Genomic DNA, 56,929 nt, shown 5'->3' with positions numbered 1-56,929 from the left:
GACGGCCCGCCGATGTCGATCTGCTCGACGACGGCGTCCGGCCCGGCGCCCGACGCGACCGTGGCGGCGAACGGGTAGAGGTTGACGACGACGAGCTCGAACGGCGCGATGTCGAGCTGCGCGAGCTGGTCGAGGTGGTCCTCCTTGCGGGTGTCGGCCAGGATGCCGGCGTGCACGCGCGGGTGCAGGGTCTTGACGCGGCCCTCCAGGCACTCGGGGAAGCCCGTGAGCTCCTCGACCGGGGTGACGGGGATGCCCGCGTCGGCGATCTTCGACGCGGTGGAGCCGGTCGAGACCAGCTCGACGCCGGCGTCGTGCAGCGCCGTGGCGAGCTCGATCAGGCCGGTCTTGTCGTAGACGCTCAGCAGCGCGCGCCGGACGGGGCGCTGCGAGTCGTCGGTGAGCTGGACGTCAGGGGTGGACGGGGCGCCGGACATGGCGGTTCTCCTCGGAAGTAGCCTCGTGGAAAACCCTGGCACCCAGGCGGGCGGCGCGCATCACGGGTCGCTCGGCCGCTCCCCGGTGGTGACCCACCCTCGCCAGTCACGGCCAGGTGCAGTCTAGCGGTGGCCGGGCCGTGCCGTTCCGGCCCCGGGGTCTTGCGGTCCTCCGGGGGCACGGGAGTAGGTTGTGCCCCAACCGGACAATGTCGTCCGGTATGAGCCGGAGGGAGCCGCGATGACGCAGCAGGAAGCGATGGCGCAGCAGGAAGTGGTCGACGTGCTGGTGGCCGGGACGGGCGCGGCCGGGCTCAGCGCCGCGATCGCCGCGGCGGACGCCGGGGCGAAGGTGCTGGTCGTGGAGTCCGCGGACCGGTGGGGCGGCACCACGATGCGCAGCGGCGGCGGGCTGTGGCTGCCGGACAACCCCGTGATGCGGCGTGCGGGGATCGCCGATTCCCGCGAGGAGGCGCTGACGTACCTGAAGGCGGCGGTCGGCGACGTGGGCCCCGCGAGCTCGACCGCCCGCCGGGAGGCGTTCGTCGACACCGTGGACGAGCTGGTCACGACGCTGGAGCGGCACGGGGTGCGCTGGGCGTCCGCGAAGAACTACCCCGACTACTACCCCGAGCGGCCGGGCGGCAAGATCGGGCGGTCGATCGAGCCCCGGCCGTACGACACGAGGCGGCTCGGGGACTGGATCGAGCGGTCCCGCGTCAAGGACGGCGTGCCGCTCGCCGTGATGAACGACGACTTCTACGAGCTGGGCCGGGCCTGGTCCACGCCGTCCGGCTTCGTCCGCGGGGCCCGGCTGGTGTTCCGGGTCCTGGGCGGCCTGCTCACCGGCAAACGGCAGGTCGGCATGGGTGCGGCGCTGGCCTGTTCCCTGATGGAGATCGTGCGGGCGCAGGGTACGGAGGTGCGGCTCGGCACCCCGCTGACGGAGCTGCTGGTGGAGGACGGCGCCGTGGTCGGGGCCGTCGTCGGCCCACCGGAGGATCGCCGCACCGTGCGGGTACGGGGCGGCGTCGTGCTCGGCGCGGGCGGGTTCGCCCACCGGACGGAGTGGCGCCAGGAGCACCACGGCGTGCCCGGCTGGAGCGCCGCCTCCAGGGACGACCAGGGCACGGCCATCGAGGCCGGGGCCGACGCCGGCGGCGCGCTCGCGCTCATGGACGACGCCTGGTGGGGCGCCGGCGTGGACAACGGCGACGAGGGGATGCACGGCTTCGTGCTGTCCGAGCGGTCCATGCCGTACTCGGTCGTGGTGGACTCCTCCGGCGCCCGGTTCGTCAACGAGTCCACGAGCTACATCGACTTCGGTCACGCGATGCTGGAACGGGACGAGGAGGTCCAGGCGATCCCGTCGTGGCTGGTCATGGACGTCCGCGCGCGACGGCGCTACCTCAACACGTCGCTCCTGGGCGGCCGTCGGCGCTACGTGGAGAACGGCACGCTCGTGTACGCCGACACCCTCGCGGAGCTGGCGGACAAGCTCGGCCTGGACCCCGCGACGTTCCGGGACACGGTCGCGCGGTTCAACGGGTTCGCCCGGTCCGGCAAGGACGCCGACTTCGGCCGCGGGGACTCCGCGTACGACCGCTACTACTCGGACCCGACGGTGCGACCCAACCCGAACCTCGGCCCGATCGAGCGCGGCCCCTTCTCGGCGCTCAAGATCGTGCCCGGCGACCTGGGCACCAAGGGCGGCCTGCTCACCGATGAGCACGCGCGCGTGCTGCGGGAGGACGGCACCGCGATCGACGGCCTGTACGCGGCCGGCAACACGACGGCGTCGGTGATGGGGCGCACCTACCCCGGGCCCGGCTCGACGATCGGCCCGGCGGCCGTGTTCGGATGGATCGGCGGCGGGCACGCGGCGGGACGCCGGGGTTAGGCCGCGGCGGGGCGGTCCGGGCGCGCGAGGCGTACCGGGACGCCGTCAGGCGCCGTCCGGGATCCGCACGTCGATCCCCAGCAGCTCCCAGGCGCGCTGCGCCCGGCGCACCCGGTCCTCCCCCTCGGTCTGGGACAGCCCACCGGCCACCATGGCGACGGCGAGCAGCAGGTCGTCCGACGTCGTCCCGGCCGGGACCGTACCGGCCGCCGTCGCCGCCGCCAGCCGGGTGCCCAGCGCGCCCGCGACCCGCTCCCCCAGGGCGACGATCCGCTCGTCCGCGGGCACGCTCGACCGGACCAGGTCGACGAACCCGACCGAGTCGATCGCGTGCCGCGTGACGAGGCCGAGCAGGTCGGGCAGGTCGGCCTCCGACGCGGCTGCCGCCTCCTCGACGGCGACGACCTGCTCCTCGAAGACGGCGACCACGAGGTCGAGCCGGTCGGGGAAGTGCCGGTAGAGGCTCCCCTGCCCGACGCCGGCGCGCTTGGCGACCGCGCTCAGCGGCGCGCTCGTCCCGGCGGACCCGAACACCTCGCGGGCCGCGGCCAGCAGCGCCGCGCGGTTGCCCGCCGCGGCGCGAGGGCCGAGGTTGGGTGCACCGCCGCGACGCGTCGCGCCGTGAGGAACGGCACCGGGTCGGGGGTCGCGAAGTACGCCGGTCATAGCGGTATTCTAGATACCGGACAACGTTGTCCGGTACCAACCACGTCCGAGGAGCGCACCATGGCACTGACCACCCACTCGACCGTCGGCGACTGGCTCGACCACCCCGTCGGGGGCCGGATCCTCGCCGACTTCCTTGCTCAAGGCGGGGCGACGCCGGACTCGCTGGCCCCCGCCCGCGGCCTGGCGCTGGAGCAGCTCGTCGCGATGTCCGGCGGCAAGTTCCCGGCCGAGGCGCTCGACGCGCTGCTCGCCGCGTACCGTGAGGCCGCGCCCGAGGAAGCCGCAGCCGCCGATGCGGCGGAGGACGAGCCGGCCGCTGCGGGCTGGGCCGAGCAGATCACCCCCGGCCGCTTCGCCGGCCAGACCGTCGTGGTCACCGGCGCGGCCTCCGGCATCGGCCGGGCCGTCGCCTCGCGCGTGGCCCGCGAGGGCGGGCGCGTGATCGCGGCCGACATCTCCGCGGAGAAGCTCGACGAGCTCGCCGCCGCGCTGACCGGGCTCCCGGCCGGGGCCGAGATCGTCCCCGTGGCGGGCGACATCTCCGCCCAGGACGACGTCGACCGCATCGTGGCAGCCGCGGGCGACCGCGTGGACGCGCTGGCCAACGTCGCCGGGATCATGGACGACATGTCGGCGATCCACGAGGTGAGCGACGCCCTGTGGGAGCGGGTGCTGCGGGTGAACCTGGAGGGCACGATGCGGCTCACCCGCGCCGTCGTACCCGGGATGCTGGCGGCGAAGGAGGGGCGCATCGTCAATGTCGCCTCCGAGGCGGGGCTGCGCGGCTCGGCCGCCGGCGTCGCCTACACGGCGTCCAAGCACGCGGTGGTCGGGCTCACGAAGTCGACCGCCGTGATGTACGCGAAGCACGGCATCCGCACCAACGCCGTCGCGCCCGGCGGCGTGGCCACGGGCATCCCGGTGCCCGGCCAGGCCGAGTTCGGCGCGCCGGTGCTGCGGCCCCACCAGGTCAACATCCTCAGCCTCGCCATGGCGGAGGAGCTGGCCGCGACCATCACCTTCCTGCTGTCGAAGGACTCGGTGAACCTGAACGGGGCGATCATCGCGGCGGACGGCGGCTGGTCTGCCGTCTGACCGGCCTGGCGGCCCGGGCGGTCAGGTGGCCGACGGCGCGCGCGTCGTCGGCCACTCGACGACGTCGGCCGCCCAGGTGTCCGGCAGGCCGACGCGCCACAACGGGCGCACGAGGAACATGGCCAGGAACGACGCGGCCCACGCGGCGGCGAACAGCCACATGGCGGGGCCGATGCCCAGGCTCGCGAGCAGCATGCTCCCCACCAGCGGCGCGACGGGGCCGGCCACCAGGCCGGTCAGGCCCATCGTCGCGGCCATGCGCCCCTGCATCTGCCCCGGTGTGATCGCCGTGACGTACGAGAGCATCCCAGCGTTGAGCGCGGGCGCGAAGAACATCATCCCCGTCAGCGCGGCGACGAACCCCCAGTAGGTCGGGAACAGCGCCATCAGCACGACGGCGACCCCGGAGACGCCGAGCGCCAGCACCGTGAGGACGCCGACGCGCACCCGCTGCACGAGCAGACCCGCGAGGACGGAGCCAGCCAGCACCCCCACCCCGACCGCGGTGTTGATCAGGCCGATGAGCGCGGGCGTCGTCCCGGTGCTCACCAGGTGCAGGTTGATCGCGACCATCATGCCGTTCAGAACCACGTTGACCAGCATGAACAGCCAGAGCGACGCCCGGAGCAGGGGGACGCCGAACACGTAGCGCAGCCCCTCCCGCAGCGCGACGACGGGATGCTCGGCGCGCGCGGCGTCGAGGTCGCCGTTGAGCGGCTCTCGCACCAGGGACGTGGCCACCACGGACACCAGCCGCCCGGCCGCGGACACCGCGAAGGGCAGCACGGTGCTCATCCCGTAGAGCAGACCACCGAGCGGACCCTGGAGCAGCGTGGCCGCGGCGTCGCGCCCCTGCGCGATCGACATCGCCTGCCCGAGCTGCTCCTGGGGGACCACGGCATGCAGCGCCGCCGTCCCGGCCGGGTCCATGAGCGCGCCCACCAGGGACGAGACGAACAGCGCCGCGGCCAGGTGCGGGGCGGTGATCGAGAGCCCGTCGACCAGGCCGGCGACCACCACGCTGGTCCAGGCGAGCGCCGCGACCGCGCCGCCGGCCATGATGAGCCGACGGCGGTCCACCCGGTCCACGATGACGCCGGCCGGCAGGGTCAGGAGCACCGACCCGAGCTGGCCCACGAAGGCGATCACGCCGGCCTGCACCACCGATCCCGTGACCGCGTAGGCGAGCAGCGGCACCGCGAAGGCGCCGACCGCGGCGCCGACGTCCTCCGCCGTCGCGCCCGTCAGCAGGAGCCGGTAGGACCGGTTCCGCCAGAGCCCGACGGGCTGCTCACCCGCCGTCGCCTCGCCCGCCGCGCGGGCCTCGTCCGTCGTCATGCGCACACCGTAGAGTCCGCAACTACTATTGCGCAATGATAGTTGCGCATCTGTCGTTGCGGGATCTTGTTAGCCTGGCGCGATGGCATCGAAGGAGCCCTTCCGCATCACCGATCCGGAGACGATGCGGGCGCTGGCCCACCCGCTCCGGCAGCGGATCATGGTCGAGCTGAACGTCCGCGAGCACGCCCGCGCGGCCGACCTCGCCCGGACCCTCGGGGAGCCGGCCAACTCGATCAGCTTTCACCTGCGGGTGCTCGCGAAGCACCACTTCATCGAGGAGGCACCGGAGCTCGCCCGCGACAAGCGGGACCGGGTGTGGCGGCCGCTCGTCGAACGCTTTCTGGTGGAGGGCAACGTCGGCCACGAGGAGCAGATGCTCGACCCGATCCTGCGCTGGGTGCGCGACGAGTTCCTGCGCGACCGGACGGCACCGGGAGCCCAGGACGACTTCCACGAGGGCATGGCCAGCGGCGCGTTCCTCACGCGCGAGGAGGCCGAGCAGATGACGGCGGAGGTGGTCGCCGTCATGGAGAAGTGGTGGGACCGGACCGGGGCCGCCAAGCGGGCCGACCCCGACGACCCGGCGCGGCGGTACTACCAGATCCTCTACACCCTCGGCCCCCGGGACCTGGCCGCCGAACCGGAGCCGGAGGCCTGACCGCTCCGGCTACTCGAGCGCGTCGGCCGCCCAGGTGTCCGGGCGGCCGATCCGCATCAGCGGGCGCGTGAGGCGGAGCGCCACGAGCACGGCGACCATGGCGCCCACCATGACCCAGAGCGTGACGCCGATGCCCCAGCCCTCCAGGAGCGCGCTGCCCAGCACGGGCGCGGCGGGGGCGGCGATCAGCCCGGTCAGCCCAAGCAGGGACGTGGCGCGGCCCATCATGCGGTCGGGGATGATCACCGTGAGGTAGCCGGTGAAGCCCGCGTTGAGCGCCGGGTAGAGGAACACGCCGGCCGCCAGCATCGCGAGGAACACCCAGTACGTGGGCGCGAACGCCATGACGACCAGCGCGGCGGCGAGCGTCCCGATGGCGAGCAGCCCGAGCCGGCCCACCCGGGTGCGCCGCACGATCGGCCCCGCGACCACGACTCCGGCCAGCATGCTGACGCCGGCACACGCGTCCACGAGGCCGATGAGCCGCGGGTCCGTCCCGGTGCGCACGAGCTCCAGGTTGATCGCCACGACCAGGGCGATCGACGTCAGGTTGAGCAACGTGATGAGCACGAGCACCGCGCGGAACAGCGGCACGGCGCCGACGAAGGCCAGGCCGTCGCGCAGGTCGGCGAGCGGGTGGTTCTGCTGGGTCCGTCGGCCGTTGAGCGGCTTGCGCACGAACGACACGGCGACCACCTCGATCAGGTGCCCCAGCACGGACGCGACGAACGGCAGCACGTGCGCCATGCCGTACAGGAACCCGCCGACAGGCCCCGCGAACAGCGCGACCGCCGCCATCCGCCCCTGGTTCACGGCCATCGCGTTCGCCATCTGGGCGGGCGGGACGACGGCGCGCAGCGCGCCGCCCGACGCCGGGTTCACGAACGCGCTCACCATCGAGGAGCCGAACAGCACCACGGCCAGGTGCCAGGCGCCGAGCGCCCCCGCCAGCCCGACGGCGACGACCGTGGCCCACAGGACGGTGCCCGTCGCGGCGGCGACCACCAGGAGCGCGCGGCGGTTGACCCGGTCCGCGACCACGCCCGCCGGCAGCGTCGCCAGCAGCGCGCCCGCCTGGCCGACGCCGCTGATCAACCCTGCCTGACCTACTGAGCCCGTGACCTCGAACGCCAGCAGCGGGACCGCGAACGTGCCGACGCCGGCGCCGATCGCCTGCGCGAACCGCCCGGTCGTCAGGAGCAGGTACGCGGTGTTCTTCCGCAGCGGGACCTCGGTACTGACCGCGTCCGCCGTCGTCGTCTCCCCTGTCACGCCGCACAACGTACCGGGTGAAATGTCCTCCTCATGACGCCGGAGGGTCGAGCGCGGTCACCCACTCACCTTTGAGGCCCGGCTTTCTTCTCTTTGGGCGGCCGCAAAGAGAAGAAAGCCGGGCCTCAAAGGTGACCTCAAGGGCGGCAGTCGGGGCGGAGACCGGGGCGGAGAGCCGGATGGCGACCGACGCGTCCAGCGACAGCGGGACACCGGGACACCAGGACAGCGACGCCGTCGTTATTGGGCCCCGAGAGTTACCGAGACATCGACGTCGTCGTTACCGAGGCGCCCAGGGTGACCGGGGCACCGACGTCGTCGTAGTTACCGGGCGTCCAGCCGGCCTCGCGCAACAACGCGGTCAGGACCTCCGGCATGCGGACCCGGAGGTCCTTCGCCGTGAAACGCAGCAGGCGCGAGCCGCCCGCCGAGGCCAGCGCGTTCTGCCGCGTGCGGTCGCGGAACACCGCGCCCGGCGCGCTGTGCACCTCGACGCCGTCGACCTCGACGAGCAGCCAGGTGCCGTCCGGCAGCCGCCAGGCGAGGTCGACCCGGCCGAGATGGACGCCGTCCGGCCCCAGGAGCACGAGCTGCAGGGTGTCCGGCGGGATCCCCGCGTCGAGGCAGGCCAGCCGGGCGACGGACTCGAGCGGCGACTCCGACCGGCCGTCCGCCAGGCGCCACCAGGGATGCGTGGCCTCGACGTCGCGGTGCCCGCGCGCCAGGTCGTGGGCGCGGGCCAGGTCGTCAGCCGTGGCGGACCGCGTGTGCAGCAGGTCGTCCATCGCGGCCACGGCGTCGTCCCGGCGCATGTTCCCGACGCCGAGGGCGAGGGCGTCCGTGACGCTCGCGATCCGGAAGTCGCCGGCGAACCGGCCGGTCACCATGTCGCCGCGCTTGTGGAACGTGATGCCGTCCCGCCTGGGCCGCCAGTGCCCGTCGGGCGCGACCACCTCGGACGGGATGGTGCGCGGCAGCCCCTTGACCTTGTACAGCGCGAGGGCGCTCAGACCGACGGCGGTCGATCCCGGGCCGGCGGCCAGCAGGCCGACCCACGCGGGACGACGTCGGAGGTGGTCGAGCAGGTCAGGACGTGACCGGTCGGCAGGCGGCACGACGTCGGTGTCGTAGACGCCCTGCGTGACGCGGACCAACCGGCACTGCCGGACGAGGCGGTACCGCCACTGGGCGTCGACGCCGATGCCGTCGAGCTGCGCGGCGGAGATCAGCCCCTCCTGGCGGCAGGCGATGAGCTCCAGCTGCACGGGCAGGGCCTTGAGTGGTCGCATGAACCAATATCAGCACGCAACCAGCATCAAAGATGATGAAACATGACCAGTCTGTGGATAACCGCCGTCCGCCACTCACCTTTGAGGCCCGGGTTTCTTCGCTTTGGGCAACCGCAAAGCGAAGAAACCCGGGCCTCAAAGGTGATCAGCGATCAGGGGTGTCAGCGGGCGATCAGGGGTGTCAGCGGCCGATCGACGCCTTGCGGCCCGCGACGTGGACGCCCTCGCGGGCCAGGCGGCCCACCGTCTCGACCAGCAGCGCGCGCTCGGCGACCTTGATCCGCTCGGTCAGCGTGGGCTCGTCGTCGGAGTCGAGCACCGGGACGGCCGTCTGGGCGAGGATCGGGCCGGTGTCCACGCCGTCGTCGACCACGTGCACCGTGCAGCCGGTGACCTTCACACCGTGGGCGAGCGCGTCGCGCACGCCGTGCGCGCCCGGGAAGGCGGGCAGCAGGGCCGGGTGCGTGTTGATCATCCGGCCCTCGAACTTGCGGACGACGCCGGGCGCCAGGATCCGCATGAAGCCCGCCAGGATCACGTAGTCGGGCTGGAACACCGAGATGGCCTCCAGCACGCCGTCGTTCCAGGCCGCGCGGTCGTCGAAGTCCTTCAGCGCGACGACGGCGGAGGCGACCCCGGCGTCCCGGGCCAGGTCGAGCGCGCCCGCCGTCGGCCGGTCCGTGACGAGGCCGACCACGCGCGCGCCGTAGGCGGCGTCGTCGTGCGCGGCGAGCAGCGCCGCGAGGTTGGAGCCGCCGCCCGAGGCGAGCACCACCAGGCGCTTGGCGGATGTGGACTCGACGGGGTGACCGGAGGGCGTCTGCACGGGCCCCAGCCTACTTTCCCGGGCCCGCCCCGCGAGCCTCGGCACCGTCAGCCGGACCGGCCGCACCGGCCGCCGGCTCGGCATCGGATTCCACCTCCGGCTCGGGGTCCGAGACGGCGTACGCCGCGGTGCGCGCCCAGTCCCCGGACGGGCCCGGGCCCGCCTCGTGCGCGCCCGGCTCCTCGTCGGACGGCGCAGCGCCCTCTTCGGGCGCGCCTGCCTCGTCGCCCCGGCCCGGCGCGTCGCCCAGCCCGAGCTCCGCCGCGAGATCGCGCGCTTCCCCGCCCGGCGTGTCGTCCCGGTCCCCGCCCACCGGCGCCGGACGCCGCAGCCACGCCACGAGGTCCTCCCCGATCGCGCCGCGCCGCGCCACCACGTCCAGCTTGGCGCCCAGCAGCACGGCCGCCGCTCCCCCGCCGACCTCGGCGGCCACAAGGCCTGCGGTCACGAGCGGGTCGGCCCCGATCTGGGACAGCCGCCCCGGCCCGACGGCGCCCGCGGCAGCAAGCTGTCCCAGCAGCACGAACACCCCGGGCACGAGCACGATCCCGCCGAGCACCCAGCCGACGTCGGCCCACCGCACCAGCGTCGGCTCCAGCCGGCGCCACACGAACAGTGCCGCCACGACGCCGCACGCGACCACGAGCAGGGGCGCCCAGGCACTGACCGGGTTGGCCCAGTCCTCCCCCGGCAGCGCCCCGAGCAGCGGCACGGCGGGCAGCGGCCCGGAGACCGTGCCGAACACCGTGAAGCTCGTCCCCTCGCCGACGGCGAAGCCCGGCCCCGCGACCCAGGCGACCGCCCACAGCAGCAGGTTGGGCAGCAGCGCGAGCTGCGCCACGGCGAACACGATCCCGCCGGTCCAGCCCGGTTCGAGGGCGGTGACGATGTCCGACGACGTGGCCCGGCCCGCGACTGCCCACGCCGCGACCAGGAGCGCGGCCGCGCCCGTCAGCAGCGCGACCACCACCGCGCCGCCCCGCAGCCCGAGACGCAGCGTGGCGGGGACCAGGTCGAAGCCGGTGAGCCGCCGGGCCAGCTCCTCGGCCCGCTCGCCGAGCTCGGCCGGAGCCGGCGCGTCCGGTCGCGCCAGGATGCCCAGCGCCATGCCCAGCCCGCCCATGACCAGGCCGGCCGGCAGCGCCAGGGCGAGCGACCAGCCCGGGGCGCTGCCCGCGAGGGCGGCGACCGCCGTCGTGCACAGGCCGTAGGTGACGGTGCCGGCCGCCCAGGCGGGGACCGAGGTCGCGGCGAACCGCTTGGCCGAGGCGTACGTGGCGAACAGCGCCAGGGCCGCGATGCCGAGCGGCGCGAGGGTGACGGTCACGTCGTCGGCGGTCAGCGCGACGCCGTGCCCCAGCAGCCAGAGCCCGGTGGCGACGTCGATGGCGGAGCGGACCTGGCCGCCGTCGCCCGGGGCGTCCGTCGTGGAGTCGAGCGTGGCCGCGCCCACGAGGTAGGCGACCACCGCCGGGAGCACCACGACGGCGAGGGACAGGACGAGGGCCTGGGCCGCCGAGAGCACGCCGACCACGACGTGGGAGAGCGCGAACGACCGCTGCTCGGGGGCGGGCGACTGCTCGACCAGGCGGCCGCGGCGGGCCGCCGGGCGGTTGCCGGCCGGGCGGGTCGTGCGGGCGCCGGAGGTACGGGCGCCGGAGGTGCGGCTGGCCGTGCTCGGGCGGGGTGGTGCGCTCACCCGGCAATCTTCACCCGCGCCCGGGCCTCTCCCCCGGGACCTGCCTCGGCGTGGCCCGGGTGAACTTCGGGAGATATTACGGCCGGGTATGGAGTTCGCCGGGGGATCTGGTGTAGGAACGCCCGCTTTGCGAAGCAGCCCGTGGCCGCTGCAGAAGGACGGGCCCGGCCACCCCCAGCGCGACGAGTCCGATCACCCCGGTGCCGAAGACTCCCCAGGGGATGTGACGACGACGGCGGCTCCCCCGTGCGAGGGAACCGCCGTCGTCGATCAGGGTCAGAGCCCCTGCAGGATCTCCCGCATGAGGTCGGCGGTCTCGGACGGCGTCTTGCCGACCTTCACGCCGACGGCCTCGAGGGCCTCCTTCTTGGCGGCCGCGGTGCCGGCCGAGCCGGACACGATCGCGCCGGCGTGGCCCATCGTCTTGCCCTCGGGGGCGGTGAAGCCCGCGACGTAGCCGACGACCGGCTTGGTGACGTGCGCCTTGATGTACTCGGCGGCACGCTCCTCGGCGTCGCCGCCGATCTCGCCGATCATCACGATCGCCTTGGTCTCCGGGTCGTTCTCGAAGGCCTCGAGCGCGTCGATGTGCGTGGTGCCGACGATCGGGTCGCCGCCGATGCCGATGGCGGTCGAGAAGCCGAAGTCCTTCAGCTCGTACATCATCTGGTAGGTCAGCGTGCCCGACTTCGACACGAGGCCGATGGGGCCCTTGCCCGTGATGGTGTGCGGGGTGATGCCGGCGAGCGACTCGCCCGGGGTGATGATGCCGGGGCAGTTCGGCCCGATCATCCGGGTCTCCTTGCCCTGCAGGTACGACCACACCTCGGCGGTGTCCTGCACCGGCACGCCCTCGGTGATGACCACCAGCAGGCCGATGCCCGCGTCGATGGCCTCGATGGCGGCGTCCTTCGTGAAGGCCGGCGGCACGAAGACGACGGAGACGTCCGCGCCGGTCTCGGCCATGGCCTCCTTGACGGTGCCGAACACCGGGAGGGTGACGTCGGCGCCCGCGGCGTCCTTGTGGGTCACCGTGGTGCCGGCCTTGCGGGCGTTCACGCCGCCGACGATCTGCGCGCCGGAGTCCAGCATCAGGGCGGTGTGCTTGGCACCCATGCCGCCCGTGATGCCCTGGACGATGATCTTCGAGTCCTGGTTCAGGTAGATCGACATTGTCTTCTTGTCTCTGCTTTCGAAGTCTTCAGCGGGCGATCAGGCGGCGGCAGCCTTGGCGGCGGCGAGGTCGGCGCCACCGTCCATGGTGTCGGCGAGGGTGACGAGCGGGTGGTTGCGCTCGTTCAGGATCTGGCGGCCCAGCTCGACGTTGTTGCCGTCGAGGCGGACGACCAGCGGCTTGGAGGCCTCGTCGCCGAGGATGTCGAGCGCGCCCACGATGCCGTTGGCGACCTCGTCGCAGGCGGTGATGCCGCCGAAGACGTTCACGAACACCGACTTGACCTGCTCGTCGTTCAGGATCACGTCGAGGCCGTTCGCCATGACCTGCGCGTTGGCACCGCCGCCGATGTCGAGGAAGTTGGCGGGCTTGACGCCGCCGTGCTTCTCGCCGGCGTAGGCGACGACGTCGAGGGTGGACATGACCAGGCCCGCGCCGTTGCCGATGATGCCGACCTCGCCGTCGAGCTTGACGTAGTTGAGGTCGTTCTCCTTGGCCTTCGCCTCCAGCGGGTCGGCCGCGGCGGAGTCCTCGAGCTCGGCGTGGTCCGCGTGGCGGAAGCCGGCGTTCTCGTCGAGCGTGACCTTGCCGTCGAGGGCGACGATCTCGCCGTCCTCCGTCTTGACCAGCGGGTTCACCTCGACCAGCGTGGCGTCCTCGGCCTTGAACACGGTCCACAGGCCCTGGATGACCTCGGCGACCTTGCCCTTGATGTCGTCGGCGAAGCCGGCGGCGTCCACGATCTCGGCGGCCTTAGCCTCGTCGATGCCGACGGCCGGGTCGACGGCGATGCGCGCGAGCGCCTCGGGCCGCTCGACGGCGAGCTGCTCGATCTCCATGCCGCCCTCGACGGAGCACATGGCGAGGTAGTTGCGGTTGGACCGGTCCAGGAGCACGGAGAAGTAGAACTCCTCGGCGATCTTGGCGCCCTGGGCGATCATCACGCGGTGCACCGTGTGGCCCTTGATGTCCATGCCGAGGATCTCGCCGGCCTTCTCGGCCGCCTCCGCGGGCGAGTGAGCCAGCTTGACGCCGCCCGCCTTGCCGCGGCCACCGGTCTTGACCTGGGCCTTCACGACGACGGTTCCGCCGCCCAGCTTCTCGGCGCCCTCGCGAGCCTCTTCGACGGTGGTCGCGACGACCCCGCCCAGCACGGGCACGCCGTGCTTCTCGAAGATGTCGCGCGCCTGGTATTCGAACAGGTCCACCCTGCTGCGTCCTTCCATCGGGATGCGGCCCTCGGACGTCGTAGGCGCCCGGAGCCCGGCTGAGGCGATGTCTCGACGTCAAGACATCCCCGTACAGGGTAGCCCTGGATCGCTTGTGGTTCCGAACGAAGCGGCGGTTTTCCGCGGCTCATCGGCGCAGTTGTCGCACATGTGGCGCATCTCTCGGGAACGACGTGTCAGACGCACGGATCACCGGAGGGATCTGTCCGTCTGACACCGAGAGGGGGTGTCAACCAGGGTTGACAGATCCGATCGCTGTCAACCATAGTTGACACATGACCCAGCAAGCACTCGCCGCATCCGCCGCCGGGGACGATCCCGCCGAGGGGCTGCGCGCCGTGAAGGCCATGCGCGAGCTGGCCGACCGTCTCGAGACGCTCCAGGTGGAGCGTGCGCGGCGCCTCGGCTGGTCGTGGCAGGAGATCGCCGACGCCCTCGGCGTCACCCGGCAGGCCGTGCACAAGAAGCACAACAGGAGGATCTGATGTTCGAGAGGTTCACGAAGGACGCCCGCTCCGCCGTCGTCGACGCCCAGCAGGTCGCCCGCGACGCGCACAGCGACCAGATCGACAGCCGCCACCTGCTCGTCGCCCTCGCCGAGAGCGCCGGCCCGGCCCGCAGCGCCCTGGCGGACGGCGGGGTGGACACCGCCGCCTTGGTCGAGAGCGCCCGGGCCCGGATCGAGGCGGGCGACGCGCTCGACCCGGCCGCGCTGGCCGCCGTCGGCATCGACCTGGACGAGGTGACGCGGCGCACCGAGGCCACCTTCGGCGAGGGGGCACTGGCCCGCGCCGGGCGCACCCTGCGCGGGCGGCGCAAGCACATCCCGTTCACCCCGGACGCCAAGAAGTCGCTGGAGCTCGCGCTCCGCGAGGCGATCCGCCTGGGCTCCAAGGAGATCCACGGCGGGCACCTCCTGCTCGGTCTCACGCGGGGAGAGTCCCCCGCCCGCACGCTCCTGGCTGACGCCGGCACGGACCTCGACCGGGTCCGGCACCTCGCGGAGGGCTCGGGCCGGGCGGCGTAGCCGCGACGTCGACAGCACGCCCCGCGTCCCCTTCCGGGGCGCGGGGCGTGGCCGTTACCTGCCATCTGTCCGGAGTTGGCCAGGAAATGGCGATGCCGTTACACGGGGGAAACCCAGCGCCCCGCGTCCGGGGGTTAGGAAATGGGCACACCACTGTCGAAAGGGACACCTGTGTTCACCATCTCCACCCGCGCCGGGGCGTTCGTCGCCGCCGGCGTGGCCGCGGCCCTGGCCGTCGGGTCCGCGACGGCGTCCGCCGCGGCCCCCGCGAGCCCCGCCGGCCCGGTCCCACCGGGCGGCACCGCCGCCGTGCTCCCGCCATCGGCGGCGGGAGCGCGCAGCGTCACCCTGATTACCGGTGACACGGTCACCATCACCACGGCGGCGGACGGCACGAGCGTCACCAACGTCACCGGCCCCGGCGGGACGACGTCGTCCTTCCACCGCACCGAGCGCGACGGCAGCACGTTCGTCTACCCGGACGCCGCCCTGCCCTACGTGACGGCCGGCACCCTCGACGACCGTCTGTTCGACGTCACGCAGCTCCTTGCGAACGGCTACGACGACGCGAGCACGGACACGCTGCCGCTGATCGTCCGCTACACGGACGGCGCGGCCCGGTCGCGCGGCACCACGCCGCTCGACGGGTCCGACGTCGTGCGCGCGCTGCCCAGCGTGGACGGCGCCGCCGTGACGCAGGACCGCGACGAGGCCGCTGCCTTCTGGGCCGACCTGACGGCGGGCTCGGCGACGGCCCGAGCTCGCGACGCCGCCCGCACCACCGACGGCGCCCCCGCGTTCGCCGGCGGCATCGAGAAGATCTGGCTCGACGGCCCGGTCACCGCCGACCTCGCCGAGTCGACCGCCCAGATCGGCGCGCCCGACGTCTGGGCCGACGGCAACACGGGCGAGGGCGTGGACGTCGCCGTGCTCGACACGGGCATCGACACGACGCACCCCGACCTGGCGGACCAGGTCGCCGAGGCGGCCAACTTCGTCGAGACCGAGGACTACGTCGAGGACTACCAGGGGCACGGCACGCACGTCGCCTCGACGATCGCCGGCACCGGCGCGGCCTCCGACGGGCTGGAGCGGGGCGTCGCCCCCGGCGCGCGGCTGCACGTCGGCCGGGTGCTCGACAGCAACGGCCGCGGCATGGAGTCGTGGATCATCGCGGGCATGGAGTGGGCCGCGCGCGACCAGGACGCCCGCATCGTCAGCATGAGCCTCGGCGGCGACCCCGCCGGGGCCGACGACCCGATGGCGACCGCCCTGGACGAGCTCACCGCCGAGACGGGCGCGCTGTTCGTGACCGCCGCAGGCAACGGCGGCCCGCGCACCATCAGCTCGCCCGCCCTGGCGGACTCGGCCCTCGCCGTGGGCGCCGTCGACGCGACCGACACCCTGGCCGACTTCTCCAGCACCGGCCCTGCGGTCGACGGCGGGGTCAAGCCGGAGATCACCGCGCCCGGCGTCGACGTGCTCGCGGCCCGCTCGCAGCTCGTGCGCGGTTCCGGGATGTACACGACGATGAGCGGCACCTCGATGGCGACCCCGCACGTGGCGGGCACCGCGGCGCTCGTCGCGGCGGCCCACCCCGACTGGACGGCGGAGCAGATCAAGGAGGCGATCGTCAGCACGGCCGTGCCGACCCCCGCCTACACCCCCTACGAGGCCGGCAGTGGCCGCCTCGACGCGCCCGCGGCCGTGGCCGCGACGGTGTTCGGCACCGCGAGCGCCGGCTTCGGCTTCCACGCGTTCGGCGACGGCACGGACGAGCCGGCGTCGAAGCCGATCACGTACACGAACCTGGGTGACACCCCGGTCGACCTGCACCTCGCGGTCGACGGTGCGGTCCCGGCGGGCTTCCTCACGCTGTCGGACGACACGGTGACGGTGCCCGCGCAGGGCACGGCGTCGGTGGACCTCACCGCCGACCTCTCGCTGCTGCCGGCGGAGGTCGACCTGAGCGCCACGGTCGTGGCGACGGACGACGCCGGGGCCGTGCGGGCCCGCACCCTGACGGGCGCGACCCGCGAGGGGCAGCGCCAGAAGCTGACGCTCACGGTGACCGGCGACGACGGTCGCCCCGCGGTGGGCAAGGTGCTGGTGACGTCGGACGAGATCTTCGCCGGGGCGGACCTGGACGAGAACGGCACGGCCGTGCTGCGGATGCCCGTGGGCAGCTACAGCGGCTGGCTGTCGGTCGACGTGGAGGGCGCGAATGGGCCGGGCTCGCTCGGCACGGCGCTGCTGAGCTTCGTGGACGTGGACCTGAGCCAGGACCGGTCGGTCGTGCTGGACGCCCGCAAGGCGGTCCAGGTGCAGGCCGAGGTGCCGCAGGACACGGACCCGGCGTCGATGCGCCTGGACGTGATCCGGCAGTTCCCGAACGGTGGCTACACGGCGAGCTCCATGTTCCCGCCGGGCGAGTACGACAGCCTGTGGGCGCTGCCCACGGGGAAGAAGGTCACCGAGGGCCTGTTCGAGTTCGGAGCGCAGTTCCGTCTGGAGCAGCCGGCCCTCACGGTGGAGAAGGGCCGCGGCGGGTTCGACGGCCTGGACGACCTGCGGGTCAAGCGGGGTGCGACGCCGCTGCCGGCGGGGAAGCGCACGCTGCGGGTGGTCGAGGCCGAGGGCCTGTCGGACCTGTCCGACCTGGCACGGCACGGGAGCGGGCACGGCCTGAAGGACACCGCCGTCGTCGTGCCTGCCGCCGACACCGACGAGATCGCGGCGCTGGCGCAGGCCGCGGCCGACGCCGGGGCGCGGCTGCTGCTCGTGGTGCACGACGGCGCCGGGCGGCTGGCGCCGTGGGACGAGTCGCCGTGGATCCCGGGCGAGCCCGCGCCGCTCACGGTCGCGACCCTCACGTCCGGGCAGGGCGCGGAGCTGCTGCGGTCGCTGGACCGGCACCGGCCGGAGGTCACGGTCCGGTCCGAGCCGACGACGAAGTACGCCTACGACGTGGTGCACCACTGGACGGGCGCCGTGCCGGCCCGGCCCACGTGGACCTCGGCCACGGCTGACCTGGCGCGGGTGGACATGTCGTTCCGCAACTACCGCCAGGGTCCCGCGATGGAGGCCCGGTTCGACGTCTGGCACGGCTGGACGGCGGGCAACCAGCTCGTCGCGACCGCGCAGGGCGAGCGGACGGACTGGGTCGCTGCCGGTGTGCCGTGGACGCAGAGCGCGTTCCTCCCGGGCGAGATGGGGCAGTCGAACGTCGACGTGCTGGAGTACAAGGCCCGCACGACCAGCGACGTGACGTGGTTCGGGCCGGTGCTGCGCCCGCGCATGTCGGCGCTGGGCTCCCAGCCGATCCGCTACCTGGACCAGATGTACGTGCCGGTGCCGGGCTGGGGCGACTCCGGCAGCGGGCACGTGGGCACCACGGGCGGCGGCAACTTCGACGTCCGCAACCGGGCAACGCTCTACCAGGGCGACACGGAGCTCCTGTGGGGCAACGCCGAGTTCCTGCCCGTAGGCGGCGGGCTGCCCGCCGAGCGGCTGCCGTACCGCGTGGTGGCCGACAACGACCGCGCCGACTGGGCGGGGCCGTACTCGACGCACACGCACACCGAGTGGGACTTCACGTCGGAGGCGAGCGGGCCGGACGCCGTCGAGCCGCTGCCGCTGATCCAGCTCGACTACGGCGTGGACACCGACCTGGCGGGACGGGCGTCGCGCACGGCCCGGCTGACGGTGACGCCGTCGCACCTGCCCGGGATCGACGCCCGGGTCGGGCGGCCCGCGGTCGAGGTGTCGTACGACGACGGGGCGACCTGGAAGCGGCTCGACCTGACGCGGGACCGGCAGTCGCACGGTCCGGACGCCTGGTCGGCCCGGCTGTCGGCGCCGCGGGGCGCGCAGTTCGCGACCCTGCGGACGGCCGTCGAGGACAGTGACGGCAACACGGTGTCGCAGACGCTGACGAGGGCGTTCGGCCTGCGCTGACGCCGCCGTCGGTCGAGCTTGTGCCATCGCTGGTCGAGCTTGTCGAGACCCAGGTCTCGACAAGCTCGACCAGCGGGCGGCCGTTCGAGAGCCCGTGGACTTTCGCCCGGTTGATCCGGGATGCACCGCTACGATCGTGCGCCATGAAGCATGCCCGCAACGGCGGCCCCGACATCGCGTTCCGGGTCGGCCGCCGCGTCGTCTCGGCCGTCGCCGACGACATGTCGACGATGCAGCGCGTCGGCGCCGGCGTCGTCGCCGCGCTCGTGGCCGTCTCCCCGTTCGGGGCGTGGAACAAGGTCGAGGCGCAGGCCGACCCGATCGTGGCGGGAACGGCGATCGAGGTGGGCCCGTTCGACGTCACGGTGCTGCGGGCCGTGATGGCCGACGAGCTCGGCTACCTCGCGCCCGCGCCGGGGAACCACATGCTCGCCGTGGTGGCGGACGTCGTGAACACCAGCGACGTGCCCGAGCTGAGCGCGACGCTCGGCAGCGCCGTCCCCGCCCCCGAAGGCGTCGGCATCGTGGCGGCGGATCCGTTCGCCGGGCTCGACACGGACCTGGACACCGACCCGGGCACGGGCACCAAACCCGGGGCCGACGGCGCCGCCGCAACCTCCACGGACCCGGCGGCCGAACCGAGCGCCGAACCGAGCGCCGACCCGTCCGCCGGCAGCGACGAGGCCGAGGAGCCCGAGCTGCCGTCCGCGAACATCCTGAACGTCAACGACGCGACCAGCACCCGCATCCTCAACCCCGGCGTCACCTACCAGATCGCCCTGATCTGGGAGCAGAGCGGTGAGTGGACGGACACGGAGATCCCGCTCCGGGTGCTGGAGCTGTCCTGGATCGACGAGAGCCGGCTGAGCCTGGACAACGGGTACTGGCTGCCCACGGACGTCGCCTTCGAGGGTCCGATCCGGGTCAAGGACAACCGGGGCATGAGCACCGAGGAGGATCAGGCGTGAGGCACGGACGGCGCCGGATCACGTGGCAGGGCTCGGCCCTGGTCGTCGGCGGGGTGGTCGCGGGCTGCGCGCTCGTCACCGCCGTGCCGCAGGAGACCGTCGTGGAGACGCCGTTCCTCGTGGAGGGCGCGGTCGGCGAGACGCTCGACCTGACCTACGCGGACCTCACGGTGACCGACGTGCGGGTCGCCGACACGCTGGAGAGCTTCTCGGAGACGGCCCTGGCGAACGGGACGTTCGTGGTGGTCGACGTGACCTGGCGGGCCACCCAGGGCGCGACCGCCTTCACGGGCGCCGAGATCACCGACGCCGACGGCCGCCGGTTCTGGCCCACCGACCAGGCCGAGTGCTCGATCTCGGCCAACGCCCAGCCGGGGTACGCGTGGCGCGTCACCTACTGCTTCGACGTGCCGCAGGACGCGCTCGCGGGGGCGACGGTGCGGCTCGCGCGCGGCGGTCAGACCGAGGACTACGCCGAGCAGCGGCGGGACGCCGCCGGCGTCGTCGACCTGGGTATCTCGACCCAGCAGGCGAAGGAGCTGTGGGCGGCCACCGACACGGTGCAGACGGAGGCGCCGGGCTACGCCACGGCGAGTGCGGGAGGGAGTGCGGGATGACGACGCTGGTGACCCCGGCGGTGCCGGGGCCGGGTTCGTCCGAGGGCCCCGGTCAGGGCGCGTACCCGAACGGTGCGCCGAGCCTGCGGCCGGGCCTGCTGCCCGGTTCCGTGCCGCCCGACGTCCCGCGGGCAGGGCGGCCCCGGGGCTGGTGGCGGCGCAACGCCGTCTGGCTGGTGCTGCTGCCGCTCGCGCTCGCGGTGGCCACGGGGGCGTCGTCGTTCCGGGTGTGGGCCTACTGGTGGCCGGACGGCCTGCACTACGAGTCCCAGCGGGTCGCGGTGGGCGAGACGGCGCACCTGGAGAACGAGTACTTCGACATGGGGTTCGAGGTGCCGGAGCGCGCGGACACCTGGGTGGTGCGCGAGATCGACGCGACGGTGACCGGCGTGGAGCAGGTGGACGAGCTGCCCGAGCCGGCCTACGGCCTGCCGGTGGCGATCCCCGAGGGCTCGGTCGCGTACGAGGTGCGGGTGCACTTCGCGGCCGAGCCGCAGACCGACCTGTCGCTGTGCCAGATCGCCCTCGTTGCCGACGACGGCACGCGGTACGGCGAGTCGACGCCGGACCTGCTCGGCAACAACAAGCCGTGCGCCACCCCCGACGCCGAGGGCTTCGTCAGCGAGCAGCCCGAGTGGGACGCCAGCTCGTTCATGCTGGTGGACCCCGACGCGACGATCACGGAGGCCCGGCTGTCGCTCGGGGGTCCGGACTACGTCACGGTCGAGCTGCCGTAGCGGGGACCGGGGCCGGGACCGCGCGGTTCCCGGCCACGGGGGTGGCGTCGTCGTCGAGCTCGCGGACCGCGAGCCCGCGCTCGACCAGCACCTCGACCGTCGCCGCGATGAGCGCGGCGGCGAGCGCCAGGGAGACCACGAGCCCCGCGGCCGCCTCGAACGGGCTGAACGCGAGCCAGGCGTTGGTCTCGACGGGTCCGGTGACGGCCCGCACGAGCCAGCCGACGGCGTGCGGGGCCCGCATGACCACGAGGTAGCCGAGGCAGAAGACCAGCATGGGGCCGAGGCCGCCGTGCACGATCATCTTCAGCCCGTTCCAGAGGGCGGAGAAACGGGCGCGCAGGTCCTCGGTGAGCGACTCCAGGAGCGACCGCAACCCGGCGGGGATCCAGGTCATACGGTCGAGCCAGTGGTGCTCGCTCGACGGCGGCTCCATGAGCTTGTGCCCCAGCACCACGGCGCCGATGGCGAGCCAGGCCAGGGGCGCGACGAGGACGACGTCGAGCGACTCGAGGACGGTGACGAAGCCGTCGGCCACGAAGGCCGCGGCGTCGTTGCCGGCCTCCCCCACGCTCTCCTGGGCCGCGCCGACGGTGCCGACGGCCGCCGCCACGAGCTCCCGGTCGGCAGCGATCTGCCACAGCCCCAGCTCGATGGACTCGACCTGCTTGGCGACCTGGCTGGTCCAGTAGATCTCGAGGCAGCCGCCGAGCACCGCGATGCCGAGGAACTGGAGCTTGCCCTCGAGCCGGCCGAGCAGCCAGCGCAGCACGAAGGCCCCGGCCACGATCGCGACGACGGTCCAGCCGGACCAGACGCCGAGGCGGGACATGAAGTCGACGCCCTCCGCGCTGAACAGGTCGTTGAACAGCTCGTCGGCGGCCGCCTCGTTGGTGAACCTCATCTGGTCGGCGTCCATGAGGCCCTCGACCTCGTAGACCACCAGGAACGGCACCAGCACGGACAGCGCGATGTCGATGAGGCGCCGCTCGCGGCGCTCCGACGGCATCATCGGGGCCCGGCGGGTGGGCAGCATGCCGGGGATCGCCGCCTGCGCGGCGCGCTCCTGGCGGCCGAGGTCGGCGCCGCCCAGGCTCGGCAGGCTGTGCCGGCACACCCACAGCATCCCGACCACCGGCACGAGGTACCCGAGCGGGCTCAGGATCAGCAGGAGTTGCGCCACGAACGAGTTCCACTGGCTCAGCTCGACCGCGCCCCACATCGCGCCGTTCCGGACGCCGACGCCGAGCAGGCCGAGCGTCAGGAGCGCGGGCCAGTGCGCCACGAACAGGCGACCCGCGGAGACCAGGATCCTCATGGCGACACATAGTGGCCTAAAGCGGGCACGATGCGCCAAGTCGTGTCATTCCGGCGCACCCCTGCGTCACTCCGGCGTCATTCCAGCGTCACTCCAGCGCCGCGAACGACTCCTCGACCAGGTCGGTGTAGGCCTCGACGCCGTCCAGGTTCGGGTGCGTGGCGTCGGCGTGCAGCAGGCCGGGGTGCTCGTCGACCAGCGTGTGCCAGTCGGCGACCGCGACGTTCTCGCGGCCCGCGGCGACCTGGTCGAGGGTCTTGTTCGCGTCCGGGACCCAGTAGCTGATCCCGACGCTGTTGACGAGCACCACACGGCGGTCGGGACCGATCATGTCGAGCACGTGCCGCGCGGCGTCGGCCGAGCCCTCGAGCTGGAAGCCCGCGTTGGTGCCGAAGTTCAGCAGCACCGTCTGGCGCAGGCGGCCCTCGCGCTTCGCCGTGCGGATCATCCGCTCGGCGTCGAGCCAGTCCGTGCTCACCACGCCCTCGACCTGGGCCCGCGGGTAGCGCGCGAGGATCGCGGGCGCGGCTGCCGCCAGCACGGAGTCGCCGAAGGCGGAGACCTGGGCGCCCTGCCGTGCCCCGAAGGGCAGGCGGTCCGGCGCCGCCCCGCCGGCGCGCGACGCCGGGGCGGGCGCGCCCGCGCCGTCGGCCGCAGGGGTGGCCGCGCCCCGCCCGGCGGCGGCCTGCGCCGCCGCGGCCTGCCCTGCCGCGGCCTGGACCCCGGCGGCGATGGCGAGCTCGGTCGCCGTCCGGCCGGGGGCCGACGTGACCGCCGCGCCCGTCCCGACCAGGGCGAGCACCGCGACCACCACGGCGGCCTTCGGCACGACGGCGGCGGTGCGCACCGCGCCGAGCAGTGCCCGGAACGCGCCCCGGAAGCCGAGCCGCCGCACCGGCGTCTCCACCCACCGGTACGACGCCGCCGCGAGCACGATGGTCAGCGCCACGGTGAGGCCGGTGCCGACGCCCCACCACACGGTCCCGGGTTGCGCCCCGACCGCGGCCGTGACGATGCAGGCGACCGGCCAGTGCCACAGGTAGATCCCGTACGACCGCTCCCCCACCCACCGCAGCGCCGGCGCCTCCAGCGCCGCGGTGAACCACGTGGGCTCGGCGCGGGCCGCGCCGCACGCCTGCACCAGGACGAGAGCGAGCAGCGAGGCGGCCAGCAGCCCGAGCGGGTAGGTGAGCGGCGAGTCGCTGCGCAGCAGCAGGAACAGGGCGACCAGCCCGGCCAGCGCGAGCGGCGGCAGAACGCGGGCCCGCGCGCCCCACAGCGCCGGGCCGGCCTTGGCCCAGCGCAACGTCACCGCCGCCCCCAGGAGCAGGCCGAACGCGTGGGTGTCGGTGCCGTAGTAGACGCGGGTGGGGTCGACGCCGGTCCCGTACGCGGGCATGAGCAGGAGCGCCATGGCCGCCGCCGACACGAGCGCGCCCGCGACCACGACCCGCACCCGCCAGGCGGCCGAGCGCACGGTGATCAGCAGGAGCACGAGCAGCACCGGCCAGGCCAGGTAGAACTGCTCCTCGATGGCCAGCGACCACAGGATGCGCAGCAGCTCCGGCTGGGACTCGTCGAAGTAGTCGGTGCCCGCGGCGATCTCCACCCAGTTGGTGCTGAACGTCACCGCGCCCAGGAGCTGGCGCCCGATGCCGACCGTGAGGTCCGGCTCCACCAGCCGCGCCACCGGGATGCTCGTGACCAGCACCAGCGCGAGGGTGGGCAGCAGCCGGCGGGCCCGGCGCACCCAGAACCGGGGCAGCCGGATCCAGCTCGTGCCCGCAACCTCGCGCAGCAGCAGCGTGGTGATGAGAAACCCGCTGACCACGAAGAAGACGTCCACGCCCAGGAACCCGCCCGGCACCCACGCGGGCGCCAGGTGGAACGCGACGACGGCGACCACGGCGACGGCCCGCAGCCCGTCGAGGCCGGGGATCCGAGGGCCGTGCGCCGCCGTCGGACCCGCTCCGGGCTCCCGGAGCGCGGCCGGGCCGGCCGGGTGGGCCGGGTCGGCCGAGGTGGCCGGGTGGGCCGCCGGGGCTGCGGGGACTGCGCCGGTCCCGGCGACCAGACCGGGCCGGGCGTCGTCGGTCAGGACCATGAGCGGACGGTACCGAACCTCCGCGGACCGAAAAAGTCCGGAATGTGAAGACCGCTCCGCCGGCAGTCCCCTTCGAGGCCCGGGTTTCTTCGCTTTGAGCCTCGTCAAAGCGAAGAAACCCGGGCCTCAAAGGAGATGATGGGCAGAGACTGGACCGGCGAGACCGGCGAGACCGGCCGGGCCGGCCGGGCCGACTGGGCCGACTGGCCCGGGCCGACGCGACCCGGGCCGGCCGCCTCAGAGCTTCGTGACCGCCGTGTACTTCAGCGCGATGCGCTTGGTCCCGTTGGTGCCGAAGTCGATCTTGACCACGGCGTTGGCCTCGACGTCCACGACGGTGCCCAGACCGTAGGAGTCGTGCGTCACGCGGTCGCCGATCTCCAGGCTGGGGATGTCCTTCTGCACGTTGATGCCGCCGAACCCGCCCGCGGCGCCCGCCTTCTTCTGCGGTGAGAACGGGTTGGCCTGCCCACCGCCCGACGACGACGTGGTGCCGCCGCGTGAGGACCCCGACCGGCCCGAGGACCACGAGGAGCCCGAGCCCTGGCCGCGCCCGCCCGGACCCGAGCGCACGCCGGAGCCGTAGCCGCCGGACCCGTACCCGCCGCTCCAGCCGCCCCGGCCCGCACGGATCGCGGCCGTCGACGACTCGCGCCGCCGCCAGTCCCACAGCTCCTCGGGGACCTCCTGCAGGAACCGGCTCTCCGGGAACTCGTTGGCCATGCCGAAGGCCGCGCGCACCGACGACCGCGTGATGTACAGCCGCTCGCGCGCCCGCGTGATGCCCACGTAGGCCAGGCGGCGCTCCTCGGCGAGCTCCGTGTCGTCGTGCAGCGAGCGCATGTGCGGGAACGTGCCGTCCTCCATGCCGGTGAGGAAGACGACCGGGAACTCCAGGCCCTTGGCGGTGTGCAGCGTCATGAGCGTGACGACGCCCTGGTTCTCCTTGGGCGCCTCCTCCGCTGCGCCGTCGGCCACGTCCTCGTCGGGGATCTGGTCGCTGTCCGCGACCAGCGAGACCCGCTCCAGGAAGTCCGCGAGCGAGCCCTCCGGGTCGGTCTCGCCGAAGTCGACGGCGACCGCGTGCAGCTCGGCCAGGTTCTCGACGCGCCCCTCGTCCTGCGGGTCCTCGCTCGCGCGCAGCTCGGCGAGGTAGCCGGTCTTGTCGAGCACCGCCCCGAGCACGACGGCCGGCGCCGCGCCGTCGTCGACCAGGCCACGCAGCTCGCGCATGAGGTCGCGGAAGGCGAGCAGGGGCTTGAGCGAGCGGTTGGTCATGCCGGGGATCTCGTCGGCCCGCTCCAGGGCGGCACCGAACGAGATGCGCTCGCGCTCCGCGAACGACGCCACGAGCGACTCCGCGCGGTCGCCGAGCCCGCGCTTGGGCACGTTGAGGATGCGGCGCAGGTTCACGTCGTCGTCCTCGTTGGCCAGCGCGCGCAGGTACGCGACGGCGTCCTTGACCTCGCGGCGCTCGTAGAACCGCGTGCCGCCGACCACCTTGTACGGCAGGCCGACGCGGACGAGCACCTCCTCCAGCGCACGCGACTGCGCGTTGGTGCGGTAGAAGATCGCGACGTCGCCGGGGCGCACGTCGTCGCTGTCCCCGAGCTTGTCGATCTCGTCGGCGACGAACCGGGCCTCCTGGTGCTCGTCGTCCGCAACGTAGCCCACGATCTTGGCCCCGGCGCCCGAGTCGGTCCACAGGCGCTTGGGCGTGCGGCCGGCGTTGCGGGAGATCACCGCGTTGGCGGCGCTCAGGATGTTCTGCGTGGAGCGGTAGTTCTGCTCCAGCAGGATCGTGGTGGCGTCCGGGTAGTCCTTCTCGAACTCCAGGATGTTGCGGATCGTGGCGCCGCGGAACGCGTAGATGGACTGGTCGGAGTCGCCCACCACCGTGAGCTCGGCCGGGTCGAGACCCGAGTCGTCGTCCGCCCCCACCCCCGCGAGCTCCCGGACCAGGGTGTACTGCGCGTGGTTGGTGTCCTGGTACTCGTCCACCATGATGTGCCGGAACCGGCGGCGGTAGTGCTCCGCGACGTTCGGGAACGCCTGGAGCAGGTTCACCGTGGTCATGATGATGTCGTCGAAGTCCAGGGCGTTCGCCTGGGCCAGGCGCGCCTGGTAGCGGGTGTAGACGTCGGCCAGGACCTGGTCGAACTTCGGCGTCGTGGTGTTGCGCTCGTCGGCCGACTGCCCGCCCCACGGCCGCCGGATGCCGCCCGCGGCGGCGGACGCGGCCTCCGCCTGCGCCTCCTGCTCCGCGTACGTCACGGCCTGGCGGGCGTAGGTCTCGGGGTCGACCAGCTCGTTCTTCAGGTCGCTGATCTTGTTCGACAGCCCGCGCGCCGGGTACTTCTTCGGGTCGAGGTTGAGCTCGCGCGTGACCAGCGTGATGAGGCGCTGGCTGTCCGCGGCGTCGTAGATGCTGAAGCTCGACCGCAGCCCGAGCGTCGTGGCCTCCCGGCGCAGGATGCGCACGCAGGCCGAGTGGAACGTGGACACCCACATGCGGTTCGCGGCCGGGCCCACCAGGCCCTCGACGCGCTCACGCATCTCGGCCGCGGCCTTGTTGGTGAACGTGATCGCCAGGATCTCGCCCGCCCGTGCCCGGCCCGTGGCCAGCAGGTAGGCGATGCGGTGCGTGAGCACCCGCGTCTTGCCCGACCCGGCGCCGGCCACGATGAGCAGCTGCCCGCCCTCGTGCACCACGGCGGCCCGCTGCTGCGGGTTGAGCCCGTCCAGCAGCTCGTCGGGGTCGAGGTGCGCGTAGGCCCCGCGGGCGCGCGGCGCCTCGGACTCGTGCGGTAGGCCCGCCAGCCAGTCCGGTTCCGCGGGCACGGCCGCCTCACCGGGGTCGCCGGCGTCCGGCGCGTCGTCCCAGCGCGGGGCGGTGCGCGGCAGGCGCGCCTCGTCACCCGGCGCCGCCGGGTCGAGGCCGGGCAGGGAGAGGCTGTCGAAGAGGGAAGTCATCGCCCCTAAGCCTAGGCGGGCTCACCGACACTGCCGACGGGCCGCGCGGTCCGGGTCGTCACAAACTGGAGGGGTCCGCGGTCGAGGGGGTGGACGAGTGTGTCGACGGGGCCGCCCGTCGGATCAGCAAGGAGTCGCCGACATGAGGTTCGCACCGGATGAGCCGGCCGATCCGCCCCGGGGCCTGCGCGGCCTCCCCCGCCCCGTCGCCGCGGTGGTGGGCGGCGGCGGCGTGTACGGGGCCACGCAGGTCGGCGTCGGCTACGCGCTGGAGCAGCACGGGTTCGTGCCCGACCTGATCGTGGGTACCTCCGTGGGCGCGTTCAACGGCGCGGTGGCCGCCGCGCACCCCGGCAGCGCCGCACGGTCGCTGGCCCTGACCTGGACGGGGCTGCGCCGCCGGGAGGTCTTCCCCTTCGGCCTGCGCACGTTCCGGGCGGGCCTGTTCGCCGACGCCGGGCTGCGGCGGCTGATCAAGCGCGCGGGGCTCCCGCCCCGGATCGAGGACCTGCCCGTCCGCTTCATCGCCGTCGCCACCGACCTGGCCAGCGGCGAGCAGGTGCTCCTGGAGCACGGCGACCTGGAGTCCGCGCTGCTGGCCAGCGCCGCCATCCCGGGCGTCCTGCCCGCGGTGGTCCGGGACGGGCAGACGCTGGTCGACGGCGGTGCCGTGGCGCACGTCCCGGTCCTCGCTGCCCGGGAGGCCGGGGCCGCGAGCGTCGTGGTCGTGGTGACCGGGCGGGAGGCGCTGCCGCTGGGCACCACGGTCCCGCCGCGGCGCGCCCAGGCCGTCGCCGCCCGTGCCGGGCTGCTGATGATGCACCACCAGATCGAGCGCGACCTGCGCGAGGTGGCGCAGGAGATCCCGACCGTCGTGCTGCCCACGGGCGTGGTGGCCTGGCCCGCCCTGTGGGACTTCAGCCACTCCCGCCGGCTGATCGACGCCGCGCTGCTCTCGGCGAGCAGGTTCCTCGACGAGCTGGTGATCACCGGACCGGGCCTGTACCGGCGCGAGCCCGTCGAGGCGGCGCCCGGCGACATCCCCGGACGGCGAGCCGGAGGCGGCCGATGAGCACCGTCGCCTTCCTGAACATCGGCATGCACGGGTACGTCAACCCGACGCTCCCGGTCGTGGCCGAGCTCGTCCGCCGGGGCCACACGGTGACCTACCACACCACCCCCGCGTTCGCGGCGCAGATCGAGGCCGCGGGCGCCCGGGTGCACCTGTACCCCGGCGGCGACCTGCCCCTGCCGGACCCGCCCATCCCGCTGGCCATGATGGCGGGGCTCGCGCACGCCGCCGTCGGCCTGCTGCCCTCCGTGCTCGCCGACCTCCGGGCCGCCCGGCCCGACCTCGTGGTGCACGGCGCGGCCTGCCCGTGGGGCGCCGTCGCCGCGCGCGAGCTCGGGGTGCCCGCGGCCGCGACGTTCACCACGTTCGCGTTCAACCGGCAGGTGCCCAGCCCCGGCCGTCTGTCCCCGGAGCTGCTGGCCGCGGCCGCGGCGCACCCCGGCCTCGCCCGCGACTACGCCGGGGCCCGCTGGGCCCTGCGCCGTGGCTACGACACCGGCGGCCTGCCGCTGACCGACCTGATGGACGCGCGCGAGCCGCTGAACCTCGTCTTCACGTCCCGCGCCTTCCAGCCGGGCGCCGACGCCTTCGACCCGTCCTTCCGGTTCGTCGGGGCGAGCGTGGGCTCCCGGCTGCCGGACCCGGCGTTCGCGGCGGACCGGCTCGAGAGCCCGGTCCTGTACGCGTCGCTGGGCACGGTGTTCGACGCCGGCCCGGACCTGCTGCGCACCTTCGCCACCGCGCTGGCACCGCTCGGCGGCACCGTCGTGGTCTCCACCGGGCACACGGACCCCGCCGACCTGGGCGAGCTGCCGGCCAACGTGCTCGCCCGCCCGTCGGTGCCGCAGCTCCAGGTGCTGGCCCAGGCCGCGCTCTTCGTCACCCACGGCGGCATGAACAGCGTGAACGAGGCGATGCTGGCCGGGGTGCCGACGCTCGTGGTGCCGCAGGGCGCCGATCAGCCGCTCGTCGCCCGGCGGGTGGTCGAGCTCGGCGCGGGGCTCGCCCTCAGCACCCAGGACGCGACCCCCGAGTCCGTGTACGTCCTGGCCAAGCGGCTGCTCCGGGAACCCCGCTTCCGGACGGCGGCCGGCGTGCAGCGGGACGCCCAGGAGGAGGCCGGCGGCGCGCTGCGCGCCGCGGACGAGCTCGAGCGGTACCTCGCCGGGGCGTCCGGCGGCGCACCCGCCGGCCCGGGACAGGGGGGCTGAGGGGTGCCGACCGCCGTCGTCGTGCTGCTGGTGCTCGCCGGCCTGTCCGAGAGCGCCGGGCGCGTGCTGCCCCTGGTGGCCCCCCGGCCCCGGCTCTCCCCGCGGCTCCTGGTCGCCCTGATGACCACCGGCACCGTGGTCGAGGGGGCGGTCGTCGCCCTGTGGCCGCCGGCCGCGTGGGCCCTGGCCGGCTGGGTCCAGCCGGGCCCGCTGCCGGGCCCGACCCTGGCCTGGACGCCCGCGCTGGTCGCGCCGATGCTGCTCGCGGCGATCCTCGCGTTCCCCCTGCTCGGGCCGTTCCTGCACCTGCTGCTCGTGGTCGGGGTCGGGGCGGGCCTGGCCGGGCCGCTCGCCGACGCCTCCGGGCTCGGCTGGTGGGGCGCGGCCGCGTGCGTCGCCGGGGCCGGGCTGGGGCTCGCCGCGACCGTGGAGGTGGTCCGGCGGCTGACCGCGCGGCTCATGGCCGGGGCGCGGGAGGTGCCCGCATGACCGAGCTGCTGCCCCTGCTCCTCGTGCTCGCGATCGGGCCGTTCCTGCTCGCCGAGGGCCTGCTCGCCCGCTACGAGCTGATGGTCTACACCGTCGGCTGGCGCACCCAGGTCCCCGTGCTGCCCGCGAACCTGCCCTACGCGCGCGGCGCGGACCCCGACCGGCCGCCGGACGCCTACCTGGTCTACCTCGACGGCATCGGCAAGCGCCGGTTCACCGACACGCGCGACGGCGGCCAGCTCGTCCAGGCGGTGATCGCCGGGGCGCCCGAGCTGCGGGTGCTGGGCCAGGTCCAGCCGTACTCGCCGCTGGCCGACCCGCTGGTGGGGCGACCGGTGTGGGACTGGCTCCGCAAGCACGTCGGCATCACGCTCTTCCTGCACAACGTGATGCAGACGTTCGTCGCGGCCGACCGCCGCTACCGCCCGCTGTACAACCGCGCCGTGGGCGGGCAGATCGCCGAGCAGCTCCGCCTGGCCGGCTACGTGCCCGGCAGCGGCATCCCCGTGGTGCTGCTCGGCTACAGCGGCGGCGCCCAGGTGGCCCTCGGGGCCGTCGAGGAGCTCTGGACGCAGCTGCGCGCCCCGGTGTGGGCGATCACGCTGGGCGGGTTCCACAACGGCGCGAACGACCTCACCCACGCGGCCGGGGTGCACCGGCTGACCAGCGGGAACGACTGGATCGAGCAGGTCAGCACCTGGCTGTTCCCCGAGCGGTGGCGGCTGCTGCGGCGCAGCCCGTGGAACCGGGCCCTGGCGGCCGGGAAGGTCGGCGTGCACCGGCTCGACCCAGCGACCCACGTCGGGCCACTGAGCTACATCAGCCCGACGGCGCGGCTGGACGACGGCAGCAGCCACCTCGACCGCACCACCGAGACGGTCGTCGGGATCATCCGCGAGGAGTGCCGAAAGGCCCGCCGAACCACCGGATGAAATACCGGGAACGCCTTTGCGTGACGTTCCTGACCCACCCGGAAAAGGTCGCGGAAATCAACCTCGACGCGGGGTGATGTTCGGGTGATGTTCCCGGTCCGGGATATCACCCGGCGCCGCGGGTGAATCGCCGTGTTCACCCGCTCCCCGGGTTTCTGGCGGACGCTGCGGGAGCAAGACTTTCCTCATGCATTCCGCCGCTCCACACGTTCTGGTGATCATCCAGAACCTGCCGTTCAGGATCGACCGCCGGGTCCGGTCCGAGTGCCGCGCGCTGACGGACGCCGGGTACCGCGTGAGCGTCGTCTGCCCGCAGGAGAACCCCGACGAGCCCGCCCGGTTCCAGGTGGACGAGACGACGGTCTACTCGTACGCCCCGCCGCCGGACTCCCGCGGGGTCATGGGCTACGTCCGCGAGTTCCTCGTCTGCTGGTGGCGGACGGCGCGGGCGTCGGCCCGCGTGCACCGCGACGCGCCGTTCCAGGTGATCCAGGCGTGCAACCCGCCGGACACCTACTGGCTGCTCGCCCTGCTCTGGCGGCTGCGGCGCGGGGTGCGCTTCGTCTACGACCAGCACGACCTGTGCCCCGAGGTGTACCTGGCCAAGTTCGGCCGGCAGGACCTGCTGTACAAGGCGCTGCTGCTCCTGGAGCGCGCGACGTACCGCACCGCCGACCACGTGATCTCGACGAACGGCTCGTACCGGCAGATCGCGCTGGAGCGCGGCAAGGTCGACCTGAGCCGCAGCTCGGTGGTGCTCAGCACGCCCGACGCCGACCTGATGCGCAAGGGCGACCCCGAGCCGGGGGCCCGCGACCTGGGCAAGCACCTCGTGTGCTACGTGGGGATCATGGGCTCGCAGGACGGCGTGGACCGGCTGCTGGCCGCCATCGAGCACGTGGTGCGCGTGCGCGGCCGCACCGACGTGCGCTTCGCGCTGCTCGGCTTCGGGGACGCACTGGAGGAGCTGCGCGCGGACTGCACGCGCCGCGGCCTGGACCTCTGGGTGCACTTCACCGGCCGGGTCGACCACGCGGCCATCGGCCGGTGGCTGTCCAGCGCGGACCTGGGCGTCACGCCGGACCCGCCGAGCGAGTTCAACGACCGCTCCACCATGAACAAGACCCTCGAGTACATGGCGCACGAGCTGCCGGTCGTGGCGACCGACCTGACCGAGACCCGCCGCAGCGCGGGCGACGCGGGCCGGTACGTCGCCGGGAGCGACCCCGCGGCGTTCGGCGACGCGATCCTCGAGATCCTCGACGACCCCGACCGCGCCCGGCGGATGGGCCTGGCCGGGCGCGCCCGGATCGAGGGCGAGCTGTCCTGGCGCCGGCAGGCGGAGACCTACGTGCGGGTGTTCGACACGGTGACGGGCCGCACGCGCGCATTGTCCGAGAAGCGCGGATGAATGTCCGTCGCGGCATTTCCGGCGCCCTTCACGCCTTTCTCTTTCACCCCTGGGTGAAACCCGCCCCGGGTGAATAAACGTCGACCACGGGTGATTTCGAAAGGCCCCGGCCAGTTCGCCGCGAGGCCGGGACGTACATTGATCGGAGCCAGGATGACAACACTCCAGGCCGATCCGAGCTGATACCGGAAGAAGGCAGCATGGACCAGAGACTCTTGCGGGCGGCCGTCGTGGGCGCCGGCTACTGGGGACCCAACCTGGCACGCAACTTCGCGGCGTCCGACCGCTGGGAGCTGGCCGCCGTCTGCGACCTCGACGCGGACCGCGCCGCCCGGGTGGCTCGCGCGAACGGCCGGGCCGACGTCGAGACGTCGCTCGACGCGCTGCTCGCCCGGGACGACGTCGACGCGGTGGCCATCGCGACGCCCGCGCGGACGCACCACGCGATCGCGCTGGCCGCGCTGCGCGCCGGCAAGCACGTGGTGGTCGAGAAGCCGATCGCCGACCGTGCGGCGGCGGCCACCGAGATGGTCGCCGAGGCGCGGGACCGCGGTCTGGTGCTCATGACCGACCACACCTACTGTTACACGCCGGCGGTCCGGAAGATCCGCGAGCTCGTCGCGAACGGCGACCTGGGCGAGATCCTCTACATCGACTCCGTCCGGATCAACCTGGGTCTGGTCCAGCCCGACGTCGACGTGTTCTGGGACCTGGCGCCGCACGACCTGTCGGTCCTCGACTTCGTGCTGCCCGGCGGCCTGCGGCCCGCGTCGGTGGCCGCCCACGGCGCCGACCCGATCGGCGCGGGCAAGTCCTGCGTGGGCTACCTGGTGCTGCCCCTGCCGGGCGGCGCCGTGGCGAGCGTGCACGTGAACTGGCTCAGCCCCACCAAGGTGCGCCGGATGACCATCGGCGGGTCGCGCCGCACGCTCGTGTGGGACGACCTGAACCCGCAGCAGCGGATCAGCGTCTACGACCGCGGCGTGGACCTGGAGACCCAGGCGTTCGACAGCCTGGAGCGCCGGGCCGCCACGATCTCCTACCGCCTGGGCGACACCTGGTCGCCCGCGCTGGAGGAGCGCGAGGCGCTCGGGTCGATGGTGGGCGAGCTCGCCGAGGCGATCCAGGGCGAGCGCCCGGCCCTGACCGACGGCGCCGCGGGCCTGCGCGTGCTCGACGTGCTGGAGGCCGCGGACCGCAGCCTCGCCGCCGGCGGCGGCGTGGCCCGGGTCGAGACCGGTGCACGCACGCCGGTGCTCGCGGGCGGGCCGACCGGGAACGGAGCGGCCGCATGAGCGCGCTGCGCGGGACGCGCGTGCTGGTCACGGGCGGCGCGGGATTCATCGGCAGCCACCTGGTCGACGAGCTGGTGCGCCGGGGCGCGGCGTCGGTCACCGTGGTGGACAACCTGGTCAACGGCCGACGCGAGAACCTGGCCCACCACCTGGAGGACACCGACGGGCACGGCACGGTGCGCCTCGTCGCCGACGACATCCGCAGCGAGGCCGCGCTCGCACTGGTCGACGACGCGGACGTCGTCTTCCACCTGGCCTGCCTGGGGGTGCGGCACAGCCTGCACGACCCGCGCGAGAACCACGAGGTCAACGCGACCGCCACGCTGGAGCTGCTCGAACGCGCCCGCGCCGCGGGCGTGGGCCGGTTCGTCCACGTGAGCTCCAGCGAGGTGTTCGGCACCGCGCAGTACGCCCCGATGAACGAGGAGCACCCGACCTGGCCGGAGACGGTCTACGGCGGGTCGAAGCTCGCCGGGGAGGCGTACGCGCGCGCCGCGTTCCGCACCCACGGCATGCCCGTCGTGGTGGTCCGGCCGTTCAACACCTTCGGCCCGCGCAGCCACTTCGAGGGTGACAGCGGCGAGGTGCTGCCGCGCACGATCGTGCGCGCCCTGTGCGGCCTGCCCGCCTTCGTCTACGGCGACGGCGAGCAGACGCGCGACTTCCTGCACGTCAGCGACACCGCGCGGGGCCTGGCCGACATCGCGGAGTGCGACGCCGCCGTGGGCCGCACCGTGAACGTCGGCTCGGGCGCCGAGGTGACGATCAACGAGCTGGTGACCACGGTCGCGCGGCTCGCCGGGCGGCCCGACCTCGAGCCGGAGCGGCTGGAGGCTCGCCCGGGCGACGTCCGGCGCCTGCTGGTGGACAACACGCTGGTCCGGGAGCTGACCGGCTTCGAGCCGCGGACCACCTTCGAGCAGGGGGTCGCCGACCTGGTCGACTGGTTCCGCAGCCGGCCCGAGAGCCCCGAGGAGATGCTGAGCCGCATCGAGGACCGCAACTGGGTCGCGCCGGCCGCCGCCCGCGCCGACGCGACGGCCCCCGCGGGGGTGGTCGCATGACCGCTGTGGAGGAGGGCCTGCAGCGCGTCGACGTCATGAAGCCCTGGCTCGGCGCGGAGGAGGTCGCGGCGGTCGCCGAGGTGATCGAGTCCGGCTGGGTGGCGCAGGGCCCGCGGGTCGCCGCCTTCGAGGCGGCGTTCGCGGACGCGATGCGCGCCCGTGCCGCCGTCGCGACGTCGAGCTGCACCACGGCACTGCACCTCGCCCTGGTCGTCGCCGGCATCCGGGCGGACGACGACGTCGTGGTCCCGTCCTTCTCGTTCGTCGCCACGGCGAACGCCCCCACGTACGTGGGCGCACGCCCCGTCTTCGCGGACGTGGACGCCGCCACCGGCAACCTCACCGCCGAGACGGTCGCCGCCGCCCTCACGCCCGCCACCCGCGCGGTGATCGCGGTGGACCAGGCCGGAGTGCCGGTCGACCTCGCCGCGATCCGCGAGCTGTGCGACCCGCTCGGCATCGTGGTGATCGAGGACGCCGCGTGCGGCGCCGGCTCGACCTACCGCGACCGCCCCGTCGGGGCGGGGGCCGAGATCGCCGCCTGGTCCTTCCACCCCCGCAAGATCCTCACCACCGGCGAGGGCGGCATGATCACGACCAGCCGCCCGGACTGGGCCGCCCGCGCGCGGCGCCTGCGCGAGCACGCCATGAGCGTCTCCGCGGCGGACCGGCACGCGTCCCTCGTCTCCCCGCCGGAGGAGTATGGCGAGGTCGGGTTCAACTTCCGGATGACCGACCTGCAGGCCGCCGTCGGCCTGGTGCAGCTCGGCCGCCTCCCCGAGATCGTGGCCCGACGGCGCGAGCTCGCTGCCCGCTACCGCGAGGCGCTGGCCCACGTGCCCGGCCTGCGCCTCGTCGAGGACCCGGCCTGGGGCCGCTCCAACGTGCAGTCGCTGTGGGTCGAGGTGCTGCCCGGGTACCGCCTGGACCGGGAGGGCCTGCTCCTGGCGCTCGCCTCGGCGGGCATCTCGGCGCGTCGCGGCATCATGGCCGCGCACCGCCAGCCGGCGCACGCCGACCGCGGGCACGTGCCGCTGCCCGTGACCGAGCGGCTCACGGACCGCACGCTGATCCTGCCCCTGTTCCACCAGATGACGGACGCCGAGCTGGGCCGCGTGGTCGAGGTGCTCCGCGGGTACGGGGGGCAGTGAGGTGGCGGCGAGCTGGGGCGGGCCGCTGCTGCTGGTGGGGGCGAGCGGGCTGGCCCGCGAGGTGCTGCCCGTCGTGGCCGAGGCCGGGCACGACGTGCTCGGCGTGCTCGACGACCGCTGTGCCGACCTGCCGCCCACGGTCGGCGGGGCGCCGGTGCTGGGGCCGGTGAGCGCCGCCGCGGAGCATCCCGGCGCCCGCCTGCTGCTGTGCGTCGGCCCGAGCCGGACCCGCGCCGCCGTGCACGCGCGGCTGGACCCGGGGGCCGGCTACGCGAGCGTCGTCGACCCGTCGGTGCGCAACCCCGCCGGGTGCCCGGTCGGGGAGGGTTCGGTGCTGCTGGCCGGCGTCACGATCACCGCGGACGCCGTCCTCGGCGCGCACGTGGTCGCGATGCCCGGGGTCACGGTCACGCACGACTGCGTGCTGGACGACTTCGCGACGCTCGCCGCCGGGGTCTCCCTCGGCGGGGGCGTGCGCGTGGGTCGCGCCGCCTACCTGGGCATGAACGCCGCGGTGCACCCCGGCGTCCGGATCGGCGCGGGCGCCGTGGTCGGCATGGGGGCCGTGGTGCTGACGGACGTCCCGGACGGCGAGACCTGGGCCGGCGTCCCGGCCCGGCGGCTGGTCCGGGAGGTGGCGCGATGACCACGGTCCGGGCCCCGCTCCCCCTGCGCACGCGCCCGCTCGTCTCGGTGGTGGTGCCGCACTACAACTACGGGCAGTACCTCCCGACCTCCGTCGGCTCCGTGCTCGCCCAGGAGGGCGTGGACGTCGAGGTCATCGTGGTCGACGACACCTCGACCGACGGGAGCGTCGCCGTCGCGCGCGAGATCGCCGCGTCGGACCCGCGCGTCACGCTGGTCGAGCACGAGCAGAACATGCGGCACATCCGCACCTACAACGACGGGCTCGGCCGGGCCCGCGGCGACTACGTGGTGCTCCTGTCGGCCGACGACGCCCTCGCACCCGGCGCGCTCGCCCGCGCCGCCGCCCTGCTGGAGCACGACCGGCGGATCTCGCTGGTCTACGGCCTCGTGACCGACTTCGACGGCGCACCACCCGCGTTCACGCCCGCCCGGACCTGGTGGACCGTCTGGGAGGGCGAGCAGTGGGTGGGCCACGTCGCCCGCCGCGGGCGGAACATCCCGACCAACCCCGAGGTCGTGATGCGCCGGTCGGTCTACGACGCGATCGGCGGCTACGAGGCAGCGCTGCCGCAGGCCGCCGACATGTACATGTGGCTGCAGGCCGCCGCCCGCGGCCGGATCGGCCGCGTCAACGGGCCGGTCCAGGCCTACTACCGGCAGCACGACGCCAACATGCACAACGTCCAGTTCGGCGGGAACCTCGACAACTGGCGCTCGGTGCGCGAGACGTTCGACCTGTTCTTCCGCGAGGACGGGCACCTGCTGCGCCGCCCCGACCGCCTCCGCGCGCGGGCCGACGCCGCCGTCGCGCGCGAGGTGGTGCTCGCGTCCGCGCTGCTGCCCCCGGGGCCCGACGGCGCCGAGCACCGCGCGCAGCTCCTGCGGCTCGCCCGCGAGGCCGACCCTGCCGTCGTCCGGTCGCCGGCCTGGCAGTGGGCCCGGCTGGCCGGGCGCGCCGAGCACCGGTCGCGGCTCGGCGTCGAGGCCGTCGAGTCGCTGCGCTGGAAGGTCCGCGGCCAGCTCCTCGCGAGGTTCGGGACATGAGCAAGGGCGCCACCCTCAGCGGCCGCGTCGGCAACGCCCTGCGCTGGAGCACCACCGGCACCGTCGTGGTGCGGCTGGGCAACCTCGGCCTGGGCATCGTCATCGCCCGCATCGTGTCGCCGGAGGAGTTCGGCCTGTACGCGATCGCCCTGACGGTGCAGAGCGTGGTCATGGCCCTGGCGGACCTCGGCCTGAGCGCCGACCTCGTGCGCAGCCCCGACTTCGAGCGGCGCACCGGCCCCGTCGCGGTGCTCGGCCTGGTGACCGGCGGCACGCTCACCCTGGTCACCGCGCTGTCCGCGCCCGCGCTCGCCTCCGCGATGGGCGGCCCCGGCGCGGCCGGACCCATCGCGATCCTCGCCGCGACGTTCCTGCTGGCCGGGGTCGGCGTCGTCCCGTTCGCCACGCTCCAGCGGAAGCTCGACCAGCGGGGGCTGTTCCGCTCCAACGCCGTCGACTTCGGCGTGGGCGCCGTGGTGACCCTCGTGCTGGCCGTGCTCGGCTACGGCCTGGTCGGCCTGGCGGTGGGCCGGGTCGTCGGCCAGGCGTGCGGCGTGGCCGTGCAGTTCTGGCTCACCCGGACCCGGCTGCGGTTCTCGTGGGACCCGACCGTGGCCCGGTCGGTGCTCGCGTTCGGCCTGCCCGTCGCGGCCGCGAACCTGCTGTCCTGGGTGCTGCTGTCGGTCGACCGCGTGGTGCTCGGCAACCTGGCGGGCGCCGTCGAGCTCGGGTTCTACGTGCTCGCCGCGAACATCTCGACGTGGCCGATGACGCTGGTGGGCCAGGCACTGCGGTCGGTCACGCTGCCCGCCTTCTCCCAGGTGCGCGAGCGCGCCCGCGCCGCGCTCGTGCCGCTGCTCGGGCCGGTCTGGTGGGCCGTCGTGCTGGCGGCGGCGATGCTCGCCGCGCTGGCCCACCCCGTGGTCGTGCTCGTCTACGGCGCCCGGTGGGAGCCGGCGGCACAGATCCTGGTGCCGCTGGCCGTGGTCGGCGCCGTGCGCGTCGTCTCGGACGTGCTGGCCGGCTACCTCTACGCCCTGGGCCGCTCGCGCGGGGTCCTGGCGGTGCAGGTGGTCTGGCTGGTGGCGCTGATCCCCGCCGTCGTGCTCGGCGCGCGGGCGGGCGGGAGCATCGGCGTCGCCGTGGCGCAGGCCGCCGTCGCCGTGGGCGTGCTGGTGCCCGCCTACCTGGTGCTGCTGCGCCGGTCGCGCGACGAGGTCGGCGCGCTGACCTGGGCGCTGGCCGTGCCGGGGCTCGCCGGGGCGGGCGCCGTGGCCGCGGGCATGCTGGCCGCCGGCCGGGTCGAGGACCCGCTGCTCGGCGGCCTGCTCGCCGGGGCGGTCACCTTCGTGCTCTACGCGGCCGCCACGCTCGCCTGGGTGCGGCCGCGCTGGCGCGCCGCCCGCACGGCCCTCGACGGTCCGGCCGACGCGCCGGACGAGGTGCCGGCCGCCGCGCCCGCCGGGACTCCCGACGAGGCCCTGGATCTTCTGCCGGACGCCGTCCCGGCTGCCCCACCGAGAGGAACGACGCGATGACCGAGACCACGACCGCCACCACCCCCGCGCCACCGCGGGCGCCCGTACCCTTCCTGGACCTGGGTGCCCAGACCGCCGAGGTGGAGGCCGACGTCCGCGAGCGCTGGGACGAGATCCTCACGACGTCCGGGTTCGTGCTGGGGCCGGACGTCGAGCGGTTCGAGCGCGAGTTCGCCGCCTACAGCGGGGCGCACCACGCCATCGGGGTGGGCAACGGCACGGACGCCCTGGAGATCGGCCTGCGAGCGGCCGGGATCGGCCCGGGCGACGAGGTGGTGGTCCCGGCCAACACGTTCTTCGCGACCGCGGAGGCGGTGCTGCGCTGCGGTGCCCTGCTGGTGCCCGCCGACGTCGACGACGACTTCCTGCTCGACCCCGAGGACGTGGCCGGCCGGCTGTCGGCGCGCACCCGGGCCGTCGTCGGCGTGCACCTGTACGGGCAGATGGCGCCGGTGACGCAGCTGCGCGAGCTGGTGGGCCCCGACGTCCTGCTGGTCGAGGACGCCGCCCAGTCCCAGGGCGCGAGCCGGGACGGCTTCCGCTCCGGCGGGGCGGGCGACGTGGCCGCGACCAGCTTCTACCCGGGCAAGAACCTGGGTGCGTTCGGCGACGGCGGCGCGGTGCTGACGTCGTCCGACGACGTGGCCGAGCGGGCCCGCCGTCTGCGCAACCACGGCGGCGTCCACCGCTACGAGCACCTGGAGGTGGGGGCCAACTCGCGCCTCGACTCCCTCCAGGCCGCCGTGCTGTCCGCGAAGCTGACCCGGCTCGACGCGTGGAACCTGCAGCGGTCGGAGGCCGCGGCCCGGTACGGGGCCCTGCTCGCCGACGCGTTCCGGGACGTGCCGGAGCTCGTGGCGCCGCGCGAGCTGCCGGGGGCCACGCACGTGTGGCACCTGTACGTGGTGCGCACACCGAACCGGCCCGCGGTGTCCGCGGCGCTGTCGGCGGCCGGGATCGGGCACGGCATCCACTACCCCGCTCCGGTCCACCTCCTGCCCGCGACGGCGCACCTGGGCTTCCGGCCCGGCACCGCCCCACGGGCCGAGGCGCACGCCGGGCAGATCCTCTCGCTGCCGATGTTCCCGGGGATCACCGCCGACCAGCAGGAGCACGTGGTGCACACGCTGCACGCCGCCGTGACCGGGCGGGCCGCGCCCGCGGGGGTGGCACCGTGAGGGCCGGCGGGGCCGGGCTCCTCGACCGCGCCGCCGCCGCGTGGCGCGCCCGGGTGGACCGCGACGCCACGGGCGGGCCGGGGCTCGGCGCCCGGGTCGTGGGCACGCTCGGCGCCTGGGTCCGGTCGCCGCTGGCGCCCCGGTCGTTCCGGCGGCGCCCGCCGTCGGCCCCGCAGCTGCGGCCCCGGGTCTCGGTGGTGGTGCCGTGCTACGACTACGGCCGGTTCCTGCCGCAGACGGTGGGCAGCCTCGTGACCCAGGAGGGGGTCGACGTCGAGGTGGTCGTCGTCGACGACGCCTCGACCGACGACAGCCTCGCCGTCGCGCGCGCCCTGGCGGCCGAGCACCCGGGCGTGACGGTGCTGGCGAACGAGCGCAACCTCGGGCAGGTCAAGTCGTTCAACCGCGGCTGGGAGCACAGCACGGGCGAGTTCGTGGTGCGGCTCGACGCCGACGACATGCTGCCGCCCGGCGCGCTCGCGCGGGCGACGGCGCTGCTGGAGCAGCACCCGGAGGTCGGGCTCGTCTACGGCCACCCGCAGCACTTCGACGACGGCACCACGCCCGTCCCGGCGCTCGGCGAGCTGTCCTGGACCGTGTGGGACGGCCGCGCGTGGCTGGCGGAGCGGTGCCGCACCGGCGTCAGCTGCATCACCTCCCCCGAGGTGGTCATGCGGTCCGACCTGCTCAAGGACGTCGGCCCGCTGGACCCGCACCTGCGGTTCACGATGGACGTCGAGATGTGGCTGCGGCTCGCCGCCGTCGGCGACGTCGGCTACGTGGGCGGCGCCGACCAGGCGTTGCACCGCGAGCACGCGGGCAGCCTGAGCGTGAACGAGGGCTCCGGCGCGCTGCTGGACCTGCGCGCCCGCGCGGACGCGTACGACCGGCTGTTCGCGAACGTCGGCGACCGGCTCACCGGCGCGCACGGGCTGCACGACCGGGCCCGGTCCGCGCTCGCCCAGGACGCCCTGCGGTACGCGGCGGCGGCGGCCGACCGGGCGGAGTCGCCGACGCCCTACCTGGAGCTCGCGGCCACCGTCTGGCCGGGCTCGCGGGAGTGGCCCTCGGCCGCGCGGATCGCCCGCCGGGCGGCGCGCGCCGAGCGGACGGGACGAGCCGGGTACGGCGCCGTCGTCCGCCGGGTCTCGCGCCGTGCCCGGACCGAGCTGATGTACCTGCGCTGGGCCACGTCCGGCCTGTGACGGCACCCGACGACACACCTGTGACCGCGCCCGTGAACCACGAGGGGGACCACCGATGAACCGGCTGACCAAGGCCACCGCGCGGCTGCGCCGGCTGCGCCGCGTGGGCGCGCACGGGCTCGCCCAGCGTGTCGCCGCCCGCGCCTACCGGACCACGGACGCCGCGTCGCTCGGCTTCCAGCTCGACCCCGCGGACATCGCGGACGACGTCCCCGAGACGCTCCCGACGCCGGAGCCCGTGCCCGGCGACCGCCCGCTGACCGTGGGCTGGGTGACGTCGCCGCCCGCGGCGGGCTCCGGCGGCCACACCACCCTGTTCCGCATGGTCGAGGGGCTGGAGGCGCGCGGGCACAAGTGCGTCGTGTTCCTCTACGACCGGCACGGGCTGGACATCGTCCAGCGGACCGCCGAGCTGCGGCACGGCTGGCCCGGCGTGCGCGCCGAGGTGCGGGACGCCCGCGCGGGCATCACCGGCATGGACGCCGTGGTCGCGTCGTCGTGGGAGTCCGCGCACGTCATCGTGGCCCGGACCCCGCGGCCCACCCGGCGGCTGTACTTCATCCAGGACTACGAGCCGTACTTCTACCCGCGCGGGTCCGAGTACGAGCTGGCCGCGATGACCTACCGGTTCCCGTTCCGCCGGATCGCGCTCGGCGACATGGTGGCCGGCTGCCTCACGGCCGAGCTGGGACAGACCAGCGACGTGGTGCCGTTCGGCTGTGACACCGACACGTACCGGCTCCCCGAGGTCGAGGTGCCCCGGTCCGGGGTGGTGCTCTACGCGAAGCCCGATGTCGGGCGCCGCGGCTACCTGCTCGCCCGCCTCGCCCTCGAACGCTTCCACCATGCGCACCCCGAGCAGGAGATCCACGTCTACGGCTCGCGCCCGGCGGACCTGACGTTCCCGGTGACGTACCACGGCCGCCTCACGCCGGCGGAGCTCAACGCCCTGTACGGGCGGGTCGTGGCGGGGCTGGCGATGTCGTTCACCAACATCTCGCTGGTGGCCGAGGAGATGCTGGCCGCCGGCGTCGTGCCCGTGGTCAACGACTCGCCGCTGGCGCGCGCCGACCTGCCCAACCCGTACGTGGGGTGGGTCGAGCCGACGGCGGCGGGGATCGCCGCCGGGCTCGCCGCCGCCGTCGAGCGGCCCGACGCCGCCGCGTACGCAGCGAAGGCCGCGGCCGGCGTCGTGGGCCGGTCCTGGGGCCCGGCCCAGGAGGCCGTGGCCCGCATCGTGGAGGACGAGGTCCGTGGCGCGCCGCCCGGCTGACGCCCGGCCCGGCTCAGCGGCGCCGGGCGCGCGTCTCGAGCACGGCGATGAGCGCGAACGTGGCGCTCGCGCCGAGCAGGCCCGCCATCCCGGCGGCCCGCATGGTCGAGCCCCCCACCTGGTGCACGACCAGGGACTCCGGGGCGACCGTCACGGTGATGTCGTTGACGGGCACCACCCCGGCGTCGCGCTGCAGGCGGTCCAGCTCGTCGGCGATCTGCGCGACGATCTCGTCCTGCCGGGACTCGACCTCCTCGGCCGTGGCCGCGACGACCTCGACGTACAGCACCTGCTCGGCGAAGTTGGGGGCCCACTGGCCGCCCGTGTCGGGCAGCCGGATCGACCAGCCGTCGCGCGTCCCCTCGCCCACCAGGGTCGCGTCGGGCGACGCGTACTTGGTGACCTTGTCGGGCCCGGCCACGGCCTTGGCGACCGCGCCGGCCGTGATGATCAGGTCCTCGGACGTCGTCCGCAGCGCGTTCGGGTAGGCCTTGCTCGCGGGCGCGAGGAAGACGACCTGGGTACGGCTCCAGTACACGCCGTCGTCCAGCGTGGTGGTGTACACGAGCCCGAGCGTGGCCACGGCCCCCGCGAGCAGGACGGGCCAGCGCCGCAGCGCCGCACGTATCAGGTCCCACAACGTCATAGCTTCTCCGCGATTTCCTGGAGCGGGCGAAATTCGCGTCGGAGTTCCGCGACTCGTTCCTTTACCCGCCCTCGGCACGATACCTTTGTCGAGCGCGGCGTGATACGCCCGGAAAGGGTGAACAAATGTCATTCCTCGACGTGATTGCAGCTTTGGGCCGCCGGTGGATCGTCACCGTCGTGGGCCTGCTCGCGACCGCCGGCCTCGTGTACGGCGCGAGCACCATCGAGCCCCCGGTCTACACCGCACGCGCGCTGGTCCTGCTGGTGCCGTCCGAGCAGGTCGTCGGCGAGGGCGGCAACCCGTTCCTGGCCCTCGGCGGGCTCGACCTGCCCGCGCGCGTGGTCGTCGCGTACTACGAGAGCGACGTGGCCAAGGAGCGGTTCAGCTCTGGCTCGCCCGACGCCGAGTACGTCGTGGCCATCGAGGAGTCGACCCGCGGGCCGGTGATCTCGGTCGACGTGACCGACGCCAGCCCCACGGCCACCCTGGAGACCCTGGAGCTGCTCACCTCGTCGATCCCGGTCGAGCTGGAGCGCCTCCAGGAGGAGGTCGACGCGCCGAAGAACACCGTCGTCTCGACGCTGGTCCTCGCCAAGGACGAGCGGGCGAAGATCGACAACAGCGGCACGGTGCGCATGGTCATCGCCGCCGGGGGCCTCGGGCTGGTGGCGACCGTGGTCGCGGCCGTCGCCGTCGACGGGCTGGTCCGCAGCCGGGCACGGGGGCGCAGGCAGGCCGCTCCGGCGGAGCCGGCCGCCGGGGACCCGGACGAGCCGGCTCCCGCGGCGGGGTCGAATCATGCCGGGCCGAACCCGGACGCAAAGCTCGATCCCCGGCCGGCGGACCCCCGGTCACCGGCCGCCAAGCCGCTGGCGGCCAAGCCGCCGACCGTGCGGCTGCCCGCCGTGCGGCCGCCGTCGGTGCAGCCGCCGGCGGGCCGGCCGGCGGACGACCGGGCCCTGCCGTCCTGGCCCAACCTCCCGCTCGACTCGCGTGACCGCCGCAGGGACGACGCGGCCGCCCGGGCGTCCTCCGCGGAGTCCCGGTGACCCAGACCCGGCCTGCCGCCGACCGGCGGCATGCCTCACCGCCGCGGCCGGTGCGGCGGCGGAGGGTGCGACCCGACGTCGTCACCTGGCTCTCGGTCTACCTGCTCCTGCTGTTCGCCATCCCCTCCAAGCTGGTGATCGGGCCGCTCGGCAGCGCGGGCGCGCCGTCGATGGTCGTCGGCCTCGCCAGCCTGCTCCTGTGGGTGCTCACCGGCGTCGGGGCCGCCCGCCCGAGGCTGAGCGGCCCCCGGCTGATCCGGGTCTCGCTCGCCCTGTTCCTGTTCAGCGTCGGGGTCACGTACGTCATCGCCATGTCCCGGCCGGTCGTGTCCAACGAGGTGAGCCCCGCCGACGTCGCGATCCTGGCGCTGCTCGGCTGGTCCGGCGTGCTGCTCCTGGCGCACGACGGCATCACCTCGGTCGCCCGGCGCGACGAGCTCGTGTGGCGGCTGGCGCTGGCGGGCGGGGCGCTGGCCGTGCTCGGGCTGGCGCAGTTCGTGCTCGGCGAGCTGCTCGTGGACCGGCTCGTCGTGCCCGGCCTGACCCTGACGTCGCCCTACGAGCTCGGCGAGCGCAACGGGCTGATCCGTCCGCAGGGCACGGCGACGCACGCGATCGAGTACGGCGTGCTCGTGACGATGCTGCTGCCGCTGACCCTGCACGTCGGCTTCGAGCACACCGAGCGCAGGCCGCTGCTGCGGTGGGCCCCCGCGGCGGCGACGCTCGTCCTCGTGCCCGCGTCCGGCTCCCGGTCCGCCTACGTGGGCGCCGCGATCGCCCTGGTCATCATGCTCCTGGGCTGGAAGGGCCCCCGGCGTCGGATCATGCTCGGTGTGACCGCCGTCGGCGCCGTGGCGGGCATGGTGGTCGCGCCGGGCATGCTGTCCTCGATGCTCGGCCTGTTCACCGGCGCGTCCGAGGACCCGAGCGTCACCTCCCGGACCGGCTCGTTCGACCTGGCGGGCGAGTTCATCGCGCGCGACCCCCTGTTCGGGCGCGGCCTGGGCACGTTCCTGCCCACCTACCGGATCTTCGACAACCAGTACCTCCTGCTCCTGGTGACGATCGGCCTGGTGGGCACCGTCCTGTTCCTCGGCATCGGCGCGGCCACGGTCCGGGTGCTCCTGCGGGTCCGCAGGCGCAGCGCGGGCACCGACCCCAGGACGTCCGACCTCGCCCTGGCCCTCACGGCCTCGGTGGTCGTCGGGTTCGTCAGCCTGCTCTTCTTCGACGCCTTCGCGTTCCCGATGACGATGGGTGCGCTCTTTCTCCTGGTCGGTGTCGCGGGTTCGCTGCGCGCACAGGCATAGCCCTGCGGAGATACCCCGAGAATCACCCGGAGAATCACCCGGGAATGCATTCCGCAGCGGATTGCCGTCGTTCACGATGAACAAATGATCAATCTCTGCTTTCACGGCATCGGGACGCCGCCGCACGACGCCCCGGCCGAGGAGGCCGCCTACTGGATCGGCACGGACACGTTCCGGCGCGTGCTCGACGTGGTCGCCGTCCGGCCGGACGTGCGGCTCAGCCTCGACGACGGCAACGCCTCCGACGTCGAGGTGGCGCTCCCGGAGCTGGTCGAGCGCGGGCGGGTGGCCGACTTCTTCGTCATCGCCGGCCGCCTGGGCCACGCGGGCTCGCTGTCCGCCGGGGACGTGCGCGCGCTGCGCCGGTCCGGGATGGGCGTCGGGTCGCACGGGATGCACCACCGGGTCTGGCGCCGGCTGCGCCCGCCGGAGCTGCGCGAGGAGCTCGTCCTGGCCCGCGAGCGCCTGGAGGACGTGCTGGAGGAGCCGGTGCGCACCGCGGCCTGCCCGCTGGGCCGCTACGACCGGGGCACGCTGACCGCGCTGCGGAGGCTGGGCTACACGCGGGTCTACACCAGCGACCGGGCGCTGGCCCGGCCGGAGTCCTGGCGGCAGGCCCGGTTCAGCCTCCGCGCGACCGACACGGCGGACGACGTCGCCGCGTGGCTGCGGCACGGGGACCGGTACACGGTCCGTGCGGCGGACCGGGCCCGGACGTTCGTCAAGGGGCTGCGCTGATGGGGGCCGAGGTCGCCGCGGTGGTCGTGACGTACAACAGCGCCCGGCACATCGACGCCCTGCTCGACAGCCTGCCCGCGGCGTTCGGCGACGTGCCGTACACCACGGTGGTGGTCGACAACGGGTCCACGGACGAGACGCTCACGCTGCTGCGGCGCCGGGGTGACTGCAGCGTGGTGGAGAGCGTCAACGACGGCTACGGCGCGGGGATGAACAAGGCGGTGCGGTACTCCCCGGAGTCGGCCGCGATCCTGGTGCTCAACCCGGACGTGGAGCTCGACGCCGACGCCGTCCCGCGGATGCTGGACGTGCTGCGCCGGCGCGGGGTCGGCATCGTGGTGCCGCGGACGCGCGAGGTGGACGGGAGCCTGTCCCCGACGCTGCGCCGCACGCCGACGGTGGCCCGGGCCGGCGGTCTGAGCTTCACGCGCGTGCCGTTCCTCGCGGAGCGGATCGAGGGTCGGCGGGCCTACGCGACCGAGCACCTGGTGGACTGGGCCGTCGGCGCGATCTGGCTCGTCGACCGGCAGTGCTTCGACGCCCTGGGCGGTTTCGACGAGTCGTACTTCCTCTACTCCGAGGAGACGGACTTCGCGCTCCGCGCCCGGGACCGTGGCTGGCGCTCCCTCTACACGCCGACGGCGGGCGCCATGCACATCGGCGGCGGCTCGGGCACGAGCCACGAGACGCACACCATGCTGATGCTGAACCGGGTGCGCCTGATCCGGCGCCGGCGCGGCACGCGCGCGGCCTGGATGTACTACGGGGTGACCCTGCTCGTGGAGCTCCGGCGGGGCCTGCTGGGCCACCGCGCGTCGTGGCCCACGCTGCGGGCCCTGGTCCGCCCGGCCCGGCGCCCGGCGGCGCTCGGCGCGAGCGACGAGGTGCTGCCGCGATGAGCGGGCCGGTCGCGTCCGTCGTCGTGCCGGCGCACGACGAGGAGCGCACGATCAGCCGCCTCCTGGACGCGCTGTGTGCCGTCCCGGGGCTGCTGGAGGTCGTGGTGGCCTGCAACGGGTGCACGGACGGGACGGCGGCCGTGGCCGCGGGGTATCCCGTGACCGTCCTCGACCTGCCCGAGCCCTCCAAGGCCCGCGCCCTGCGCGCGGCCGACCGGGTGGCCGTCGCGTTCCCGCGGGTGTACCTGGACGCCGACGTCGAGATCACGGCCGACGGCGTGGCCCGGCTCGCGGCCGCGGTGGGCCCCGGGGGTGCCGCCGTGGCGGCGCCGTCGCGCACCATGCCCCGCACGGGGGTGACCCTGCTGGCGCGCTGGTACTACGACGTCTGGGAGGCGCTGCCCACCGTGCGCTCGGGACTGTTCGGGCGCGGGGTGCTGGCCGTGTCCCGGGAGGCGGCCGGCCGGATCGCCGCGCTGCCCGAGGTGATGGCCGACGACCTGGTGCTGTCCGAGGCGTTCGCTCCGCACGAGCGCGTCGTCGTGGCGGACGTCGCCGTCGTCGTGCACCCGGCGCGCACCCTGCGCGACCTGGTGCGCCGCCGGGCGCGCGTGACCACCGGGAACGTCCAGGCGGACCGGGCCGGCCTGCGCGGGGCCGAGGCACGGACCTCGCTCGGCGACCTCCGGCGGGTGGTCCGGGAGCGGCCGGGCCTGGCGCCCAAGGTCCCCGTGTTCCTCGGCGTGGTGCTGGCCGGGCGGCTGCGCGCCCGCGCGGCGGTGCGCGCGGGCGACTTCACCACGTGGGAGCGGGACGCGAGCTCGCGGGTCTGACAGGGCCGTCAGTTACCGCTGCCGCCGCACTCGATCGGGTCCACGGGCGTCGTGCGGCCCTCCTCGTCGACCGTCACGGTGTGCGCCTGCCAGGCCGTCAGGGCGGGGCACAGGACGTCGACGGGCCCGTAGCCCCAGGTGTCCTGCACCACCTGCAGGTTGCGCACGCTGCCCTCGGTGCCGGCCCGGAAGGCGTAGCCGCCGCCCTCGACCAGGAGGCCGTCGACGGTCAGCGACGTGTTGCCCTGGCCGCTCGGGTAGAAGAACGGCGCGGTGCCGTAGCATTCGGCGGTCTCGCGCATGATGATCCGGGTGTTCTTCACGGTCAGGGCACCGCCGCCGTAGCCCTGGATGCCGTCGCCGTGCCAGTCGGTGCAGACGTCGGGCGGGACCACGCGGACGAACGAGTCCTCCACGACCACGTCGCCGCACTGCTTGGCGCCCACGCGGATGCCCTCGGGCACGCCGTCGATCACCACGTCGCGCACCGTGAATCCGCCGTTGCCGATCACCTGCAGGTCGCCGTCGCCGGTCCGGACGTCGCTCCGGACGAACTCGGACTGCTCGACCACCAGTCCCGACCCGCACACCGGCCCGCTGTCGTTCACCACCCGGGACCCGACGGCCTGCACCCGCCGCAGGGTCACGTTCTCCGCCTCGACGGAGATGATGCCGTCCGTGACCCGCAGGTCGCTGACGACCTCACCCGGCTCGGTCAGGTGGAGGTCGCCCTTGTGGGTGCGCTTCGGCGTCCACCCGTCGGGCAGGCCGGCGGTCTCGGGCGTGGGGAACGTGAGCGCCGCGGCCTTCACGACGGGGTCCGGCGGGTCACCGGACGGCGTGGGCGCGGCGTCCTGCTGCGTGCCGGCGGAGGAGGCGCCCGGGTCGTCGGGGGACGTGGCCTGGGACACCGCGACCGTGCTCAGCGCGGCAGCGACCAGCGCTCCGACGACCCATCGGAGCGGCACCCACCAGGACGACCGGCCCATGCGAGTCATCCTGGCACGCCGGTCGTCGTCGCTCATCCCGTGGCCTGTGCCCCGGCCGCGGGCCGCGCCGCGGCGACCTGCTCGTAGAGCTCCACCATCCGGTCGACCCGCCGGTCCCAGAGGTGCTCGGCCACCGCGTGCTCGCGGGCCGCCTCGCCCATGCGCAGCCGCAGGTCCGGCTCCGTGACCAGGCGGCGCACCGCGGCCGCCACGTCGCGGGCGAGCTGGTCCGGCGACTCGGCGGGCAGCCGGAACGCGCAGGCGTCGGTCACGTTCGCGCCCGGGCCGCCGCGGTCGCACACCACGAGCGGCAACCCGTGCGACATCGCCTCCAGGGCGACGGCGCCGCCCGGCTCCCGGTAGCTCGGGAAGACGAAGACGTCGGCCCGCTCGTAGAAGCGGTCGACCTCGGCGCGGGGCACCGCCCCGTGCAGCGTCACGCGGTCGGCCAGCCCGAGCTCCTGCACCAGGTCGGCGCACGCCTGACGGTCGTTGCCGTCCCCGACCACGTCGAGCACCACGGGCAGGTCGCGCAGCGTGGCCATGGCGCGGATCACGTCGCGGGCGCCCTTGGTCCGCACCAGCCGGCCGACGTGCAGCAGCCGCACCGGGCCGGAGCGGCCCGTGCGGTCGATCACGGGCCGGACCGCGTGCAGAGCCACCTCGCGGAGGGTCTCGAACCGCCGCAGCCGCACGTCGCCGAGGACCTCCTGGACGTAGGGGGCGATGCCCACCACGCAGTCGGCGGACTCGTAGGTGGAGCGCAGGAGCGGGTCGTACCGCAGCCGCAGCCGGTCCAGGGCGCGCAGCCGCTGGTACCACGGGACCACCTCCTCCCGGGCGAACGCGGGCGGCGACTCCAGGCTGCCGCCGACCGGCCCCACCACCAGAGGGATGCCGAGGCCGGCGGCGGGTGACGGGTAGCGCATCGCCACGGGCGCCGGCTGGTGCGCCACGTCGAACCGCTCGCCCGCCGCCAGGCGGCCGCGGACGTAGCGGCGCGCCCGCACGTAGAACGGCACGTACGCCGGCTGGAGCAGGCTGTTGAGCCGCTCCGCGCGGTGCACGAGCGGCGGCTCCGGCCACTCGACCACGCGCACGCCCGGGAGCTGCCGCGACGGCGGCACGTGGCCCTTCTTGTACGTGGACAGGAGCGTCACCCGGAACCGCTCGGAGAGCAGGCTCGCCCACTGGTGGGCGAGCCAGGACTCGCCCACGTCGTTGCCGTCGCACGCGGGTGCGACCAGCAGCACGCTGGCCACGCGAGGGGATCCGGGTTCGTTGACAGCCACCAACCGATAGTGACGGCTGCCGCTTGCCGAATGCAGCCCCGGGCCGGGTGAGAACAGGGGTGAGAAATGCGCCCCAGGCAACCCCAAGGCCCTATTTTCGGGGTCATACTCGCCGACGTGGCACATTCGAAAGATGTCGAGCTCGCCCCCGTCACGACGGACGACCTGCCGCGGGTGGGCGAATTCCTGAGCGTCTATCTCGACGGTTCCCTCACCCCCGGGCAGTGGGCGCGCTCGCTGCGCCCCACCTGGGCCACGAGCCACCCCGACCACGGGTTCCTGCTCACGTCCGAGGGCCGGGTCGTGGGCGTGTACGCGGCCCTCTACTCGGAGCAGGACGGGCCCGGCGGGCCACGCGCCGTGTGCAACGTCGCGGCCTGGTGCGTGCTCGACGAGTACCGCCACCACTCGCTGCGGCTGCTGCGCGCGATGCTCGCCCAGCGCGACCGCGAGCTCACCGACCTGTCCCCCAGCGGCACCGTGGTGCCGCTGAACGAACGGCTCGGGTTCCACCACCTCGACACGGCCGGCGCGCTCGTGGTCAACCTCCCGCTGCCCTCGCCGGGCGTGCGTCTGCTCACCGGCCGGGCCGACATCGAGGCCGTACTTTCCGGCCCTGACCTCGCCGCCTACCGCGACCACGCCGACTCGGCCGCCGCGCGGCACGTGGTGGCGGTCGTCGACGGCAGGCCGTGCTGGGTGGTGTTCCGCGCCGTGCGGCGCAAGCGGCTGCGCCTGTTCGCCTCGGTGCTCCACGTGAGCGACCGCGAGCTGTTCCGTGCCGCTGCGCCCGCCGTCTACCGGCACGTCCTGCTCGCGCACGGGCTGCCGTTCACCCTGCTGCAGGACCGGGTCAGCGGACCACGCCCGTGGCACTCGGTGCGGCTGTCGGCGCAGCGGCCGACGATGTACCTGAGTCGCACCGGCCGGCCGCCGGAGTCGGTCAGCTACCTCTACAGCGAGCTGACCCAGGTGCCGTGGTGATCGGCGTGCGACGAGGTGAAACCGGCACCGCGGGAGACAATTCACCAATGCATTGACGTCGCGGCGGGGATGACTTTTGTTGGATGCGCGGTAATTCACCTTGTGCACCTGATACGAAACGATTGGTCCTGTGGCTCGCACGACGCCCGGCGATCCTTTTTTCACCCATTCTGGGTTCACCCGCTTTTTGGCCCTATTCACCCGTCACCGACCTGACGAGAATCGTCGTTCGCGCTTTACCGTGATCTTCGTGACGACCATCCATCAGCATCTCGAGCAGCAGGCGCGCCTGCGGCCCGACGCCCCTGCGCTGTCGGCCCGGGACGCGACCCTGACGTACGCGCGGCTGTGGCAGGGCGTGCGCCGGGCCGCGGCACGCCTCTCCGGGCTCGGCGTGGTCCGGCACGACCGGGTGGCCGTCTTCCTGGAGAAGCGGTTCGAGACGGTCGAGGCCCTCTGGGGCACCTCCGTGGCCGGCGGCGTCTTCGTCCCCGTCAACCCGCTGCTCAAGGGCCGGCAGGTCGCCCACGTCGTGCGCGACTCCGGCGCCCGGGTGCTCGTCACCTCGCCCGGCCGGCTGAGCGCCGTCCGCGACCACCTCGGCGACACCGGCCTGACCACGGTGCTGCTCGTCGACCCGGCCGACGGCGGTGTGCCGGACGACCTGCCCCACGTGCCCGGGCTCACGGTGCACCGCTGGGCCGACGGCGCGCACGAGGCAGCCGGCGAGCAGGCCGACGGAGAACCGCCGACCGACGAGCCCACGCCGTCCGGCCCCGACACCGACATCGCGGCGATCCTGTACACGTCCGGCAGCACGGGCGCCCCGAAGGGCGTCGTCCTGTCGCACCGCAACCTGGTCGTGGGCGCCACCAGCGTCTCCGGCTACCTGCACAACACGGCCGACGACGTGCTGCTCGCGGTGCTGCCGCTGAGCTTCGACGCCGGCCTGAGCCAGCTCACCACCGCGTTCGCCGTCGGCGCCCATGCGGTGCTGCTCGACTACCTGCTCCCCCGGAACGTCACCGCGGCGTGCGAGAAGTACGGCGTCACCGGCATCACCGGCGTGCCGCCCCTGTGGACGCAGCTCGCGGCGGTCGAGTGGCCCTCGGGCGCCCGCTTCGCGCTGCGCTACTTCGCCAACACCGGCGGGCGCATGTCCGGCGCGCTGCTGCACGAGCTGCGCGACCTGTTCCCCACAGCCGCGCCGTACCTGATGTACGGGCTGACCGAGTCGTTCCGGTCCACCTACCTCGACCCCGCGCAGGTCGACGCGCGCCCCGACTCGATCGGGCAGGCCATCCCGAACGCGGAGGTGCTGGTGCTGCGCCCGGACGGCACCCCCTGCGCGCCCGACGAACCGGGCGAGCTGGTGCACCGCGGCAGCCTCGTCGCGCTCGGCTACTGGAACGACCCGGAGCGGACGGCGGCGCGGTTCCGCCCCGTGCCCGGGTACGACGAGCCGTGGCGCGCCGTGCCGGAGCCCGCCGTGTGGTCGGGCGACACCGTGGTGCGGGACGCCGAGGGCTACCTGTACTTCGTGGGCCGCGCCGACGAGATGATCAAGACCTCCGGGTACCGCGTGAGCCCCACCGAGGTGGAGGAGGCGGCGCTGGCCACCGGCCTCGTGCGCGAGGCGGTCGCGATCGGCGTGCCGGACACCCGGCTGGGGCAGCGGATCGCGCTCGCCGTGCTGTCCGCGGAGCCCGTCGACACCGACCGGCTGCTCAAGGAGATGCGGCAGTCGCTGCCCACGTTCATGCTGCCGGCCCAGGTCCACGTGGCCGCCGCGTTCCCCCGCAACCCCAACGGCAAGCTGGACCGCCCGGCGATCCGTGCGGAGCTGGTCGCGGAGGTGGCCGAGTGACCGCGCAGCCGCTGGTCGCGCCCCACCCCGCCGTGGCGGCCGTGCCCGTCTCGGGCGACGAGATCCTCGTGGGCGGGGTGCCCCTGACACGCCTGGCCGCCCGGGTCGGGTCCACGCCGTTCTTCGCGTACGACCGGCAGCGCATCACCGACCGGGTCGGCGAGGTCCGGGCCGCGCTCGGCGACGCGGTGCGGCTCGGGTACGCCGTCAAGGCCAACCCGATGCCCGCGGTCGTGCAGCACCTGGCCGGGCTGGTCGACGCGCTCGACGTCGCCTCCGCGCGCGAGATGCACACGGCCCTGGACACCGGGACGGACCCGCACCGGATCAGCTTCGCCGGCCCCGGCAAGACGCCGGAGGAGATCCGCTCGGCGGTCGCCGCGGGCGTGCTCGTCGAGCTCGAGTCGCAGACCGAGGCCCGCCGGGTCGTGGCCGCCGGGGAGTCGCTCGGCGTCGTCCCCCGGGTGGCGATCCGCGTCAACCCCGACTTCGCCGTGCGCGGCTCGGGGATGCGCATGTCGGGCGGCCCGCAGCAGTTCGGCGTGGACGCCGAGCAGGTCCCCGACCTGCTCCGCCACCTCGGCACGACCGGTGTCGAGATGACGGGCTTCCACGTCTTCGCGGGATCCCAGAACCTCGACGCGGAGCTCATCGCCGGCGCCCAGCGCGCCACGGCCGACCTCGTCGTCGCGCTCGCCGAGCACGCGCCCGGGCCGGTGCGGTACGTGAACCTGGGCGGCGGTCTGGGCATCCCCTACTTCCCCAAGGACCGGCCCGTCGACCTCGCCCGCGTGGGCGAGAGCCTCGCGGCCGTGGTCGCCGACCAGATCGCCCCGGCGCTGCCCGAGGCCGACGTGCACATCGAGCTCGGCCGGTACCTCGTCGGCGAGGCGGGCAGCTACGTGACCCGTGTCATCGACCGCAAGGTCTCCCGCGGCCGCACCTATCTGGTGGTCGACGGCGGCATGCACCACCAGCTCGCCGCGTCCGGAAACCTCGGGCAGGTGATCCGGCGCAACTACCCGGTGCTGGTCGGCACCAGGATGGCGTCGGCCGAGAGCGAGCAGGCCACCGTCGTCGGCTGCCTCTGCACCCCCCTCGACCTGCTGGCGGACGACGTCCCCCTGCCCCGGGCCGAACCGGACGACCTCGTGGTCGTGCTCCAGGCGGGGGCCTACGGCCTGACCGCCAGCCCGACCGCCTTCCTGGGCCACCCGGCACCCGCCGAGGTCCTCATTTGAAGTTCCTGACTGGAGACATGATGAGCAGCGACGTGACAGACGGCCCCGCGGGCAGCACCACGACCGGCGAGGTGGCCCTCTCCGACGTGCTCGAGGTGCTCGGCAAGGTGCTCGGGATCGAGGACCGCGTGGCCTCGTTCGATGCCGACACCCCCCTCTTCGGCGACCTGCCCGAGCTCGACTCGCTGGCCGTCCTGGAGCTGGTGACCGCCCTCGAGGACCGGTTCGGGATCACCGTGGACGACGACGAGCTCGCCGGCGGGCTGCTGGAGACCGCGGGCAGCCTGCACGCGTTCGTCGGCGCGCGGGCACGGTGACGGGAAAGGGCATGTCATGACCATCGACGAGCAGGGGGCGGCCCGGGTCGAGGACTCGGCCGACGTCGACGAGCGCGCCACGATCGGCGCCGGCACCACCATCTGGCACCTGGCCCAGGTGCGCGAGGACGCCGTCGTGGGGTCCGGCTGCACCGTCGGGCGGGGCGCCTACGTGGGGCCCGGCGTCCGCATCGGTGACGGCTGCAAGCTGCAGAACTACGCCCTGGTCTACGAGCCGGCGGTCCTGGAGGACGGCGTCTTCGTCGGTCCCGCCGCCGTGCTGACCAACGACCTGTACCCGCGGGCGATCACGCCGGACGGGACCGTCAAGACCACCGACGACTGGCACGCCGTCGGCGTCACGATCCGTACCGGCGCCGCGATCGGCGCCCGGGCGGTGTGCGTGGCGCCCGTGACCGTCGGCCGGTGGGCGACCGTCGCGGCGGGCGCCGTCGTGACCGCCGACGTACCGGACTTCGCGCTCGTCGCCGGGGTGCCGGCCAGGCGCATCCGGTGGGTCGGCCGGGCCGGCGTGCCGCTGGAGCGCACCGCGGGCGACGGCTGGCGCTGTCCCGTCACCGGCGACGAGTTCACCGAGTCGGACGGGGTGCTCCGCGAGGCGCCGTCGAACGCGACTTTTCGGCACTGAGCGACCGTCGGTTATTTCTTTTCCAGCTCGCCGTCTCACCTTTTCATCGAAATGGGTGAAGTGGCGGGTGAAGGCCCCTGAAAATGGCACCTGGAGCACGACAGAATACAGCGACCCTCATATTATCGTGACCAAGAAATAGCAACGAGAACCGGGCACACACAACGCCCCGAGGCTGCTGTTGCAAGGCCCGGACCACCACCCCCCGGCTCCACCAGGGCGCGTCGACGCCTCGCGATCGACTGCGCCCGAAAACCCGTTCCTGGCCAGAGGGAAGGAAGGAATCGACGTGGCGAGCCAGACGATAGGTGGCGGTTTCGAAATTCGCCCGCAGCTCACCGAGAAAAGGGTGAAGAATGCGGCGTCGCGTGGTTTTCACGACGTCCGCGCGCGACGCGCTCACCCGCAGTGGCAGGTGCGCTATCGCGCACGGCTGCGCTACACGGACACAGCCGTCGTCCTCGCCTCGGTGATCCTCGCGTCGGTGCTCGACGCGACCCTGCTGTCCGGCACCCCCGGGCACCCCGGACCGCTCCGGTCCCTCGCCGTGTCGGCCCTGGTGGCGGCAGTCTGGATCGGCTCGGTGGCCGCGCGCAGCTCGTACGACCTGCGGGTCGTGGGCCGCGACCACACGGAGTACCGGCGCATCTTCGGGGCCACCTGCACGGCCGTGAGCCTGCTCGTGCTCGCCGCCTGGCTCACCGGGTCGGTCGAGCCACGGGACGTGCTCGCGCAGGCCGTGGTGCTGCCGCTCGGCCTCGCCGGGCTGATCGGCTCGCGCTACGCCTGGCGGCAGTGGGTGGCGCGCACCCGACGGCGCGGTACGGGCTGCATGACGCCTGTGCTCGTCGTCGGGCACCGCGAGCAGGCCGAGCGCGTGATCCGCCGGCTCAACGGCGCGCCGCACAAGGGCTTCGTGGTGGTGGGCGCCTGCCTGCCGTCCGACGAGACGCCTGCGGGCGAGACGCCCCCCGGCGAGACGCCGCCGCGCGACGGTCTGCCCGGCGACGAGGTCGGCGGCGTGCCCGTGCTCGGCGACCTGTCCCGGGTCGGCGAGGCAGCGGCCCTGGTCCGGGCGAGCGCCGTGGCGGTCAGCGCGTCCGGCAGCATCACCACGGACCTGGTGCGCCGGCTCGGCTGGCAGCTCGAACGGGTCGGCGTCGACCTCATGCTCACCACGGAGCTCGCCGACGTCTCGGCGGCCCGCGTCAGCGTCTCCCCGGCGTCGGGCCTCTCGCTGCTGCACGTGGCCGCGCCCCGCTTCCGCGGGCACAAGTTCCGCGTGAAGCAGGCCATCGACTGGGTGCTGGC

49 protein-coding genes and 1 riboswitch (2 of these 50 running past the window's edge) are annotated in these 56,929 nt (G+C 74.2%); of the genes, 34 read left to right on the top strand and 15 right to left on the bottom strand.

Translation table 11 applies throughout. The features are described 5' to 3' along the window. Window positions 1-437, bottom strand: partial view of a bifunctional phosphoribosylaminoimidazolecarboxamide formyltransferase/IMP cyclohydrolase gene (gene purH / locus ACZ7LE_RS04950; RefSeq protein ID WP_470402207.1) — the 5' end (the start) only. It extends 1,216 nt beyond the left edge of the window; the window shows 437 of its 1,653 coding nt (coding positions 1-437); it begins with the start codon at window positions 435-437; its stop codon lies beyond the left edge, outside the window. Window positions 438-470: 33 nt separating this feature from the next. After that, window positions 471-557, bottom strand: a riboswitch (ZMP/ZTP riboswitch). A gap of 121 nt (window positions 558-678) precedes the next feature. Here purH and ACZ7LE_RS04945 point away from each other — a divergent pair. After that, entirely contained in the window at window positions 679-2,337 is a 1,659-nt protein-coding gene (locus ACZ7LE_RS04945) for an FAD-dependent oxidoreductase (RefSeq protein ID WP_470402206.1), read from the top strand. A gap of 45 nt (window positions 2,338-2,382) precedes the next feature. Here ACZ7LE_RS04945 and ACZ7LE_RS04940 read toward each other — a convergent pair whose 3' ends face one another. After that, a complete protein-coding gene (locus ACZ7LE_RS04940) occupies window positions 2,383-3,003 on the bottom strand; it encodes a TetR/AcrR family transcriptional regulator (RefSeq protein WP_470402205.1) in 621 nt (206 codons plus the stop codon). 60 nt (window positions 3,004-3,063) lie between these two features. Between ACZ7LE_RS04940 and ACZ7LE_RS04935 the strand changes: the two genes are divergently transcribed. After that, window positions 3,064-4,101 (top strand): SDR family NAD(P)-dependent oxidoreductase, encoded by a 1,038-nt coding sequence (locus ACZ7LE_RS04935; protein ID WP_470402204.1) that lies wholly within the window; start codon window positions 3,064-3,066, stop codon window positions 4,099-4,101. 21 nt (window positions 4,102-4,122) lie between these two features. On the opposite strand, the gene ACZ7LE_RS04930 is transcribed toward ACZ7LE_RS04935, so the two are convergent. After that, window positions 4,123-5,439 (bottom strand): MFS transporter, encoded by a 1,317-nt coding sequence (locus tag ACZ7LE_RS04930; protein WP_470402203.1) that lies wholly within the window; start codon window positions 5,437-5,439, stop codon window positions 4,123-4,125. Between the two features lie 82 nt (window positions 5,440-5,521). Here ACZ7LE_RS04930 and ACZ7LE_RS04925 point away from each other — a divergent pair, with 82 nt between their 5' ends. Continuing rightward, window positions 5,522-6,100 (top strand): helix-turn-helix domain-containing protein, encoded by a 579-nt coding sequence (locus tag ACZ7LE_RS04925; protein WP_470402202.1) that lies wholly within the window; start codon window positions 5,522-5,524, stop codon window positions 6,098-6,100. A gap of 9 nt (window positions 6,101-6,109) precedes the next feature. Here ACZ7LE_RS04925 and ACZ7LE_RS04920 read toward each other — a convergent pair whose 3' ends face one another. The 6 genes from ACZ7LE_RS04920 to sucC all read right to left on the bottom strand — a co-directional run bounded on the left by ACZ7LE_RS04920 (window position 6,110) and on the right by sucC (window position 13,568). Beyond that, window positions 6,110-7,372, bottom strand: coding sequence for an MFS transporter (locus ACZ7LE_RS04920; RefSeq protein ID WP_470402201.1), 1,263 nt, complete (start codon window positions 7,370-7,372; stop codon window positions 6,110-6,112). Between the two features lie 257 nt (window positions 7,373-7,629). Then, on the bottom strand, window positions 7,630-8,661 hold the full coding sequence (locus ACZ7LE_RS04915) for a type IV toxin-antitoxin system AbiEi family antitoxin domain-containing protein (RefSeq protein WP_470402200.1): 1,032 nt from the start codon (window positions 8,659-8,661) through the stop codon (window positions 7,630-7,632). Window positions 8,662-8,842: 181 nt separating this feature from the next. Further along, on the bottom strand, window positions 8,843-9,487 hold the full coding sequence (gene purN, locus ACZ7LE_RS04910) for a phosphoribosylglycinamide formyltransferase (RefSeq protein WP_470402199.1): 645 nt from the start codon (window positions 9,485-9,487) through the stop codon (window positions 8,843-8,845). 10 nt (window positions 9,488-9,497) lie between these two features. Further along, the gene (locus tag ACZ7LE_RS04905; protein WP_470402198.1) at window positions 9,498-11,186 is read right to left on the bottom strand and encodes a cell division protein PerM; all 1,689 of its coding nucleotides are present in this window, start codon (window positions 11,184-11,186) and stop codon (window positions 9,498-9,500) included. A 276-nt stretch (window positions 11,187-11,462) separates the two neighbouring features. After that, window positions 11,463-12,359: a succinate--CoA ligase subunit alpha gene (gene sucD / locus ACZ7LE_RS04900; protein WP_470402197.1), complete on the bottom strand. Its 897-nt coding sequence runs from the start codon at window positions 12,357-12,359 to the stop codon at window positions 11,463-11,465. A 39-nt stretch (window positions 12,360-12,398) separates the two neighbouring features. Then, window positions 12,399-13,568: an ADP-forming succinate--CoA ligase subunit beta gene (gene sucC / locus ACZ7LE_RS04895; RefSeq protein ID WP_470402196.1), complete on the bottom strand. Its 1,170-nt coding sequence runs from the start codon at window positions 13,566-13,568 to the stop codon at window positions 12,399-12,401. Between the two features lie 296 nt (window positions 13,569-13,864). Between sucC and ACZ7LE_RS04890 the strand changes: the two genes are divergently transcribed. The 6 genes from ACZ7LE_RS04890 (at window position 13,865) to ACZ7LE_RS04865 (ending at window position 20,895) form a co-directional block, all read left to right on the top strand. After that, window positions 13,865-14,074, top strand: coding sequence for a helix-turn-helix domain-containing protein (locus ACZ7LE_RS04890; RefSeq protein WP_020016262.1), 210 nt, complete (start codon window positions 13,865-13,867; stop codon window positions 14,072-14,074). Beyond that, window positions 14,074-14,616, top strand: coding sequence for a Clp protease N-terminal domain-containing protein (locus tag ACZ7LE_RS04885; protein ID WP_470402195.1), 543 nt, complete (start codon window positions 14,074-14,076; stop codon window positions 14,614-14,616). The genes ACZ7LE_RS04890 and ACZ7LE_RS04885 overlap by 1 nt, the downstream gene beginning before the upstream one ends. A gap of 171 nt (window positions 14,617-14,787) precedes the next feature. Beyond that, on the top strand, window positions 14,788-18,573 hold the full coding sequence (locus ACZ7LE_RS04880) for a S8 family peptidase (RefSeq protein ID WP_470402194.1): 3,786 nt from the start codon (window positions 14,788-14,790) through the stop codon (window positions 18,571-18,573). A gap of 143 nt (window positions 18,574-18,716) precedes the next feature. Beyond that, window positions 18,717-19,541, top strand: coding sequence for a hypothetical protein (locus tag ACZ7LE_RS04875; RefSeq protein ID WP_470402193.1), 825 nt, complete (start codon window positions 18,717-18,719; stop codon window positions 19,539-19,541). Then, window positions 19,538-20,158: a hypothetical protein gene (locus ACZ7LE_RS04870; RefSeq protein WP_470402192.1), complete on the top strand. Its 621-nt coding sequence runs from the start codon at window positions 19,538-19,540 to the stop codon at window positions 20,156-20,158. Before ACZ7LE_RS04875 ends, ACZ7LE_RS04870 begins: the two co-directional genes overlap by 4 nt. Continuing rightward, window positions 20,155-20,895: a hypothetical protein gene (locus ACZ7LE_RS04865; protein ID WP_470402191.1), complete on the top strand. Its 741-nt coding sequence runs from the start codon at window positions 20,155-20,157 to the stop codon at window positions 20,893-20,895. The genes ACZ7LE_RS04870 and ACZ7LE_RS04865 overlap by 4 nt, the downstream gene beginning before the upstream one ends. Here ACZ7LE_RS04865 and ACZ7LE_RS04860 read toward each other — a convergent pair. From ACZ7LE_RS04860 to ACZ7LE_RS04850, 3 genes are all read right to left on the bottom strand, one after another. Next, entirely contained in the window at window positions 20,876-22,213 is a 1,338-nt protein-coding gene (locus tag ACZ7LE_RS04860; protein ID WP_470402190.1) for a hypothetical protein, read from the bottom strand. The two genes, ACZ7LE_RS04865 and ACZ7LE_RS04860, sit on opposite strands and share 20 nt — an antisense overlap. A gap of 88 nt (window positions 22,214-22,301) precedes the next feature. Beyond that, complete coding sequence (locus ACZ7LE_RS04855; protein ID WP_470402189.1) at window positions 22,302-24,317, bottom strand: acyltransferase family protein; 2,016 nt, start codon at window positions 24,315-24,317, stop codon at window positions 22,302-22,304. A 237-nt stretch (window positions 24,318-24,554) separates the two neighbouring features. Beyond that, on the bottom strand, window positions 24,555-27,290 hold the full coding sequence (locus ACZ7LE_RS04850) for a UvrD-helicase domain-containing protein (protein ID WP_470402188.1): 2,736 nt from the start codon (window positions 27,288-27,290) through the stop codon (window positions 24,555-24,557). Between the two features lie 142 nt (window positions 27,291-27,432). Between ACZ7LE_RS04850 and ACZ7LE_RS04845 the strand changes: the two genes are divergently transcribed. The 14 genes from ACZ7LE_RS04845 to ACZ7LE_RS04780 all read left to right on the top strand — a co-directional run bounded on the left by ACZ7LE_RS04845 (window position 27,433) and on the right by ACZ7LE_RS04780 (window position 42,801). Next, complete coding sequence (locus ACZ7LE_RS04845) at window positions 27,433-28,362, top strand: patatin-like phospholipase family protein (protein ID WP_470402187.1); 930 nt, start codon at window positions 27,433-27,435, stop codon at window positions 28,360-28,362. Next, window positions 28,359-29,573, top strand: a complete 1,215-nt coding sequence (locus ACZ7LE_RS04840) for a macrolide family glycosyltransferase (RefSeq protein WP_470402186.1) — start codon at window positions 28,359-28,361, stop codon at window positions 29,571-29,573. The genes ACZ7LE_RS04845 and ACZ7LE_RS04840 overlap by 4 nt, the downstream gene beginning before the upstream one ends. A gap of 3 nt (window positions 29,574-29,576) precedes the next feature. Next, window positions 29,577-30,062: a hypothetical protein gene (locus ACZ7LE_RS04835; protein WP_470402185.1), complete on the top strand. Its 486-nt coding sequence runs from the start codon at window positions 29,577-29,579 to the stop codon at window positions 30,060-30,062. Beyond that, window positions 30,059-30,994 carry a hypothetical protein gene (locus ACZ7LE_RS04830; RefSeq protein WP_470402184.1) on the top strand — a complete coding sequence of 312 codons (936 nt, stop codon included), beginning with the start codon at window positions 30,059-30,061 and terminating at the stop codon, window positions 30,992-30,994. Before ACZ7LE_RS04835 ends, ACZ7LE_RS04830 begins: the two co-directional genes overlap by 4 nt. Window positions 30,995-31,208: 214 nt before the next feature. Next, on the top strand, window positions 31,209-32,405 hold the full coding sequence (locus tag ACZ7LE_RS04825) for a glycosyltransferase family 4 protein (protein WP_470402183.1): 1,197 nt from the start codon (window positions 31,209-31,211) through the stop codon (window positions 32,403-32,405). A gap of 200 nt (window positions 32,406-32,605) precedes the next feature. Then, the gene (locus ACZ7LE_RS04820; RefSeq protein WP_470402182.1) at window positions 32,606-33,700 is read left to right on the top strand and encodes a Gfo/Idh/MocA family protein; all 1,095 of its coding nucleotides are present in this window, start codon (window positions 32,606-32,608) and stop codon (window positions 33,698-33,700) included. After that, on the top strand, window positions 33,697-34,764 hold the full coding sequence (locus tag ACZ7LE_RS04815; RefSeq protein WP_470402181.1) for a dTDP-glucose 4,6-dehydratase: 1,068 nt from the start codon (window positions 33,697-33,699) through the stop codon (window positions 34,762-34,764). Before ACZ7LE_RS04820 ends, ACZ7LE_RS04815 begins: the two co-directional genes overlap by 4 nt. Further along, window positions 34,761-35,915 (top strand): DegT/DnrJ/EryC1/StrS family aminotransferase, encoded by a 1,155-nt coding sequence (locus tag ACZ7LE_RS04810; protein WP_470402180.1) that lies wholly within the window; start codon window positions 34,761-34,763, stop codon window positions 35,913-35,915. The genes ACZ7LE_RS04815 and ACZ7LE_RS04810 overlap by 4 nt, the downstream gene beginning before the upstream one ends. Window position 35,916: 1 nt before the next feature. Further along, entirely contained in the window at window positions 35,917-36,561 is a 645-nt protein-coding gene (locus tag ACZ7LE_RS04805) for an acetyltransferase (RefSeq protein WP_470402179.1), read from the top strand. After that, window positions 36,558-37,607, top strand: coding sequence for a glycosyltransferase family 2 protein (locus ACZ7LE_RS04800; protein WP_470402178.1), 1,050 nt, complete (start codon window positions 36,558-36,560; stop codon window positions 37,605-37,607). Before ACZ7LE_RS04805 ends, ACZ7LE_RS04800 begins: the two co-directional genes overlap by 4 nt. Next, window positions 37,604-39,145 carry an oligosaccharide flippase family protein gene (locus tag ACZ7LE_RS04795; protein WP_470402177.1) on the top strand — a complete coding sequence of 514 codons (1,542 nt, stop codon included), beginning with the start codon at window positions 37,604-37,606 and terminating at the stop codon, window positions 39,143-39,145. The genes ACZ7LE_RS04800 and ACZ7LE_RS04795 overlap by 4 nt, the downstream gene beginning before the upstream one ends. Then, entirely contained in the window at window positions 39,142-40,323 is a 1,182-nt protein-coding gene (locus ACZ7LE_RS04790; protein ID WP_470402176.1) for a DegT/DnrJ/EryC1/StrS family aminotransferase, read from the top strand. Before ACZ7LE_RS04795 ends, ACZ7LE_RS04790 begins: the two co-directional genes overlap by 4 nt. Next, entirely contained in the window at window positions 40,320-41,528 is a 1,209-nt protein-coding gene (locus ACZ7LE_RS04785; RefSeq protein WP_470402175.1) for a glycosyltransferase family 2 protein, read from the top strand. The genes ACZ7LE_RS04790 and ACZ7LE_RS04785 overlap by 4 nt, the downstream gene beginning before the upstream one ends. 55 nt (window positions 41,529-41,583) lie before the next feature. Then, a complete protein-coding gene (locus tag ACZ7LE_RS04780; protein ID WP_470402174.1) occupies window positions 41,584-42,801 on the top strand; it encodes a rhamnosyltransferase WsaF family glycosyltransferase in 1,218 nt (405 codons plus the stop codon). Between the two features lie 13 nt (window positions 42,802-42,814). Here ACZ7LE_RS04780 and ACZ7LE_RS04775 read toward each other — a convergent pair whose 3' ends face one another. Further along, complete coding sequence (locus ACZ7LE_RS04775) at window positions 42,815-43,447, bottom strand: hypothetical protein (RefSeq protein WP_470402173.1); 633 nt, start codon at window positions 43,445-43,447, stop codon at window positions 42,815-42,817. A gap of 125 nt (window positions 43,448-43,572) precedes the next feature. Here ACZ7LE_RS04775 and ACZ7LE_RS04770 point away from each other — a divergent pair, with 125 nt between their 5' ends. The 5 genes from ACZ7LE_RS04770 to ACZ7LE_RS04750 all read left to right on the top strand — a co-directional run bounded on the left by ACZ7LE_RS04770 (window position 43,573) and on the right by ACZ7LE_RS04750 (window position 48,279). After that, on the top strand, window positions 43,573-44,499 hold the full coding sequence (locus ACZ7LE_RS04770) for a hypothetical protein (RefSeq protein ID WP_470402172.1): 927 nt from the start codon (window positions 43,573-43,575) through the stop codon (window positions 44,497-44,499). A 65-nt stretch (window positions 44,500-44,564) separates the two neighbouring features. Beyond that, window positions 44,565-45,809 (top strand): O-antigen ligase family protein, encoded by a 1,245-nt coding sequence (locus ACZ7LE_RS04765; protein ID WP_470402171.1) that lies wholly within the window; start codon window positions 44,565-44,567, stop codon window positions 45,807-45,809. A gap of 84 nt (window positions 45,810-45,893) precedes the next feature. Continuing rightward, window positions 45,894-46,547 carry a polysaccharide deacetylase family protein gene (locus tag ACZ7LE_RS04760; protein WP_470402170.1) on the top strand — a complete coding sequence of 218 codons (654 nt, stop codon included), beginning with the start codon at window positions 45,894-45,896 and terminating at the stop codon, window positions 46,545-46,547. Beyond that, complete coding sequence (locus ACZ7LE_RS04755) at window positions 46,547-47,446, top strand: glycosyltransferase family 2 protein (protein ID WP_470402169.1); 900 nt, start codon at window positions 46,547-46,549, stop codon at window positions 47,444-47,446. Before ACZ7LE_RS04760 ends, ACZ7LE_RS04755 begins: the two co-directional genes overlap by 1 nt. After that, window positions 47,443-48,279, top strand: coding sequence for a glycosyltransferase family 2 protein (locus tag ACZ7LE_RS04750; protein WP_470402168.1), 837 nt, complete (start codon window positions 47,443-47,445; stop codon window positions 48,277-48,279). Before ACZ7LE_RS04755 ends, ACZ7LE_RS04750 begins: the two co-directional genes overlap by 4 nt. Window positions 48,280-48,287: 8 nt before the next feature. Here the strand turns inward: ACZ7LE_RS04750 and ACZ7LE_RS04745 are convergent, their stop codons facing one another. After that, window positions 48,288-49,268, bottom strand: a complete 981-nt coding sequence (locus ACZ7LE_RS04745; RefSeq protein ID WP_470402167.1) for a hypothetical protein — start codon at window positions 49,266-49,268, stop codon at window positions 48,288-48,290. A gap of 32 nt (window positions 49,269-49,300) precedes the next feature. Next, window positions 49,301-50,560: a glycosyltransferase gene (locus ACZ7LE_RS04740; RefSeq protein ID WP_470402166.1), complete on the bottom strand. Its 1,260-nt coding sequence runs from the start codon at window positions 50,558-50,560 to the stop codon at window positions 49,301-49,303. 117 nt (window positions 50,561-50,677) lie between these two features. Between ACZ7LE_RS04740 and ACZ7LE_RS04735 the strand changes: the two genes are divergently transcribed. The 6 genes from ACZ7LE_RS04735 to ACZ7LE_RS04710 all read left to right on the top strand — a co-directional run. Beyond that, window positions 50,678-51,544: a hypothetical protein gene (locus tag ACZ7LE_RS04735; RefSeq protein WP_470402165.1), complete on the top strand. Its 867-nt coding sequence runs from the start codon at window positions 50,678-50,680 to the stop codon at window positions 51,542-51,544. Between the two features lie 250 nt (window positions 51,545-51,794). Continuing rightward, a complete protein-coding gene (locus tag ACZ7LE_RS04730; RefSeq protein WP_470402164.1) occupies window positions 51,795-53,411 on the top strand; it encodes an acyl-CoA ligase (AMP-forming), exosortase A system-associated in 1,617 nt (538 codons plus the stop codon). Then, complete coding sequence (locus ACZ7LE_RS04725; protein ID WP_470402163.1) at window positions 53,408-54,652, top strand: pyridoxal-dependent decarboxylase, exosortase A system-associated; 1,245 nt, start codon at window positions 53,408-53,410, stop codon at window positions 54,650-54,652. The genes ACZ7LE_RS04730 and ACZ7LE_RS04725 overlap by 4 nt, the downstream gene beginning before the upstream one ends. Before the next feature lie 20 nt (window positions 54,653-54,672). Next, window positions 54,673-54,969, top strand: a complete 297-nt coding sequence (locus tag ACZ7LE_RS04720; RefSeq protein WP_470402162.1) for an acyl carrier protein — start codon at window positions 54,673-54,675, stop codon at window positions 54,967-54,969. A 16-nt stretch (window positions 54,970-54,985) separates the two neighbouring features. Further along, window positions 54,986-55,618, top strand: coding sequence for an acyltransferase (locus tag ACZ7LE_RS04715; protein ID WP_470402161.1), 633 nt, complete (start codon window positions 54,986-54,988; stop codon window positions 55,616-55,618). A 415-nt stretch (window positions 55,619-56,033) separates the two neighbouring features. Beyond that, window positions 56,034-56,929: the 5' portion of a sugar transferase gene (locus tag ACZ7LE_RS04710; RefSeq protein WP_470402160.1), read on the top strand. Its footprint extends 559 nt past the window's final position; the window shows 896 of its 1,455 coding nt (coding positions 1-896); its start codon is at window positions 56,034-56,036; its stop codon lies beyond the right edge, outside the window.

The sequence above is a fragment of the Promicromonospora sp. NPDC110617 genome, assembly GCF_055598465.1.
The sequence above is the reverse complement of the archived record's forward strand: the minus strand, read 5'-3'. Positions and strand labels throughout refer to the sequence as shown.

Excerpts from the sequence above, each read along its gene's own strand:
- ACZ7LE_RS04945 (WP_470402206.1), top strand. The coding sequence starts at position 679 with ATGACGCAGCAGGAAGCGATGGCGCAGCAGGAAGTGGTCGACGTGCTG.
- ACZ7LE_RS04940 (WP_470402205.1), bottom strand. The coding sequence starts at position 3,003 with ATGACCGGCGTACTTCGCGACCCCCGACCCGGTGCCGTTCCTCACGGC.
- ACZ7LE_RS04935 (WP_470402204.1), top strand. The coding sequence starts at position 3,064 with ATGGCACTGACCACCCACTCGACCGTCGGCGACTGGCTCGACCACCCC.
- ACZ7LE_RS04930 (WP_470402203.1), bottom strand. The coding sequence starts at position 5,439 with ATGACGACGGACGAGGCCCGCGCGGCGGGCGAGGCGACGGCGGGTGAG.
- ACZ7LE_RS04925 (WP_470402202.1), top strand. The coding sequence starts at position 5,522 with ATGGCATCGAAGGAGCCCTTCCGCATCACCGATCCGGAGACGATGCGG.
- ACZ7LE_RS04915 (WP_470402200.1), bottom strand. The coding sequence starts at position 8,661 with ATGCGACCACTCAAGGCCCTGCCCGTGCAGCTGGAGCTCATCGCCTGC.
- sucD (WP_470402197.1), bottom strand. The coding sequence starts at position 12,359 with ATGTCGATCTACCTGAACCAGGACTCGAAGATCATCGTCCAGGGCATC.
- ACZ7LE_RS04890 (WP_020016262.1), top strand. The coding sequence starts at position 13,865 with ATGACCCAGCAAGCACTCGCCGCATCCGCCGCCGGGGACGATCCCGCC.
- ACZ7LE_RS04885 (WP_470402195.1), top strand. The coding sequence starts at position 14,074 with ATGTTCGAGAGGTTCACGAAGGACGCCCGCTCCGCCGTCGTCGACGCC.
- ACZ7LE_RS04875 (WP_470402193.1), top strand. The coding sequence starts at position 18,717 with ATGAAGCATGCCCGCAACGGCGGCCCCGACATCGCGTTCCGGGTCGGC.
- ACZ7LE_RS04865 (WP_470402191.1), top strand. The coding sequence starts at position 20,155 with ATGACGACGCTGGTGACCCCGGCGGTGCCGGGGCCGGGTTCGTCCGAG.
- ACZ7LE_RS04860 (WP_470402190.1), bottom strand. The coding sequence starts at position 22,213 with ATGAGGATCCTGGTCTCCGCGGGTCGCCTGTTCGTGGCGCACTGGCCC.
- ACZ7LE_RS04855 (WP_470402189.1), bottom strand. The coding sequence starts at position 24,317 with ATGGTCCTGACCGACGACGCCCGGCCCGGTCTGGTCGCCGGGACCGGC.
- ACZ7LE_RS04850 (WP_470402188.1), bottom strand. The coding sequence starts at position 27,290 with ATGACTTCCCTCTTCGACAGCCTCTCCCTGCCCGGCCTCGACCCGGCG.
- ACZ7LE_RS04845 (WP_470402187.1), top strand. The coding sequence starts at position 27,433 with ATGAGGTTCGCACCGGATGAGCCGGCCGATCCGCCCCGGGGCCTGCGC.
- ACZ7LE_RS04840 (WP_470402186.1), top strand. The coding sequence starts at position 28,359 with ATGAGCACCGTCGCCTTCCTGAACATCGGCATGCACGGGTACGTCAAC.
- ACZ7LE_RS04830 (WP_470402184.1), top strand. The coding sequence starts at position 30,059 with ATGACCGAGCTGCTGCCCCTGCTCCTCGTGCTCGCGATCGGGCCGTTC.
- ACZ7LE_RS04820 (WP_470402182.1), top strand. The coding sequence starts at position 32,606 with ATGGACCAGAGACTCTTGCGGGCGGCCGTCGTGGGCGCCGGCTACTGG.
- ACZ7LE_RS04815 (WP_470402181.1), top strand. The coding sequence starts at position 33,697 with ATGAGCGCGCTGCGCGGGACGCGCGTGCTGGTCACGGGCGGCGCGGGA.
- ACZ7LE_RS04810 (WP_470402180.1), top strand. The coding sequence starts at position 34,761 with ATGACCGCTGTGGAGGAGGGCCTGCAGCGCGTCGACGTCATGAAGCCC.
- ACZ7LE_RS04800 (WP_470402178.1), top strand. The coding sequence starts at position 36,558 with ATGACCACGGTCCGGGCCCCGCTCCCCCTGCGCACGCGCCCGCTCGTC.
- ACZ7LE_RS04795 (WP_470402177.1), top strand. The coding sequence starts at position 37,604 with ATGAGCAAGGGCGCCACCCTCAGCGGCCGCGTCGGCAACGCCCTGCGC.
- ACZ7LE_RS04790 (WP_470402176.1), top strand. The coding sequence starts at position 39,142 with ATGACCGAGACCACGACCGCCACCACCCCCGCGCCACCGCGGGCGCCC.
- ACZ7LE_RS04780 (WP_470402174.1), top strand. The coding sequence starts at position 41,584 with ATGAACCGGCTGACCAAGGCCACCGCGCGGCTGCGCCGGCTGCGCCGC.
- ACZ7LE_RS04775 (WP_470402173.1), bottom strand. The coding sequence starts at position 43,447 with ATGACGTTGTGGGACCTGATACGTGCGGCGCTGCGGCGCTGGCCCGTC.
- ACZ7LE_RS04770 (WP_470402172.1), top strand. The coding sequence starts at position 43,573 with ATGTCATTCCTCGACGTGATTGCAGCTTTGGGCCGCCGGTGGATCGTC.
- ACZ7LE_RS04760 (WP_470402170.1), top strand. The coding sequence starts at position 45,894 with ATGATCAATCTCTGCTTTCACGGCATCGGGACGCCGCCGCACGACGCC.
- ACZ7LE_RS04755 (WP_470402169.1), top strand. The coding sequence starts at position 46,547 with ATGGGGGCCGAGGTCGCCGCGGTGGTCGTGACGTACAACAGCGCCCGG.
- ACZ7LE_RS04750 (WP_470402168.1), top strand. The coding sequence starts at position 47,443 with ATGAGCGGGCCGGTCGCGTCCGTCGTCGTGCCGGCGCACGACGAGGAG.
- ACZ7LE_RS04745 (WP_470402167.1), bottom strand. The coding sequence starts at position 49,268 with ATGGGCCGGTCGTCCTGGTGGGTGCCGCTCCGATGGGTCGTCGGAGCG.
- ACZ7LE_RS04720 (WP_470402162.1), top strand. The coding sequence starts at position 54,673 with ATGAGCAGCGACGTGACAGACGGCCCCGCGGGCAGCACCACGACCGGC.
- ACZ7LE_RS04715 (WP_470402161.1), top strand. The coding sequence starts at position 54,986 with ATGACCATCGACGAGCAGGGGGCGGCCCGGGTCGAGGACTCGGCCGAC.